The sequence below is a fragment of the Brevibacillus sp. HB1.1 genome (assembly GCF_013332445.1).
Taxonomy (GTDB): domain Bacteria; phylum Bacillota; class Bacilli; order Brevibacillales; family Brevibacillaceae; genus Brevibacillus; species Brevibacillus porteri.
Map to the genome: position 1 here is coordinate 980299 of NZ_JABMIV010000002.1, position 57494 is coordinate 1037792.

The window sequence follows — 57494 nt, forward strand, 5'->3', positions numbered from 1 at the left end:
GGTACTCTTTTTTGCTAAAAGAAAAACTGCTCTTCATCAAGAGCAGTCTGGTTTTTACGTAAAATATTCAACGCGAGCTTGCGGAAACAGTCGGGCAATTTCACTTTCCAAATGGGCCTGCAACGCCTTTGCTTGAATATCGGGATAGACATACTTCCCTTTCCCGTATTTCCCCCATTTGTACTTGCGCTCCTCTTCCTTCATCTCCAACTTCGTTTTTGGATAGCGCTGGAGGATCAAGCTTTTAGCGATCTTGGTAAAACGGTGCTGGATTAGCTCGAACGTCAAATCCTCCATCGCTTCGGGAACCAACTGCGAACGCAGTCTTTCCAGCAAATCGGTATACCCCGCTTCCCATCCGTCAAACCAATACAAAGGCGCTAAAATAAAACCGAGTGGATAACCGGCCTTGGCTACCTTCCCTGCTGCCTCTAGTCGCTGATCAAAGCTGGAGGTGCCTGGTTCGAAATTTTTGATGACATAGTCAGCATTCATGCTGAAGCGAAATCGGGTATGCTTGTTGTGCTTAGCATCCAGCAAGGAATCCACGTGATGAAACTTGGTCACGAAGCGCAGCCGCCCAAACTCCTGCTGGCCCATAAACTCAATCGCTCGTTTCAGATTGCCCGTAAGATGCTCAATACTAACCGGATCGGATGTACAGGCTGCCTCAAAACGAGTGATTTCACCCGGGCGTTCTTGGATGTACTTCTCGGCCTTCGCTAGAATCTCATCTGTATTGACGTACACCCGAACATACGGCTTTGTCCCGATATTTGTGTTCAAATAGCAATAGTGACAGTGGGCAGCACATCCCGTAGCCAGAGGAATGGCATATTCTGCGGAAGGCTTGGAGGTCTCGAACTTCAATGTTTTGCGTACCCCAATGACCAAGGTCCGCTTCGCATTCCGATATTTCTCTACTTCTGTATCCCCAGGGATGCCACGGACCTGATTATGGCTGGTCGTCATCTGCATCGGGATTCCTTCCTTTTGAAAACGGCGATACAGCTCTTGACCAAGAGGATAGTTCAGTGCATTTGGCTCGACGAAAATATAATCCGGAACAAACAGCTTGCTGCCTTTCTGCTCCGTCTTTTCAGGTCTTTCTAAAAGGGTCGTTCCCATAGCTATCATCCCCCTTCATCTAGTATGCCCGTGCCATTCGACTGGACGTAAGGGGAAGTATGGCTGTGCCCCGTTATTTTAGGGTGTTCTTAAAATCGCGTAACAGCGCCTTTGCTTGCTCCTGTTGAGCGAGCGGTACTTGCAGTGTATAGACATGTCCTGCTTTTTTGGTCTGTCTGGACAAAAGCCTGACTCGAATTCCTTTCATTTCTAAATAACGCCGACATTCCTGAGCAATCCGCGGGAGGCCATACGATTCATGAATCGTAACCCATTTGATCCACATGCACCTGCACCCCATCCTTACACACTTCTTTCTTTTACAGTAAGCAGTGGACAGGCGATTGGTTCAAAAAAACAGCTTGGCTGGCAATTAATGAAAACCGTTTTGGCACCTGCGCCGTCTAATGCTAGAGGAGGGGAAAAAGTGAATCTGGAACAGCTCGTTTCATGCGCAAAAGATGGGGATGATGATGCCTTTTTTCAACTCGTCAGCCTTCATAAAGAACAACTGTATAAAATCGCCTACGCCTTTCTTCGTAACGAGACAGATGCATTAGAGGCCATTCAGGAAGCGACGTGCCGTTCCTATCTCAAGCTGGCACGATTGAAACAGCCTGCGTATTTTCGTACATGGCTGACTCGCATCCTTATTCATATTTGTCTGGATGAGCAAAAGCGCCGAAAACGGATCATCTTGGATCCCATGGAAGAGGACGTCGAAAGTCGTGCAAGTATTCCTATGGATGATCAAAATGTCGAGCGTATTCAAATCGAAGAGGCTCTCGGTCGTCTCAATCCAAATTATCGTCACATCATTATTTTGAAATATTTTGAAGATCGGACGATACGCGATATTGCAGAGGTACTCGGTCATCCGGAAGGCACGATCAAAACATGGCTACACAAAGCTTTGGGGGCACTCCGCAAAGATCTCGGGAAAGGCTGGTGAGCATTATGCTTGAGAATGAAAAAAAGAATGCGGGTCCATTCATGATTCCCGCTGAGATTGATCAATACATTCGGAATGGGATGGAACAGGCAAAAGAGCTGCGTCAAAATCGGAGCCGCAATCGGTGGATTCGCATTGGTTCTAGTCTGGTTGCTTGTCTGTTCATTTTCGTGTTTATTTTTTCCGTTCGCCTTTCACCTGCTGTTGCCGCTTATGTCAGCTCGATTCCAGGGATGGAGAAGATCGTTGAGTTTCTTCGGGATGATAAAGGCTTGCAAAAGGCAGCAGAACACAATCTTGTCCAAAATATTGGCGCCAGTGGTTCACTTGAGGGTGTCACTTTTACGATTGATCAGGTATTAGCAGATGAAAAACGGATGCTCCTCTTCTATACACTGAAGAATGATCTCCCTGATAAAGAAGTAGCCCTTCACAAAATCGAGTTGTTCGATCACTCTGGAAAGGAGTGGGAGCACGGTGTTTCCTGGTCCGGCATGGGCAGCGAAGACCCTGTGATCCGAAACCGTATTGATATTGTCATCAACGAAGCTACCGAAATACCTGATGTAATGACAGCAAAAGTCACGCTGGAAATCGATCATATCAAACAAGCTACTCCCCTATCGATTGACTTTGTGGTCGACAAAAGCAAGTACAAGACTTTTGAGAAAAAAGTGTATCCGGTGATGAAGGAAGTCACGGTTGACGGACAGCGGTTTACGATTGAACAAATTGCAGTCTTTCCTACACAAACAGAAGTGAGTATCCGATTTGACCCGGCCAATAAAAAGCATGTCTTTGATTTTGATAAATTAAGACTTGAGGATGAAAAAGGGCAAACGTTTGCTTTTTGGGGGAATGGCGTTCCTGTTCGTGATAACGGAGAAAACGGAAGGATATACCATCTAGAGAGCATCTATTTTGTGGAACCAGAAAAGCTCTATCTGAAAACAGATGGCATTCGAGCTTTGGACAAAGATCAATTGCAAATCGTGATTGATGCGAAGACAGGTACACTCACAGAAGTACCGGATGATCGCCTAAAACTAACGGCGCTGCGTCAAGTCGATGATGTGGTGGGCATGGACTTCTCTTTAAAGGTGCCGCCCCAAGATAATCACTCTCATCTCTCTCTTGGGTATAACATGACGGACAACCGCGGAAATGAATATGATTATGTGCAAGGAAGCACCTATTCCACAGAGGATGCATCCATCCAAAACTATTCCGTGCTACTCAAACGAAAAACAAACAAAGGCACGCCTACTCACTATTCTTTTCCTTTGTCCAGCTATCCTGAACGACTTCAAGGTACCTTCTCTGTAGAAATCAAATAAAAAATGCCCCATCAGTGATCCGCTTGTATGGCATCCTGTGGGGCATTCATTTTTGGGTCACCGAATTAATCTACAACCGCCCAGTGATTGGTCGGCCCATGCCCGCCACCCAATTGCGGAGCTGTCTTAATTGCTTCGAAAATAAAGCGATTTGCTTTTTCAACCGCAGTGATGAGCGGTGTATTTTTTGCTAACTCTGCTGTAAGGGCCGCTGAGAATGTACAACCTGTGCCGTGCGTATGACGTGTATGGATGCGCTCATGGGACAGTTCATGGAATGCTGTACCGTCAAACAAAATGTCCACGACTACGTCCCCTTGCATATGTCCACCCTTCATTAGGACATTGCGGGCACCTAACGCATGTATCGCTTTCGCCCCTTCGCGCATCTCTTCCGTCGTCTCAATTCTCATGCCAGTCAAGCATTCTGCTTCCGGCAAGTTAGGTGTGACGACTTCCGCGAGAGGCAACAACTCTTTTTTCAATGCAACGATTGCCTCATCCAGCAGTAGCTTTGACCCTCCCTTGGCAATCATTACCGGGTCTACCACCAGCTTTTTCAGGCCAAATGCTTTGACCTCTTCCGCAACAGCACGAATAATATCAGCGTTAAACAGCATGCCCGTTTTCGCCGCGTCAGCGCCTAGATCACGCAGCACCTCATGCATTTGCTGTGCAACCGCCTCTGTCGGCAACGGATAAACACCTGCTACACCCAATGTATTTTGTGCGGTGATTGCTGTGATCGCACTCATTCCGTACACACCTAGTTGATGGAAGGTTTTCAGGTCTGCCTGAATCCCAGCTCCCCCACCGCTATCTGAACCCGCTATGGTCAATGCTTTCGCAATCGTGCTCATGATATTCCCTCCTGCTTTCCACCTTTTCTCACCTGAGTATACCATCCGCTCGTCCCATTCGGTATACTAAAGGAATGTTTGCCAACTGTATGAAAAGGGGACCTTCCATGTCATATCGTATCTTTTATTGGTTAACCTTTCTCATTCCAACCATTATCATCGGGGGCTTCGAGTTCATCCGTCATGACTTTTTACTCCCCTACATGTCTATGGAAGCGGGAAATGTATACATTACCCTCTTAACGCTCTTTCTCTCTTTTTTATTCGCCACTTGGATGTTTCACACCCTCAAACAAATGAATGCACGAATTGTCGAGGAACAAGCTCGTCGCGCTGTTTATGAAGAACGGGAACGCCTTGCCCGCGAATTGCACGACGGGATTGCGCAGTCTCTGTTCTTCCTCAACGTAAAGCTCAAGCAGGGACAATTGGACGATGCCCGGGTCGCTGTTTCTGCCATCGACAATCATGTACGCCAAGCTATTTTTAACTTGCGCTCATTGCCAGAAGAAGGCAGTCTGGATCAACGCCTTGAGAAATGGCTGGCGCAATGGAGCGCTTTATCTGGAATTGACGTTGTCAGCGAATTACATGTCAACGACGGATTTTTTACTCCCGCCGCAGAAGTACAACTGTTCGGGATCATTCAGGAAGCTTTTGCCAATATTCGCAAGCACTCTCAGTCCAAGCATTCGTGGATTCACCTCACGACGAATGAAACAACTGGCTGGGTTCTCGCCGTTGAGGACGATGGCATTGGGATCTCCAACCCTTCTCCCGATACGAAAAAATACGGTTTGTCCATGATGCGCGAGCGAGCGCGCCAGTTGAACGCATCCATCGACATTCAGTTACGACCGGCAGGCGGTACAATCATCCGCTTATCTTCTCATTCAGGAGGAAAAATACAATGAACGCATACCGTGTATTGATCGCCGACGACCACCCGATGGCTCGTATGGCCATTCGTAGCCTGCTTGATCCCGATCCCTCTTTTGAAGTCATCGGAGAAGCGCAAAATGGCGAGGAAGCTTTTCTCCTATGCGGACAAATCCAACCTGACCTTGTGCTCATGGACATCAACATGCCGAAATGGAGCGGACTCGAAGCGACCCGCGAGGTCAAGAAAGCATACCCGCACATCAAAGTCGTCATTCTCAGCGTCTCCGATGACGTTGCTGACCTGATCACGGCCATTCAGTTCGGCGCCCAAGGTTACTTGCTGAAAAATTTAGAGCCTGACGACTGGATTAACTACTTGCATGCCTTGCTCGGCGAGGACAGTGAATTGACTCGCGAAATGGCAACCCGGCTCATGTACCGCTTCCGTCAAGAAGAGGCGACGGATGAAATGGTACCAGATGTTCTGACCCCGCGAGAGCGAGAGATTGTCATGTATGTGGGAGCAGGAAAAACGAATCGGGAAATAAGCGAGGCGCTGATCATCGCAGAAAACACGGTGAAAAACCACCTAAAAAACATTCTCGAGAAGCTGCAATTGGCTAATCGCGTCCAGCTCGCTGCTTATGCGGTTCGCCATCATTTGGTCATCAAATAAAAAACATTGCTTTCTGCTCGATCAACTGTCATCCTTAGAAAGATACGTTTTCCACAGACCTAAGAAATGCAGGTGATCCGCATGATCGAAATCAAGACCTCCAAACTAAGCAATGGAGAATTAAATAGAGGTGTATTTGCAACGCAAGATATCCGAAAAGGCGACCTGATTCATGAAGCGCCCGTGCTGCCCTATTTGAACGAAGAGCATGAGCATATCGAGAAAACCTTGCTCGCGGATTATGCATTTGAGTACGGTGCCAATCATACAGCTTTCTTGTTAGGCTATGGCATGCTATTTAACCACTCCTACACGCCAAATGCCACGTATGAGATTAACTTCGATAACCACACGTTTGATTTTTATGCGTATACAGACATTCAAGCGGGTGAAGAAATCTTAATCAACTACAATGGTGATGAGGATTGCGATGATCCTCTCTGGTTTTATGAAGACCAACAGAAAGAAACAGATGAAACCAAATAAGCGTATGCTTTAAAAAGAATGAAAACCCGGAAACAGACACTTGAAAAAGTGACCGTTCTCCGGGTTGTTTTGTGTAACTCTATCTCTCCCATGTTATCGGGGCAGGCTTTCGCCTTTTCATGGACGAAGTGTCTTCTCGAAAAAAGACAGCCGCAGACCGGGCTTCACTTCTTTCTGAACGGTCAAGGTAAATCCATGTCTTTCATACAACCGAACGGCCGGTTCATTCATGGAACCAGTCGCGACGACTAGCTTGCTGCAACCATGCTCGTGGACAGAGGCAAGCAATTGACTCGCGATTCCCTTGCGAAAATGAACAGGATCTACAATCATCCGATGAATATCCAACGTTTCTCCCTCGATCAAAAAAGAAACTGCCCCTGCCATCTCGCCTTCCTCTATGTAGCCATAAAACGTTTCTCCACATATCCTCAGTTGTTCTACCGATTCTTTCAGGGGTGGAATATCTTCCGTACCAATTAGCTCTGCCTCTATACGATAGGCTCTTTGCTGCATGTTCCAAAGTTTTTGTACCGTTTGTTCATCCTGTAAATCTAGTCGCACGATCATTTCGGTTTCCCCCACTTTTAACTGCCTGGTACTGATTCAAAGCTATAATACACATAAGGATCTTTCGGTGCAGAGACGGCTTCAACCTGAGAGGCTTTGAGAACGAGCATGTCGTATCCGTCTACTTGACGCAGCTCGAGCTTGCCGCGAACTTTTACCCAGCTGTCCTTTGCCCATTTGTTCGCGTCCTCCTTTTCCACCAAAACACCATACACACTGGAATCTGCTGTACAGCAGGTGACGGAAAAACGCGCCACGACAAACTGTTGCTTCGTAAAATCAGGCTGCCGATATACAAAGCCCATCGTCTCAAGCTCTTTTCCAGCAAATTCTTTTGCATACAGCTCCATCGTGGTGAGTCCATCCAGGAACACTTTGTCATTCAGTTCAATCACTGGCTGTTTATGTAAAAAGACGGCGATATCCGCGTAAAAGTCACCAAACCCCCCGTTTGAGAATCGCTGCCGCAATTGTTCGTCGCTTGTCGCTTGCACCGGGGGTGTTGCTCCTTGATTGGTATCCTCTGGCTGTGGTTCTACGATTGGATCGGCATCCTTTTTTACCTCTGCTGTTTGCTCCACATTCTCTGTCGCATTCGCATTCGCGTTTGCCGTAACATCCGCCAGCTTTCGTACATCGTTGCTGAGAAGTGTGATTCCCCGCTTCTCCGCTACATCACTGCCAAGAATTTTATCCGGCATGACAAATCCCATCACGATTGGGAGTACAAACAAGCTGTAAACCAAAAGGGAGCCCATAGGTGTACGCGGAACTTTATGCTGCTCCTCACAATCGCAATCGTACACACTACTACCTACAAAAATTTGCCGAATGCTGACAATTGTCAAAAGGCCCATGATGACGAGCGTGACATAGCTAAACATGTGTAATCGCGGTGCGAGATAGTGACTGAGCGTTTCCGACAGGATCAAATAGGCCAACAACGCTGTAATGCCCGCTAATATCAGACTGCGCATGATATGATGACGCTTCAATTTGTTCTGATCCATATTTTCCTCCTTACATCGGCATGAGCATGGTGATGCAAATGACTAAAAGCGTAATAGCCACGACCAGCTTGACAACAAAACCAAATCGAAACGTTCCAAATAGCATCAGCGTCGTTTTTAAATCGAGCATGGGCCCGAAAACCAGAAATGCGAGCAACGAGCTGCTTGAAAACGTATTGGCAAAGGAAGCAGCAATAAACGCATCTGCCTCTGAACAAAGCGAAAACAAATACGCCATCCCCATCATGACTAAATTGGAGGTGAGCGGCGTTTGACCGATGTCCATGAGTGTATCCCGGCTGATGTACACCTGTAAAAGCGCACTGATAAACGCACCAAACAACAAATATTTTCCCATGTCAAAAAATTCGTCTACCGCGTGGGCAAATGTCGAGGACAGCTTGCCACCCGTCGTTTTTACATGGTCGGCTTCATGATTGATTTGTGATTCCATGCCGAGCCGTATCGGATTTTTTTTGACAAACAGGAAGACAAGCATGCCCACAATGAGAGCAACGACGAATCCCGCAACGCCCCGGTAGAGAGCCATTTCCGGCTGACGGGCGAAAGCGACATAGGTCGATGACAAAACTACGGGATTCACAATCGGTCCCGCCAATAAGAAAACAATCCCGACTGACAGCGGCATCCCTTTTTGGATCAAGCGACGAACCACAGGGATAATGGCACATTCACATACAGGGAATAAAAACCCGAGTAACCCGGCAAACGGCAGGGCCACGAGCGGATGCTTCGGTGTCCAGCGCCTCACCTGCTCTTCCGTTACAAACGTTTGGATAAAGGCAGAAAAGAATACACCCAAGAGGACAAACGGGATTGCTTCCAGCCAAATACTAAGGAAAAAGGTTTTCACATCAAGCCACAATGGGGACCACTCTATGCTCCAACCGGAAAACAAGCTGCTGTCTCTGCCCATCGTTAACCAAACGACACTTAGTCCAAGCAGGAGCGCCCCGATTATTTCAACGAGGAACTGGCGAATCTTCAGAATCAAGTGGGAGTTCTCTCCTCTCCATTCGCAAATAGGTATCATTCCTATTTATATATAGACATCTATATTTCCTTCTTGTCCTTTTACTTTTTTTTGCAAAATGGACAGGTTGTACAGCCTTCCCTTCCCTCTGTATCCGTCTTATAATGGTGAAAAATGGAACGGGTCGGGGTGAATGAAATGAGCGAAGACATTCAGCGCATTCCCACTGATTTAGAGGTTTGTGAAGTACAGACGATCGATGAAGAAAAAGTAAACAGGCTTCGCCCCAGAATGATGGAGACGGAAGGTGTCGCCCCTCTCTTTAAGGCTCTCGCAGACGATACGCGAGCAAAAATCATTTACGCGCTGGCTCTAGAAGGAGAGCTATGCGTTTGTGATGTCGCAGCAACCATCAATAGTTCGATCCCTAATACCTCTCACCATCTGCGCTTGTTAAAAAATATGGGTCTGGCCCGGTACCGCAAAAACGGCAAGCTCGTCTATTACTCGCTCGATGATGATCATGTCCGTCATTTAATCATGTGTGGAATTGAGCATGCTGCCGAATTGAAGCAGTCAAAACCGTAAATTCACTGGCTACACGCAGGTCCGTCACTATGAGTGGCGGCCTTTTTTTGCTGATGTTCAAAATAACATTCAAATAATTGCTTGAATATAATAATGAATATGGTATGATTTAGTTAATCCTTACCGAAAGAAGGCCCAAATCATGAACGACTATGACGTCATCGTAATTGGAGGAGGGCAGGCAGGACTTGCTCTCGGATATGCACTTAAACGTAAAAATCGCCGTTTTGTCATCTTGGAGCAAAACAAAAGGATCGGTGATAGTTGGCGGCAGCGGTACGATTCACTCGTGCTTTTTACGCCACGCAAACATAATCATCTACCTGGTCTCGCTTTCCCAGGAAAGCCGCATACACTCCCAAACAAAGACGATGCAGCAGACTATCTGGAAATGTACGCAAAACATTTCGAATTGCCAATCACGCTAGGAACAACTGTTTTGGAACTTAGCCGTGCCGGATCTAGATTTCAGGTTCGGACACGAGACAGCTTGCTCTTCGCGAACCAGGTAGTTATTGCTACGGGTCCCTTTCATACACCCTATATCCCGGCTATTGCAAACAGCTTGGACCCGAGCATTCGTCAATGGCACACCGCGCAGTACAAAAATGAAAGCCAGCTCATTGACGGTCCTGTCCTCGTCGTGGGCAGTGGCAACTCTGGGGCACAAATTGCAGTAGAGCTTGCCACTCATCGACCCGTTGTTTTTTCTCAAGGAGAATCACGTTCTTACTTGCCGCTCTTCATTTTTGGAAAACCTATATTTGATTACATGAGGGCATTCGGGTTACTTGATGTCCCCCGCTCCACCTGGCTTGGACAAAAATTGAGTCAATCACCTGATCCGATATTCGGTTACAAAAAGCAGGTCCAAGAATTGTCCAGAATCGGAGCATTGCGATTGGTTTCACGAGCTGTACAGATGAACGGAAATACCGCTACTTTTGCAGATGGAACAAAAGCAACGTTCAACAACATTTTGTGGGCTACCGGTTTTCGACCGAACTACGATTGGCTAAACGTTCCAAACGTGCTCGATTCCGATGGCCGACCAATTCATCAACGAGGGATAACAAAAGTTCCTGGTCTATCCTTTCTCGGGCTACCCTGGCAGCATACAAGAGGATCAGCGCTTATGGGCGGTGTCGGGAATGACGCGCTTTATTTAGCAGAGCATCTATAAATCATTCGTTTGATAAGGAGGACACAATCATGGGCTTTCATCATCACGATCATGGAGATGGTCACGATCACCATCACCACGGAAAAGGAGCCAGTAAACGAGCTCTTCTCATTTCTTTCCTCATCATTGCTGTATTTTTGGTTGTAGAAACCATCGGGGGCTTCCTCACCAATAGTTTGGCGTTACTCTCTGATGCTGGGCATATGTTAAGCGATGCATTAGCGCTTCTGTTGAGCTTGATCGCGGTTCATTTCGCTGCACGGCCACCTTCTGCCAAGAGAACCTTCGGGATGAAACGCTTTGAAATCCTGGCAGCACTGACCAATGGTGTGACACTTGTACTGATTTCCTTGTTCATTTTCTGGGAAGGGTTCCAACGCATGTGGAATCCGCCTGAGGTTGCCAGCGGCTCCATGATCATCATCGCCAGCGTAGGTCTTTTGGCAAATATTGCGGCAGCCCTTGTACTCATGCGTGGCGACACCAAGAACAACGTCAATGTACGCAGTGCCTATCTCCATGTTCTCGGCGATCTTCTCGGTTCTGTAGGTGCAATCGCTGGTGGTATCCTGATGTGGGCTTTTGACTGGTACATTGCCGACCCGATCATCAGTATCGTCGTTGCAGTCCTGATCATGCTGAGCGCATGGCGCGTAACGAAAGAATCCGTCAATATTTTGCTGGAAGGCGCTCCTTCACGGCTGGATACGACAAAAGTAGAAGAGCGACTCAGTCAGCTGCCTGGAGTTATCAAAGTGCATGACCTCCATATTTGGACGGTTACTTCCGGATTTGATTCCCTGACCTGCCATCTGGTTGTCGAGGACGATTTGCCTAGCTACCCTGTGTTAAATGACGCGCTTGCCCTTATGGAAAAAGAATTCGGCATTACACACGCTACCATCCAGATTGAGAACTCGTCTACTACACACGGTGACTTACATTGCCAGGCAACAGCCGATTCCCACGATCATAACCACGATCACGATCATAACCATGACCATGATCACGACCATGCGCATGATCATAAACAACATAGCCATTCCTAACAAAAAAACCATCTCCCGACATTTTCGAGAGATGGTTTTTCTTGTGATTAATCTTCCATGGTAGACAGGTCACCCGTCGGTAGACCTAATTCCCATGCTTTCAAGACACGGCGCATGATTTTTCCGGAACGCGTTTTTGGCAACTTGTCGCGGAATTCGATTTCACGAGGAGCAGCATGTGCAGCCAGCCCCTCTTTCACAAACTTGCGAATTTCATCCATCAACGCTTCACTTGGCTCATAGCCAGCTCGCAGCGAGATGAACGCTTTGATAATCTCACCACGTACCGGATCTGGTTTGCCAATGACGCCTGCTTCCGCTACTGCTGGATGCTCCACGAGCTTGCTCTCTACTTCAAACGGACCGACTCGCTCACCGGAAGTATTGATCACATCATCAATACGGCCTTGGAACCAGAAGTAACCTTCTTCATCCTTGTATGCAGAATCCCCGGACACGTACCAGCCTGGAATGCTGAAGTATTCTTCGTACTTCGCTGGGTTGTTCCAGATTTGTCTCATCATGGATGGCCAACCTGTACGGATAGCCAGATTCCCCATTCGATTCGGTGGCAGCTCATTTCCACGGTCGTCAATAATCGCTGCATAAATACCTGGGAACGGCTTACCCATCGATCCAGGCTTGATCGCCATACAGCGATAGTTAGAAATCAGCTGCGCACCTGTTTCCGTCATCCACCAGTTGTCGTGAATGCGTTGATTGAACACGCGCATACCCCAGTGAACGACTTCAGGATTGAGTGGTTCGCCAACGCTCAGGACGTGACGCAGACTGGATAAGTCAAATTGCTTGACGAGTTCATCCCCTGCCCCCATGAACATGCGGAACGTAGTCGGAGCACTGAACCAAATGGATACTTTGTTTTTCTCAATGACTTTATACCAGTCTTCGGGAGTAAAACGTCCGCCACGTACGACAATCGTTGCTCCATTCAACCAAGGAGAAAAAATGCCGTAAGAAGTACCCGTTACCCAGCCTGGATCTGCTGTGCACCAATAAATATCATCCTCTTGCAAGTCGAGAATCCATTTTCCAGTTTGGTAGTGCTGGATCATGGCATTGTGAACATGCAGAACACCCTTTGGCTTGCCCGTTGAGCCTGAGGTGTAATGCAGGATCATTCCATCCTCACGATCAACCCATTCGATTTCCAGCTCGGTGGAGGCTTCTTCCATTGCTTTTTCAAAGCTGATGTGACCTTCTTTTAGCTCCTCTTCTGCCCCTACAACAATCACGTGTTTTAATGCAGGCAGGTCGCTTACTGGAATGCGTGGCAAGAGTGCAGGTGTCGTAACAATCGCAACGGCTTCGCTATTTTCCAAACGATCACGCACAGCCGCTTCCATGAACGCTTCAAACAGCGGACCTACGATTGCGCCAACCTTAATCGTGCCTAAAACGCTTACATAAAGCTCGGGCGAACGCGGCATAAAGACGAATACGCGGTCCCCTTTCGCAATGCCCAGATTCCGCAAAACATTTCCGAATTTATTGGATAACTCGCTTAATTGCGCGAAAGTATAAGTCTCGTCTCTCGTCGCATTACTGTACATCAAAGCGATTTTGTCTTTCCGATCAGTAGCGAGATGTCGATCAATGGCTTCGTACACCATGTTCACTTTCCCAGTCTCATACCAAGAAAATTGCTTCTCCACATCCGACCAATCAAAACTCGCATATGTTTCGTCATAATTTTCCAGATTAAAAGGGCCTTCCGTTGCTGGAATTTTCTCCACGTTCATGTCTTCACTCTCCCACTCAACATCGTTTTTCTCACTACACAACATTCATAATATTTCTACACTTTTCGAGTAATTCCTCCTACCAGAACCTACTTATTCGATTGCGAACATTTTCTTGTATAATGACGGTACTCTACTGCAAAGGAGATGGCTGTCCATGATGTTCTGGCTTATGTTACTTGGGGCTATCGCCTTGTTGCTTTTTCGAGCCTATCGCAATACATTTGATGTTCAAATAAAAGAAGTAGCGATACCCTTACAAAAATCCCGGCACCTTCAACAACCGCATGAGTTTGAGCCGGTTTCCATCTTACATTTGTCTGATTTGCACATGGAAAACTTATCTGTACTGCCCCAGCGCATTGTCGCTGACTTTTCGCAGCGACAGGTAGACCTGATTGCCATTACTGGTGACTTGCTTGACCGTGAAATAAACATTCCGAAGGCAGTTGCTTTTGTACAATGCCTCCAGCAATTACAGCCAGCACTCGGAATTTTTGTAGTTTTTGGCAATCACGACTATGTTCTTACCCCTTTCAAGCTCGCACAGTTGAAATCAGAGTTAGAACGTATTGGCTGTCGTGTTCTTATTAACGAAAATGAAACTGTCTATCACAAGGGGCAGCCCCTACACATTATAGGTGTGGATGATTTCAGCACGCGCCATAGCAACCTGGCCAAGTCTTTCTTCGGTGTACCCGAGACAGGAGCAAGGCTCGTCTTAACACATGATCCTAATATCGTTTTGCACATGAAAGAGTATGCTTACGATTATTTGTTGTCAGGGCATTTTCACGGAGGACAGATCCATTGGCCTCGCCCCTTTCATCTCGCAACGATGGGGAAACTGCCTAAGCTGAATATCGTGAAAGGTCTTCACGAGATGGATGGTCGACCCTTTTACATCAGTGAGGGCCTGGGGCAAACAGGGGCAAACATCCGTCTGCGTTCCCGTCCCGAGATTACGTTGCATGTATTGGGCAGTGATGCTCCATTCAACGAGATGGCCGCTCCAGCTGTTGCTCTACAAGAAACAGCTGCCACGCTCGCCCTCGACTAAGGTATAATAGCCTTACTTTCGTGTCGAGATGGGGGTCACCTTGTGGAAAAATGGAAGAGAGATGTCGAGCACATCCGACAAGCGACAAATTTACCTATCGAATATGTACAAGTCTCACAAATAGAAACAGCACAAGCCCAGCAGGATTGGCTAAAAAATGGCTGGGAGCAAGTAGCCCTCCATTCGAGTAACGGTGTGATGACATTGATCCTTATCGAAACGGCATCATGGCATACTTCAGCCCGAGCGTTGTTGGATCTGATTTTTCCTCATGTGGATGATCCAGCAACGCTTCCCCTCCCAAAACAGATATCCAATTGGCTCTTGGGCATTGTCTCTGGCTCTCCTGTTGCAATCCCTGCTCAACTGGAAGCAAAATGGCCGTGGAAAGAAGCGCGCGTCTCCTTTTTATTAGAGCGATGCAGACCGGATCGCAAGGGAGAATGGGATTCCTTGCAGCCCTTGTTGCATGATTTTTTTGAAGGATTACCTGATTTCATTCCGTTGACACAAACACATGCCCTTCTAATCGTCCCTGTCTCCATGCTCGATCATCAAAAAATGGCTTCAGAACTTTTGGAGTGGGCATCAGGCCTGCATGATCTCATTTCGATGGAATGGATGGAGTCCGTTCGCCTTGTTGTCGGATCGCCACTCACGAGTCCACTTGCATTGGGCGACACTCTTTTACGGCAATTATCACTCGCCCGTGCCCTTCAATCCTATCGACCACAAATGATGGTCGCTGGGGACTGGTCTTATCCGTTAGAACGATGGGCAGCTTCTCTCCCAAAAGAAATAGCAGCCGCTATCGCCAACGAGCTGGCCGCTGCCATAACCATTCCGCACATGACAGATGAACAATTGGAAACATTAGATACGTTGTTCGCCAGACAATTGAATGTAAGCGATACAGCACGGCAGCTTTTCCTTCACCGGAATACCCTGTTGTATCGATTGGACAAGCTGACGGAACAAACCGGATTAGACCCGCGATTGTTTCCTGATGCCGTCATGCTTCAGCTCTACCTTCTCTTTCGTCAAAATTAACAAAACATTTTGTATATACTGTCCGTATCCAGCTTGCAAGTGAATTGGTACCCTATCCTTACAGTCATCAAAGAATTTGCTCTCTTCACAAACCCGAGGAGGTGCCTTTTTCATGGCAAAGGTAAGTCTTTCCCACATTTATAAACGATATGGAAACAACGTTACGGCAGTTGACGATTTTCACTTGGAAATTCAAGATCGCGAATTCCTCGTTCTAGTCGGACCATCTGGTTGTGGAAAATCTACCACGCTGCGCATGATTGCAGGTCTGGAAGAGATTTCGGAAGGTGATTTATACATAGGCGATCGCCGTGTCAACGATGTGGCTCCCAAAGATCGCGACATCGCCATGGTTTTTCAAAGCTATGCACTCTATCCGCATATGAATGTATACGAGAATATGGCTTTCGGCCTGAAATTGCGCAAATTCTCCAAAACCGATATTGATAAGCGAATTCAAGATGCAGCTCGAATCCTTGATATTTCGCATTTGCTAGACCGCAAGCCAAAAGCGCTGTCAGGGGGACAAAGACAGCGTGTCGCATTGGGTCGCGCGATCGTACGGGAACCGCAAGTATTTTTGATGGATGAACCGTTGTCCAACCTCGATGCGAAGCTGCGTGTACAAATGCGCACGGAAATTTTGAAACTGCATCAACGTTTGAATACCACGATCATTTATGTGACGCACGATCAAACAGAAGCCATGACCATGGGAGACCGGATCGTCGTCATGAAGGACGGCCTTATCCAACAAGTGGCAACCCCGACTGAAATCTACAATCATCCAGTCAATCTGTTTGTAGCGAGCTTCATCGGCTCGCCTGCGATGAACTTTGTGAAAGGGAATCTTTCCGAGAAAGACGGCGCACTCTATTTTGATGCGCAAAATATTCATGTACGCTTCCCAGAAGATAAAGCAAAGACTTTACGGGAAAAAGGTTATGTAAACAATCAGGTTATTTTTGGTATTCGCCCTGAGGACATTTACAGCGACGCTTCTTTTATGGAAGCAAATCCATTTGAGAGCTCGCTGGAAGCAGAAGTTGAAGTCGTAGAAAACATGGGTTCCGAATTGTACGTCTATTTCCACAATATCGGGGATACCCAGATGGTAGCGCGCGTGGATTCTCGTGAAGCGCTAAAACCAAAGATGAAGGTAAAACTAGCGATGGATCTTGCCAAATGTCATGTGTTTGACAGCGAGACAGAAGTAGCTGTATTCTAATAGCGATATGAGAAGGAGTGTCCCATCCGGCATTCCTTTTCCTATTTTTTTGTGCAAAACCTTTTTATAGAGAGAACAACTAGAGGTAGCGTGGAGAGGAGCGGATAAGAAGTGGCTTATCAAATCGTCTTTTTTGACATTGACGGAACCTTACTGAACACCGATCACATCATTCCACAAACAACGGTGGACGCCGTACAAACATTAAAACAAAACGGTGTCCATGTCGCGATCGCAACCGGCCGAGCTCCTTATCATTTGATGCCAATCGCTGAACAGCTTGGCATTGAGACATTCGTGGGCTTTAACGGGTCGTATGTGAAGAGCGAAGGGAAGATCATCCATCACACGCCAATTGCTACAGATACATTGGCAAAGCTCGAACAAATGGCTGAGGGTCATTCCCATCCCATGGTGTTTTTGAGCGCAGATCACTGCTATGCCAATGCCATGGACCACCCACATATCATCGAGTCTTTTGATTGGTTGCGACTGGAATCCCCGGCATATCACCATCGCTATTGGGAGCAAACGCCGATTTATCAAGCATTTCTTTACTGTGGCGCTGATGAATCGAGATATACGGGTGAATTCCATGACGTCTCTTACATTCGTTGGCATGAACACTGCATGGATATTTTGCCCCCAAATGGCTCCAAGGCAAAAGGAATTGAAGCCGTCTTAAAACATTTTGGACTAACTCCTGCGGATGCTGTTGCGTTTGGAGACGGATTGAACGACAAAGAGATGCTCTCCTATGTTGGCATGGGGGTAGCGATGGGTAATGCTCATGAAGAGCTGAAGCCGTTCGCCAATATGATTACGCGCCACGTAAACGATAGTGGCATCCAACATGGCTTAGCAAAGCTTGGTTTAATCTAGACACGTTAACTGTAAGCTATTTCCTTCATAATCACTCCCTTCATGTGCACGCTATAGACAACAGCACTGGAGGGAGTGAGTTTTTTTGCGCGTCTGGCCTTTTGTTGCCGTTGTTGCCTTGGTCGGTCTCGTAGTTGTCCCGTATCGGATGAATCAGAATGCAGAACAAGAAATGCGCGAACCTCATCCCCGCGTGACATCGGTTCAAGCGAGAATTCCTCGTATTAACTACATTGAACAGGTGAAAGACATTCGTCGTGACCTGGAGAAAAAAAGCCATATTCAAACGCTTCATCATAACCAACGTGATCGCAGTCATTATGTAGAAAATGAAGTCGTCGTGCGCTTTTCACCACGCCCCAAGCAAGAAAAAATTGATCAGCTCGTTTCTTCTTTAGATGCCAAGATCAAACGTGATTTTGACAAATTTCTCATTATCAAATCAAAGAGCATGACTACCAAGCAGCTCATGAAAAAACTGGCTGAACATCCTGACTCCGTATTTGCCGAGCCAAATTACCTCTTACTCCCGAACGTGAAACCAAACGATACGTATTACAAAGAATACCAGTGGAACCTTCCTCTGATTGGCATGGAGCAAAGTTGGGACGTTAGCGAAGGCAGCAGTGATGTCATCGTTGCAGTCGTCGATACAGGTGTGGATATGAAGCATCCAGAATTTGCTGGTAAGCTAGTCAAAGGCTACAACGTTTTGGATGGTAGTAACAAACCTGAGGATGATAATGGTCATGGAACCCACGTTTCGGGCGTCATTGCCGCGAAAACGAACAACGCAGATGGTATAGCCGGGATGTCCTGGAAAAGCAAGCTCATGCCGATCAAAGCCATTGGCGCAGACGGTTCGGGATCAGCCGTGGACATCGCACAAGGCATTTATTGGGCGACTGATAACGGAGCGGATGTCATCAACTTGAGTGTAGGCAACTACACCTCCTCTGCTGCTCTGCGGGAAGCTTGTCGCTATGCCTTTGATAAAAATGTCGTGTTAGTCGCGGCTTCCGGAAACGATGCGAGTGATCAGCCTAGCTTTCCTGCTGCCTATGATGAAGTTCTCGCCGTTGCCGCTGTCGATCATCGTAAAGAACGCGCTGATTTTTCCAACTTTGGTGATTATGTGGATGTATCTGCTCCTGGGGTCGATATTCCGAGCACGTACATTTCTAGCGACTATGCCTCGCTATCAGGTACTTCGATGGCGTGCCCTCATGTCGCTGCACTCGCTTCGCTCATCCGTTCCATTCATCCCAATATGAATTCCAAAGATGTGATGAATCTCATTAGACAATCTTCGACTGACCTCGGTGCTCCTGGGCACGATCAGTTATACGGGTACGGTATGATCAATGTGAACCAGGCCCTTCGCCAAGCCCAGCCGGTCGAGCAAGTCAAAACAGAACAACCTCCGAAAACAATCGGCGGCTTGCTTAATAAATTCTTTCAACGACTGCGCTTTGGTGGGCAATAAGTTCAGTAATAACTTCAGTAAACTAAAAAGCGTACTTACCCATCCAAGGTTTGTACGCCTTTTTTTATATTTATTTTCGGTGCAGTTCGAATAGAAAAAAGGTGGCTGTTGACCACCTTTTTTTGTTACTCAGTCAAACTTTGGCGTATCATATGCTTCATAGGCTTTGCGCAGAATCTCAAAGCTTTGCTTTTTTCGTTCATGGTACGTTGGTAGATCCCATTTGTCCCATTGGTACAAGAGTGGCTTGGAAGCTTCCCGCGAGAATGGCTTCTGATTGGAATGTGCAAATACTTCCACTCCAACACCTTTACTTTCGGTTGGTACGATTCCATTCGCCTCATACGGATATTTCCAAACCTGTTTGCTGCTCGGGTCAGTATAACCCAAAAGCATCCAAGGAATGCGTATTTCCAAAACATTGCCCTTTGCATACCAATCTGCCAGTGAGTTGTACGCCGGATCTTGCGGATCAGAAATCCCTGGCTTCATGATGCCCACTTCCAGCTCTTCGAAAGGTACTGTTTTCTTGGTTTCCGGTAAATACAATGCTTTGTTGAGTGCCAGCTTCCATGGCAAGAATATGCCCCTATCTGCTTGATCATATCGCTCGTCCCAAGGCAGCATTCCCTTGATGTACCCATATAGCCAACTATGCTGATCATAGGCGCTATTGACAAAAATGCGAGAATTGCTGTCCCCTTGCATTCGCAACAAAAATTCGATTTCTTGGGAAAATGTAATACCTGGTACTTTATCAGCAGTTCGACTCCCACCACTTAGCGTATCAAAACCAATGTCCACCCTGTCCTTTGAGAAATCCCAATCTCCTTCGCTCTTCTTTAGCATGAGAAACAAATACGCTTCATCGTGTGAAACAGATAGATCAAATCCCGGATAAGCACGTTTGACTCGCTGAAGTCTTTTTTCCCAATCTGCTGTTTTCCCATCTAGGATGATCTGGTCAGAGGCGTAATTACCCGGTTCCACCGCGATGACGCCGAATTTTTCCTCGTTCGTCAACGGATTGTTCCACATCGCCCTCCTCTCCCAAGGCAGCTCCAGGTCAATCGTATTCCAGGTAAATTTGAACCATTCATCCTGCCATGCGAATAAAAGTGCGCCATCATAACCTTCTTCATAAATATTGCGCAGCATATCGGCGTTCATCTCGCCTTGCTCTTGTTCCGTATGCATTCCTTGGTTCCGTCCAGCAGGCCCATAATGAGTCATTCCCCGTGAGCTAGGTACGCCATATTCGGCAACCAACAACGGGATTCCTTTATGGTGGGCACGCAGATCACGCAAGTATCCGGCATACGGGTCTATCTTGCCGCTGGAATCTCGGTACTTTTGGTACTTTTCCTCATATCGCAAAAAGTCTGGGTAATACGGATAGACATGATAAGCGGCAAAGTAACCGGCTGTCCATTCCGCCGATGCTTTCAGATTCATCGGATCGATCGAGACCATATCCTCTTGCGGCAGCGGCTCATTGGGATGCGACAGAGGATCAGTCGTCAGCCAGTTTGTGAACGATACTGGATGCTGCCAGCCGTATTTCATCTCTTCCTCAGCCAAATCATCTAGCATGAAGGCAAGCCAGCTTTCAAAAGGAGACGCTTTTTCCGTTGCCATGATATATTTTCCCTGGTAAGGAGGCATGTCCAGATGAGAGGCATTCGTCACCTGTACCGTATACGGATGCCACTCTGTACCGAGTATCCATCCTACCAAGTATTCCGACACATCTGTTCGGTATCCACCGCTTGCACGACCGTACCGCTCTGGGAGAGTCACGTCTCCATGGACTACTTGTACAGCGTCTTTTATCTCTTGGCGAAAATCGTTGGTTATCTCGGGAGTAAATGCATCCCGTCCTTTTCGATCTTCACCCGCCAGTGCTTCATCCGGCGACCAGATTCCTTGCAGCAAGAGCAGCGGCTCTTCCTGTTTTTGGTTGAACTCATGTAAAGCCTCATAAAAAATCGGAGGTAGAATCGTATAAATGCGGACGACTTTGTTATTCATTTCCTTCATCTGCGAAAACCAGCGCAAGTAATCTTCGCGGGTCGGGGAGAGCTCTCCAGGATAGTGCCCTGGTGTCGTTGCACCCAGATTGATTCCCGCCCAAAACACGGGTTCCCAGCCTTGCCCGGTATAGAGAGCAATATCCCCACCGTCTACTTTGGCAACCAGCTTCTTGCCTTCACCTTCAAATACAGGCATCGGTTTTGACGCTTTGCTTGCTTCCATCTGTGCTTCGCTTTTTTTGACCAGTTCCCTCCACTTCTCGTAATCATGGATGGCGTATCCGGCGTAGCCTCCAAATTCTTCGAGGTTATCTTCGAGAACGGCCAGTTGCTCCTCCAATCCGCCATGCCCTTCCTCATAAAAGGTTGTGTTTTCTCCCTCTGCGCTTTGCAGCAGGTTAAGGCCTACGACCACTTTGTTTTTTTGATCGTTAGTCTCGTTCATGATCGGATTTACAATTTCCAATACCCCGTTCGGTCCCTCTACCCTGTCGCGATAGGCCATTAACGTTACATGATCTAGCGTGCTGACCAGCCATTTGCTGACAGTTTCCGATTTATCTGCCAGCGACAGCTCGTACATCCAAAACGGGATATCGACACTTAGCTCCAAAGCCTGGTCCTTTTTGATTTCCGCGGACAAGTACTCGATATTGGCTACCCATTCGTTTTTGATTACTTCCTTGTTCTCATTCCATTCGGGTAGTACGTGAGGTTCAATATCGAGATGGAGGCCGCTAAATCTTTCACCTTCTCCTGCTGATTTATTATAGGTCTGAACCCAATTTAAAAAGGTGGTAATACTTTTTCGATTGGAAACGAGAGACCATACCGGATCTCCTGCAAGAGCATCCACGCCAATTCCAGATGCATTTGCTTCCTTAATAAAGGAACGATAATCTTGATGGGCAACATTTTCTTGGTCAATATGCAAATAAATGAGATTGACGCCATGTTCCTTGGCAAATGCAATGATTTCTTCTCTTTCTGTAACAATAAGCTGCGTATTCCAAATCCAGGTCGCGATGATCGGCGGAGTCCTATACAAATAAGCGATGATTGCGATCACTGGTATGATGATGATCAAAAAACCAAGCAGTAGCTTTTTTTTACTTGATCGATTCTGTTCTGGTTCCATGCTGTCTGTAAAAATAAGACATCCTCCTACTGACTGCGATTATGTTCGGGTTGCCATCAACCGTTTGGCATACTGCTCTTTGATGCTTTGGCGTTCTCTGGCGATGGCCAAAGCGTCGTTCGGAACATCATCTGTGATCGTAGAGCCTGCGGCTACATAAGCACCCTCCCCGATGGTAACTGGAGCTATCAAATTGGCATTGCAACCAATAAAGGCGTGATCGCCAACGATCGTTTTATGCTTGCGGACGCCATCATAGTTGACAGTGATTGTACCGCACCCTACGTTTACATGTTCACCAATTTCAGAATCACCAATATACGAGAGGTGAGCAACCTTTGCACCTTTCCCGAGACGTGAATTTTTCAATTCCACAAAATCTCCGACCTTCGCCTCCTCACCTACATCTGACCCTGGACGAATATAGGCATAAGGGCCAACCGTTGCACCGTCACGAATCGTGCTATTACATGCATTCGAGTAACGAAGTTCTACCTTACCTCCTACCACGCAATCACTTAAGTCTGCATTCGGTCCGATGACACAAGCGGGTCCAATTATTGTTTTCCCCCGGAGGTACGTTCCCGGATGAAGAACCGTATCAGGTCCGATACTCACATCTACATCAATATAGGTAGTGGCTGGATCAATGATCGTCACCCCGTTTTGCATATGATGCTCATTGATTCGCATACGGAGCACTCTCTCGGCAGCAGCTAACTGGATTCTGTCATTTACGCCGCCCCCCTCTGCCGCATCATCGGTCATGTAAGCGGCAATCCGTTCGTTTTGCTCCTTTAAAACGCTTAAAACATCAGGCAAATAATACTCTTTCTGAGCGTTATCATTTTTCACACGGGAAAGAGCTTGAAACAGCTTCTGGTTGTCGAAACAATACATGCCTGTATTGATCTCGCACACTTGCCGTTCTTCTGCCGTTGCATCCTTGTGCTCCACAATCCGTTTAACAAAGCCCTTTGCGTCGCGGATCAATCGTCCATATCCTACCGGGTCGTCTACTCGTGCAGTTAATACAGTTGCGGCTGCTTGTTGGGTTTCATGCTGCTCAAGCAGTTGCACCAGCGTTTTCTCCCTCACCAATGGCGTATCTCCGCTCAACACGATCGTTGTCCCCTGTTTGTTATGCAACAGGTCAGCCGCCATCAACACTGCGTGGGCAGTTCCTAATTGCTCTTGCTGGTATGCATAGCACACCGAAGCACCGATCTGCTTTTCTACTTGCTCGGCTCCATGACCGACAACCAAAACAATCTCGTGGATTCCAAGAGCATGTAATCGGTCGAAAATATGCTGAATCATCGATTTTCCACAAACCTCATGGAGCACTTTGCAACGCGTAGATTTCATGCGTGTTCCTTTTCCCGCTGCCAATACGATTGCATAACGACTACTCATATGATCCTCCCATCCTATCCTCTTATTTGCCTTCATTGAAGTACGGCTTTACTCTGTTAACAAGATCCTGGACAATCTCTCGCGTTCCCATTGTTGTTGTCTGTTGACCTTTCTCGTAAACTTGAATCATGATCTCTATCAATGTTTTTTGATCAAGAATTTGGTCAGTGGAATCCATCATGGACACTTCAGCCCCTTACGGAATGAATGTAAATCCAACAAGTCGAAATGTGGAAAGAATCCCGACCTCTATAAGCAGACGGTTCCGGGATTCTTCCAAATCATTTTTGCTTATTCAACGGTTACACTTTTGGCAAGATTCCGTGGTTTGTCAACATCATTGCCTAATGCCAGTGAAGTGTAATACGAGATCAATTGCAGCGGAATAACGGACAAAATGGGGGTAAACACTGGCAAGGTAGCAGGCACAAAGCATACGTCATCTACATTTCTGTGCAGCTCGACATTCCCTTCCAGCGTGATCGCTAACACATTCCCACCTCGTGCTTTGACTTCTGTGATATTGCTAACCATTTTTTCTTCCAGCTCTTTTTGTGTCACCAAGGCAATGACAGGAGTACCTTCTTCAATCAAAGCCAGCGTACCATGCTTCAATTCCCCCGCAGCGTATGCCTCTGAGTGAAGGTAGGAAATTTCCTTCAGCTTTAGGGACCCTTCCAGTGCCACAGCATAATCAATGCCTCGACCGATAAAGAACAGGCTGGTGTGATTTCTTATGGATTCGGCATAAACACGAATCTCATCCGCATGCAGGAGTGCCTTTTCAGCCTGTTCCGGCAACTGTCTCAGATGGGCAATCATGAATTCTCTCTCGTTTTCCGCAAGAGTCCCCTTCACTTGAGACAGATACAATCCGAGCAGATAGAAAACGATTGCCTGTGAGGTGTACGCCTTCGTTGAAGCGACAGCAATTTCCGGTCCAGCAAAGGTAGCAAGCACATGATCAGCTTCACGGGCAATAGAGCTGCCCTGAACATTAGTAATAGCCAAAACCTTTGCTCCTAGTCGCTGACCTTCCCGCAAGGCTGCGAGTGTATCAGCCGTTTCACCCGACTGACTCACGACGATGACCAGCGTTTTTTCAGATAATATAGGGCGTCGATATCTGAATTCTGAAGCGACATCGACCTCTACCGGTATCCTTGCCAATTCTTCAATCACATGCTTGCCAATCAGCCCTGCATGATAGGCGGTACCGCACGCTACAATGAATATTTTCTCAAAGCCTTCGATTTGTTCTGGCTGCAATTGCAAATCTTTCAAAACAATACGCTTTCCGTCCTCGTCAATCCGGTTGACCAGGGTATTTCGGAATGCATTTGGCTGTTCGTAAATTTCTTTTAGCATGAAGTGTTCAAAACCATCCTTCTCCGTCTGTTCCACATTCCAATCTACACGGAATAAATCACGTTGAAGCGGTTCGCTTGTTTCCACTTTCATGAGAGAAACGCTGTCTTTTTTAAGAACTGCCATTTCCCCATCTTCCAAAATAACAATATCACGCGTGTGCTCAAGAACGGCTGAGATATCCGAGCCAATGAAGTTTTCTCCTTTGCCCACCCCGATAATTAATGGACTTGCCAATCGGACTGCCACTATTTTATCTGGCTCGTACTCGCAAACAACGCCGAGAGCATATGCCCCTCGCATCCGAAGTACTGCATTTTGAACCGCAGCGATGAGATCGCCTTCGTATAATACAGCAATGAGATGAGCAATGACTTCTGTATCGGTCTCCGATGTAAACGTGACCCCATGATCCAAAAGATCTTGTTTGATTTCCAGATAGTTTTCGATAATACCGTTGTGGACAACAGAAAACTTTCCCGATTCATCCGCATGCGGATGTGAGTTTTCGTCTGATGGGCGACCGTGTGTGGCCCATCGCGTATGTCCAATTCCCAAAGAACCTTGAATCGGAGAATGGTCGAGCCGCTCTTCCAAAACGGCCAGTCGTCCTTTCGATTTGCAAATCTTCATTTTTTCTCCGGTAAATATCGCGACACCAGCCGAGTCATAGCCGCGGTACTCCAACTTCTGCAAACCATTTGTCAGGATTTTTTGGGCTTGCCCCTCACCAATGTATCCAACAATTCCGCACATACGATTGCCTCCCCTGTTACGTAATCTTCAGCCAGTTTCTCAAGTTAAGCCAGAAGTACGAATCGTTCTTCCTCGACGTGCATCTTTGCCGGATTCCCCAGCTTGTAAATGTGTTGACCCGTTATGCTGTCAAAAGCATTTCGTGTATCAATGATGGCTACTCCCAAGTCAGCAAACTTCTGATAGTCAAAGCTCTTATGATTCGTCACGAGCACCATGCAGTCGTAATTTTTCATTTGATCCACGTCATATGAAATGGAACGGACCGTATTCCCACGTTTGTCCACAAAGCTTAGTGCATACGGATCGTAGTAATCTACATGTGCCCCGTTTTCCTGGAACAACTCATATATATGCAAGCCCGGAGATTCACGAAGATCATCGATATCAGGTTTGTAAGCCATCCCCAAAATAAGAATTCGTGAGTTTTTAATCGATTTTGCATAGAGATTCAGTACTTGTGCAGTCTTGTTGATGACATAGTCCGGCATATTGTCGTTAATCGATTGCGCCAGTTCGATAAATTTACTATGAAAGCGGAATCCTTTTGCTTTCCAGGAGAGATACATCGGATCAAGAGGAATGCAATGTCCGCCAATTCCAGGGCCTGGATAAAACGGCATATAGCCAAACGGTTTGGTAGAAGCCGCTTTAATAACCTCCCACACATTGATCCCCATTTTGTCGCACATTAAAGCCATTTCATTGATAAAGGCAATATTTACACTCCGGAATGTATTTTCCAATAATTTCGACATTTCAGCTACCTTTGGTGAAGAAACCGTTACTACATTTGTAACTAGGTTTCCATACAGCAGGGCACCCAGCTCTAAGCACTTCGGTGTGGTTCCCCCGATTACTTTTGGCGTATTATGTGTATTGAATGAATGATTACCTGGATCTACTCGCTCAGGAGAGAAGCAAAGGAAGAAATCCTTTCCGACTGTTAGGCCCAGCTTTTCGAACTCCCATTGAATCAATTCTTCTGTCGTTCCTGGGTACGTTGTACTTTCTAGGGTGATCAAAAGGTTTTTCTTTTTGTATTTGATTATTTCTCGGACGACTCCCTTAATAAAGGAAGTATCCGGGTCTTGATTTTCACTGAGTGGTGTCGGAACACATATGCTGACCGCATCAAGCTCCTTGAGCACCCGGTAATCAGTGGTCGGGAAGAATCGTTGAGCAGAAAGGCTTGATTGGACCAATTCGTCCGGAACGTCCTGAATATACGACTTGCCTTCGAGCAAAGTTTCCACCTTTCGTTGGTCCAAATCGATGCCATAAACAGAGAAACCGCTTTTTGCCATTTCCATAGCCAAGGGCAGACCAACATATCCTAGCCCGATTACCCCCACTTTTACGGTTTTTGATTCCATTTTTTGCTTCAACTTTGCGAAGTAGCTCATTTTTTGTTCCTCCCTTTTCTCTGTGTTTAAGACAATAGACTTCTCACTCGTGCTTCCAAGTCTACGGGTGAAAATGGCTTCCCTATATAATCTGAGACTCCTAGCTCGAATGATCTTTTCTTGTCGTCTTCCAACCGTTTGTGGGTTAACACCACGATTTTCGTACTATGCGGAACCGCATTGCTCTTCTTGATTTTGCTGATGAGCTGGTAACCGTCCTCAATGGCCAAATTCAAATCGGTGATGACAGCGTCTGGTAAAAATCGCTGGTATTGCTCCAGTGCTTCTCTTCCGTTTTCAGCCAAATAAATGCAGTAGCCTTTTCTTTGTAAATAGATGCGCAAAAACTCATTCACGGTCTCATCTTGCGAAACAAGCAAAAGACTTTTCTTTGCTTCAGATGATCTTTTACCGCCGTATATGTGAATGTCACCAGCGATTCCCTTACCAGCAGTAATCTCCTGTACCATACCACTTAGGATTTGTGCTGCTGATTCCCCCTGTTCAGGAAAGCTTGCGATGAATACAGGACCTGCCAACATATGTCGGGCCTGTAAATGTTCCTTGATGAAAAGAGAGTGAAAGTGAGTATTACTTAGCATTTGATCGCCTAACAGGATTCCCAGCGTGCTGCTTTGCTTGTCGTAAAAACAATGGATATCGGTAAGTCCCTCTTCTTTTGCCAAAGACATTTTCAAATTTTGGACCTTTTCTTCATTGCTTCCATTCGTTACAGCCAGAATAATCCCGCACGGCAACTGACTCGATTCATAGAAAGTAAGTACATGTTCAAAGGCTTGAAATAAAGGAAACGAATATGCTTTTGCAATCTGACTCACACTATCTCCCTCCTATGCCCTTTTCTCTATGTTTTCCAGCTTGTTCTTGTCATGGTCCCCCATGTATTGTTGTTACGCATAAATTCGATATGTCCCAAAAATCTCCAAATGACTCCTAACTGCTGATACCCCAAAAACATGAAGAAGAGAAATGCCAACATTTTGAAATTATCGCGAACTCTTGTGTAACGTTTGAAGGCCAACTCTTCGATAAAAAGGGAGCCGATCCCGAGCAACACACCAAATAAGAGATTCAGCAACGCATAGATAGCTAGGAGCCTCCACTGGGTCATGTCCATGACTGTATATCCCAGCAGAGCTAAAAAACCGGTAAACCTGAAATAAGGATTCAAAGTTTCGAAGATAATGTTATAGGGAAAGGTAATCAATCCCACTACTTTATACTTGGGTCGGCCGACTATATGAATGCCATACTCCAGCATGTTTTTTAGGTTACCACGTCCCCATCTCCTTCGCTGGCTACCCAGTATTTTCAGCGTATCAGGAGCCTGCGTCCAGCATACGGCATCCGGACAAAAAGCCACACGATACGGAAGTTTTTTTTCGAGCATATATTTATGCAGCTTGATGATAATGTTCATGTCCTCACCGGGATATCCCCCTCGATAACCACCGGCTTGGACAACGAAATCTTTTCGAAATACGCCAAAGGCACCTGACACAATAATCAGTCCGTTGATCGAACTCCAACCGATCCTTCCTCCGAGGAATGCCTTTAAGTATTCAACACATTGAAACATGGGCAAAATTTTGTTGGGAAGGTTCACTTTTTTTACCATTCCATCTTCAATTTCACAACCGTTTGCAATTCGGACGATGCCACCAATCGCGACTGTTTCTTCTGGGTTTTCCATGTATACCTTGGCGATACGGATCAATGCGTCCTTTTCCAATAACGAATCAGCATCGATGGAAGCAATCAAAGGATAATGGGAAAGATTAATTCCGGCGTTTAGTGAGTCTGCTTTTCCTCCGTTTTCCTTATCAATCATATATAAATTGGGATACTGCGGATTGTAATAAACGCCTCGTACCTTAGATGTTTCCAATACTCCGGAACCCTTCGCATGCTCCGTACGCGTCAACTGGAACTCATTTAGCATAACTTGCAACGTTTCGTCGTTTGAACCGTCATTAATAACAACGACCTCGTACTTGGGATAATCCAGAGCAAGAAGGGAACGAACGTTTTCGATAATAGTCAATTCCTCGTTATAAGCAGGAACAAGAATCGAAATCTGCGGAGCATACTCTGATCCAGAGAGTGACTGAAAGCGAGAATACATAGAGCTTTTTATGATGGAAAATATATTTTTGACGGACAAGGATAGAATCGTTAAATAGAGCGTCTCAATAACGATCACGTAATAAATAGCAAAGATCCCGTATGCTTGCAAAAAGTCCCTCATGTTTGTCTCCTTTCAGCTATAGTTACACTGCATGAACGTAACGATTTTTCTTGTTCAACTGTTCTTCCTCATTCATCCGCTTTTTGTACCGCACCTGGTTCACGGTATACATTTCAACAATTTCAGCATCCTGACAAACTACCGTATCGTTAGCCTTCATCAAGGACTCAATCACTTCGGCTGCCAATACAGGATCATATTTGAATAGCAGCTTTACTGCCTGGATCCGTACTTCCCTATCTCTCGAATCGATTTGTCGATATACCAAATCTGCAATCTCCGCAGTTAAAGGAGCAGTCCATCCAATCAAAGCAATTTTGATCAAATCCTTGTCCGTACTTCGCAAACAATCAAGCAATAAAGGAGTACAATCCAGCTCTGTCTCTTTCATGATGTCAACGACAAGATGGCAATTGCTTTTTCGATGCTTTACGAGGAGAAATAACATGTTCCTTACATCGTCCAGATTTCTCGCACACTTCGAGATAGATCTCGCGATGATAAAATGGGTGGGATCGAGTTTTTTTGTATGCAGCAATTGCAGTAATCTTGGTACAGCTTCCCCAGATCGCATGGCTCCTACATGATAGGCAGCGTCAATTCTTATCCAATGGAAGCGACTGTACAGCCTTTGGATATTTTGATTGACGAGCCCTGTATCCTCACAAAGTGCGATGATTTTCTTTTGGTGGCTCCCTGTAAGTGATTCGATCCATTCAATGAGTTTTTGTTGCAGAACGCGCAATTCCAAGCGATTTAATTGCCAGTAAGGCGGGTTCAGTCTCTCCGGCGAGTCCATGTGCGACTGGATATAGGTGAAGTAGTCTTGAAACTGTCCAGCGTAAACGTTTGTTTTCCTTTCCAACCACAAGTTCCTTGATTTAATCACCAAGATTGCCAGAAAAAATAGTATAATTATTACAAATAACAGACAGATTACCGTAACTGCTTCAGACAAATTAGCTTGCAGAATGGATCTCTCCTCTCCAATTTTTTGTAAGTTTTTCTGTGCATTCCTATCCATGTTGCTTTTAAAATTGGCAGGTGCAAACGTAGTTCCGGCTTGTTTCTTTCGCCCTTCTCATTTTCTTTATAAAGAACAAATTTTACTTTTCGTTCTGTATAAAGAACAACTTGGGATTAGTATCCAGCACGGACAACGGAATGTAAAATATCAATTTCCTCTAAAAATAGGCCAAAAATAGCCGAAAATCGACTTTATTGTAGAATATCGTCTGAATATCTCGCATTTTCTCGACATTAATAACGAACATTACGTTTCTTATAAAGAACAACTAAAGATATAGATACTAAGCCATGCCGACCCATCGTATCATCTAGTAGGAAAGTAATTTTTTGGCATTTCCAGTAAACTTATACTGTATAAATGAGCCAAACGACACAGGACTAGTCCCATAAAAAGTTGTGTTCCAGTTATTTTGCCGTTATAATAAATGAAGAGATTTAAAGGGGTGGCTATGACATGATCGGCTCGCGTATCCAGCAGCTTAGAATAGACAAAAGCCTTTCTCTTTCTGATTTAGCTGAGCGCGCTGGTGTCGCCAAGTCTTATCTAAGCTCAATCGAGCGCGGCATTCAGCGTAATCCTTCGATTCAATTTCTTGAGAAAATTGCACTAGTATTAAATGTGACGGTAGACACATTGCTTCAGGATAAAGAGATTCCTTCCATTGAGAATGTTGATGAAGAATGGTATGAGCTGATCGAAGAGGCTATGAAATCCGGGGTAAGTAAAGAACAGTTTCGAGAGTTTTTAGAGTACAATAAATGGCGAATCAATCGAGATAAATAAAATTGGTGCCAGCACTGGTATAGTGATGGCTCTTTATTTTTTGCAATAATTTAAAACAAAAGTCACAAATACAAGATTTACATCTGAAACTGAATTAAGTATTATTTCTCATATAAGCTTTTTACCTTCTATTTTTTTCAACCATTTTTTGGGTATTTTATTTGTTTTTTACAAAAGGAGGGTAAAGAGGAACGAACATGAAAACCACTTCATCTCCTAAAGATCCCCTGGATAAAGAATGGATTGATCTTATATTTACTGCACGCAAAATGGGGATATCTATTGAGGAAATTCGTTTTTTTCTCGTGAACGCTCCTCTTTCTTTAGAGGAGGAGAAAAATGATTATAATAGGACTTCCTACAGGGTTCCTTACTAATTCGAAAATCATGGAAAAAGCACAGGTTTATTAGACCTGTGCTTTCTCATTTTGCATCTGCTTTTTCGCGATATAGTCTGACTCGTAATATTGCAAATCATTACGCATCTGTTCGAACACTCTGGACAGGGACAAGGTCAACTGCTGCAATTCAGGGGTAACCTGCTTGCGGAAAACGATACAGTCCTGACCCGTATAGGCCAATCGCGCATCTTCTTCGTAAACCTCACCTTTGGGATAATAGAAGTTATTTATACAGGTATGGTAGACCTGATACAATACTTCCTCGGCAAACTCCTCATGAAATCGTGCGCGCCGGAGGGATACTCCCAGCCTTTCGTATGCATTTTCGCAGTAAACCAAAAGGTGGCGCAAGTCGGAAAGATAGTTACGGTAATACGTTTCAAATTCTTCAGGATCACCTGACGTGGATACGAGACCAGCTAGAGTAACCTGATTCAAAAAACGTTCCACTTCCATGCTGACCTTTTTCAACTTGGTGTACGTCTCCTCGCACAATTGCTTTAGATGAGTCGCTGACATAAAGTCCCCCTAATGTTGAAGAATCTGCCTTTTTTATAATAAGTATAAAGGAAAGATTATTTATTACACAAGGGTTATTTTTATACAACCAGACCGCTTCACAAGATGATAGATAGCATCGTATAAGCGCAAATAAGGCTACGCCAAAGGTTTAGCGTAGCCAAGTTTTCCTATTCAATTGCCATTTAAACCGCCGTTTGCTCACTAACTTTTCCCTTCATTTTCCTTATCTGCAACAAATAAATGAGATAGGCAGCGAACAACCCGATGAGAGTCATGAAGCCGAGAACGACAAAGTCATTCATGACAGCTGACAGACCATGTCCCTTCGTCAAAATCTCTCTGACACCATTCAAGAAATACGTCAGCGGCAAAGATTTTGCAATCGCGACAATTCCAGTCGGCATCGACATGAGTGGCCAAGTATAGCCAGATAACATAAACGAAGGTACTGCAATCATCATCCCGATCTGAGTAGCTTGGAGCTGGCTGCTGGACACAAAGGAGATGGCATAACCAATAGCCAATACCGCCAAGTTAAACATGGTAGCCAGTAGCATCAGGTCGAACGTGCTTCCGTAATAAGGGATATCGAAACCTTTTAACATCAATGTAAACGCTAGGAACATGTTGAGGGTTCCTGCCAGAAAGTACGGCAACAATTTGCTCGCCGTGATCGCGAAGAAGCTATGGCGAGAGAGTGTATCCTTCCAGGTACCCTCTTCTTTTTGTTGGGCAACCGACAATACGATTCCAAGAAACAGCACTTGCTGTAGCACTGTACCTGCGAGTCCGAATACCATGAAGGACAAATAGCTGAAGGTCGGGTTATACAGCACTCTGTATCGATAGTCGATACCCGTAAACATGTTTTTCCCTTTTTCTCCCCATCCGCCAATTGCTTCCATCTTCTTCAGCGTGGTTCCTGCTGAAACAGATTTAATCGCAGTATTCGCCGCTCGAACTGCCGTATTCGAAATCATGATGTTGCTGCCGTCGATAACAGTCAGTACCTCTGCCTCTCTCCCAGCCTTCACATCCTTTTCTAATCCAGCAGGAATGATCAGGGCGATATTTGCTTCGCCCTTGTCAACCAATTTCATTGCTTCTTCTTCTGTTCCTACAACGGACGTGATCCGAAATGTATGATCAACCTCAAAGGCGCGATAGAGCTCACGACTCAATTCTGTTTGATCGGCATCCACCATCACAGTAGGGATCTCCATCACTTTTTTCTCACTGTACAGAAAACCGAACATTGTTAAATAAATCAGCGGAACGAGGAAGAGAATATTACGAATGGTTTTGTTTGCAAAAAGATTTTTCCATTCGCTCCAGAACAGGTGAGAGAAACTATTCACCATTACCAGCTCCTTCGAGTTGCCACTCAACTGTCAGGCCTGGACGCAATTCCGGATCGGACACCAACAACTTCACTTGGAAGGAACGAATGTCACGATCACCGAGTTCTTGTGTCGCTTTTTTTACGGCAAAGTCAGCAGCAGGAGCTACAGTAACCACTTTGGCGTCTACTTCTCTGTTCAGAGCTGGGACAAACAATTTCACTTGATCGCCTGTTTTCACATTCGCGAGCATGTATTCATTCACATAAAATTTGACATAGTTGTCTGATTTCGTTTGGAGCGTCAAAACGGTGAAACCTTGCGAAACCAGCTCTCCCTTTTGAACGGCAACTGCTTTTACAATACCGTCAACTGGAGCTGACAGCTTGGTGTTGTTCACATAGGCTTCCATTTCAGCCAGCGCACCTTTTGCCTGCATGACGTTCGCTTCTGCGGATTTAACATCCAGCTCCTTCAAGCCTACTTGGCCTCTCCCTGCTACAGCTTGGTTGTATGCAGCTTTTGCTTGATCCAGTTGTGCTTGTGCGGCATCGACCTGCTCTTTGCGCGAACCAGTTTGAGCCATTTTCAACTGTTCTTCTGCTGCTTTAAACTCCGCTTGCGCCTTGTCTGCTTGCATCTGCGCCTCTTCCACTTTCACTTGTGGAACGGCACCCTCCGCCATTAATTTTTTCATTCGTTCCAAATTCGTCGCGGCAATTTGATTCGAAGTTTGTGCTGCTTGTAATTTCGCTTTGAGCTGCGTAATTTCTTCTGAACGCGCTCCATTTTTGTTCGCGTCAAGCTGCGCTTGCGCCGAGCTGACTGCTGCTTTTGCTTGGTCGACTTGAGCATTGCTGGAGTTATCTGTCACGGATACTCCTTTTTTCGCCTGATCAAGCTTGACGAGAGAGAGCTTGTAAGCAGCTTCAGCCTGCTCTTTCTTCGCGAGAATCTCTGCGCTGTTTAGCGTGGCAACGACTTGCCCTGCCTTTACTTCGTCTCCTTCTTTTAGGGAGAGCTGTTCGATGGAACCACCCATTTTAAAAGAGAGATCTACCTCTGTTCCCTCGATTACACCTGCTAATTTCGTTGAGTTCTTACCAGCCATGCTACTCACATTTGAACCAAACAATACGGTTCCAAGTACTGCAATACTGACTACAAAGCTACCTATACCGATCCATGCACGTTTGTTCATCTGTCTTCTCCTCTTGTTTTACGTTTCTCTAGACGTTATTTGGTTTAAAACATTCCAGAAAGCATGTAACGAAGCGTCTGTTTATCTGCGGCACTGTTCACTGGCTCTTTGCGAAATTGCTTGCGAAGCACGGTAAAACCAACCATGCCGAACAATGCGGAAGCGAGTGTACGAATATCGATATCTGCCCGGATATACCCTTGCTGCTGCAATTCCAGCATGTGTGACTCCATTGTGCTGAAATAGCCACCTAACAGATTGCCAACCATCCTGTCGCGCTGTCCATCTCCTGAGAACGCACTCAGCAACAGGAAACACAAATCTTGATTCTCGGAAAAGAAGCGAAGATGCTCATCCAGCACATTCAGAATGCGATCCTCCAAGGAAAGCTCTTCATTTTGCATTACATTATCTACATGGTAAATCAGCATCTTCACGCCTTTTTCTATCACGTACAAAAACAGCTCTTCCTTTGTGGAAAAGTGATAATAGAGTGTTCCTTTTGCCACCTGCGCCATTTCCGCGATTGCATCCATGGTCGTTTCGCTATATCCCAATTGGGCAAATGCGGTTAAAGCTCCATTTGCAATTTGATCTTTTTTAGATGGTGCCATCACTCCTGTCCCCTTTCAATTTTTTGAACTGACTGGTCAGTACAAAGATTATATTACGAATACTTCCTAGTTTTGTCAAGCAGCCATTCCTTCTATGTATAAAAAAAAGATCGCTTTGTGGGCGATCTTTTACTTCTCGATAATTTGAAGGTATGTTTCCATGGTTGCAGGCATTGGCGCGACACCGAGGCCCTCCCTCAGTTTTGCTACACATTTCTCGTACCAGCGAATGGCCTGTGTCCGATTATTTTGCTGATAATACGCAGTCATTAGTAAGCGGTACGACTCCTCCCAGCAATCATCCACCCGCAGAATCGCTTCACACCAGCGGATTGTTTTTTCCAATTGCCCATCCTCTAGCATGATTTTGGCTACCCTCTCTGCTCCGCGTAAAAACAGTGCCTGCACTCTCTCACGCTCTTCTACGCACCAATCCTCATAACGGCATTCCGGCATGTAATCGCCCAAGTAATACGCAAGCCCTTTTTCCAAAAGGATGGCTCCCTGACGCCGGTCTGATTCTGCCAAGCCCAATGTAACGAGCTTCTCGAATTCTTCGACGTCCATATGGTAGCCCGATGCCAGATTGAAACCGTAAGAGCTGCCATGGCGTTGAATGAAGAATGTATCTGTTCTGGCGGCACGATCTGGCTCGAGGGCTTTGTTCAACGCATTCAACGACACTTTAAAATCGCGGATTGCCGCTTCCTCGATACTGTCTGGCCAAAGTCGGTTCATGATTTCTTCCCGGGCTAACAAATGATGTCTCTTCGTCAATAAAAGCTGAAACAACAGCTTGGCCGTCCCACGCTGCCATGCCTTTTCGCTCAGCTCCCGCTCTCCCAGCCATACACGGAACGCGCCCAGCGTCTGAATACGAAGCGTATAGCCGGGGTGGAAGGTCACGTTTTGCAAGCCCAAATCATTTAACAGCTGAGAGACGTAATCCGGTGATACCTTCCGTCGCTCTGCCTCAATCAAAATCGGCATAAGCTGTTGTACATCATGTGGGGTAAGCAGGGTCGGTCGCTGCAAAAGGAATTGATATTCACCGGACTTCATCAAGGACAGAGCTTGCGTCACCGCAGGTACAAACAAATCCCATTGTTTTTTGCGATAAGCCAAGAAGCTCAGCCATAATTGGCAAATGACTACACTGTAGCTATCCCCGCAGTGACTAAGTCGGTCGGCACAGTCGATAAAGGTAGCCCATGCTTCCTCTTCTTTACCATATTTCGCATAAGCAATCCCAATCGCCATCCGTACCAGACTGCCTAACCAGTCGTCGCGCATTGCCTCTGTCTCTTGTATCCCCCTGTTGCCATACAAAAGGGCTTGGTCGAGTGCCTTTTCTCTTGCGTGAAGCAGGGTTAGTCCCAGAAGCGTTTCTGACTTTCCGCGTGTCGACTGGAGCTCCTCCATGATCTGCAAACCTTTTTCATAAAGCTGGCGAATCTCATCCATAGGTAATGTTTGACTGATGAGGGCAGCATGGGCTTTTCGAACATAGCCATTTGCCTCTACAAATGGTGAATGCGCTGCACGTCCGAGTTGGATCGCAGTTTCTGCGGCTTCCCACCCCCTCTCCCATTCGCCATTCAATGCATACACAAAAGATAGCAGCAAAGAGGTTTCCCGATACGATCTGGTCAGCGGAGGATGCTTCCTCTGTTCTACCTGCCACTTACTCTCCAGGAGCTGAATGGAGGACTGCAATCGGCCAGTACGGAACAACAGGCGCGATTCCAGCTCAACCTCCGTCTGCTGCTCTAATTCCTGACTCCGTTCATACCAAGCTGCCGCCTGTTTGGCATCTCCGCGATTCGTATAAATTTCTGCCAGCAAACGGTATAGCCTCGGTGCCATTTCATTCTCTTGTTCAAATGGGGGCAAAAGTTGAATCGCTCTCTTAAGCAGTTCTTCTGCCCGGACGCCTTGTACGCTGTCCAGATGAACGCGTGCTTGCCCTTCCAGCCCGCGGCACAATCCGATTTGATCTTGCTTGTGTTCACATTGTTTCAAAAATTGCTCATAAGAAGAAAAGGCCTTCGCATACAGACAGCGATAGCGTTCTACTTCACCCTGATAAAACAGCAGCCAATGCTGTTCGCACTTGATGTTCTCTGGTAACAGTGTTATCCACTCGTATAAAAAATCCAGCTTCCCTGCTTGCAGCAACCTTTCCGATGCTTGGCACAACCATTCACCCAGCACCTCCCACTGCTCGACGAGCCGCAACCGCCCAAAAGCTTTTGCCTCGTCCCCTTTACGTCTGTACCAGCCTGCGGCCTTATGATTGACATGCACGTACGTCGCTTGATTCGCAGCCAGTTTACTAGACAGGAGACGCTGGAAAAGCGGATGAAAGGAATAATGAGATCCTGCCTGGACATGCAAAAAAAGATTACAACGCTGTGCTTCATACAGGTGCTCGATGTATCCTTCCCCGAGTATTTGCTTGCAATCCTCCAGGTCGAATTGCTCGAGAACCGCTGCCTCCATCAAGAAGCATTGCATACTTGCATCCAGCTGTGTCCAGACTTCCACTTCCAGCAAATGCAGCAATCGCGATAACTCACGCAGACTGTCAGAAACCGTCTGCCCCCTCGTTACCATTTCACCAAAAGTGCGCAGCGCCATCACCCAGCCTTGCGCCACCTCTTCTACACGGCCCCAATCGTCTTCGGACAGCGTTATGTCGTATTGATCTGAATAAAAGGCTTCACTCTCCTCCAACGTAAAAGAAAGGTCATTTGTTGTAAGTTCCAGACACTCGCCTCTTGCGGACAACAAGTCGAGATTAGACCACTTCAGTCGAGAGCGCGTTAAGATGACCAGCTTGACTTTTTGTGGGAGAGCCTCGGCTAACCGTTGAATAAATCGATCGACGTCACTACCATCATCTATTCGTTGGTAATGGTCCAAAACAAGTATGTGGTCCACCTGGAGTTGTACACATTCCCCGACGAACCAGTCGACCAATACCTTACTGTCAATGGAGGGCACCGGACTTTGCTCAGTGATACGTATGAGTCGCTCTCGCAATACCTGTCCAAAATCGGAATGAATCTGACGAACGCTTTCGACGAGACAGATGACAAACGCAAGAAGGGCATCGTCTCCATCCTGGATCGTATACCAGGATGCAGCCAGTGCTTCATCATGCAAAAATGTAGCCAGAGAAGTCGTTTTGCCATAGCCTGTCCCTGCATGAATGAGACAAAGCTGCGTATATTTCAACAGGCGTAATTTTTTTGCCAATGCAGGTCGCCGTAAGACATATGGCTTCTGTCCTGGAGGAGTTATTTTGGATATAGGGATGTGGATTGGAATCATAAAATGTGCACTCCTTGCCGTTCTCCTGCTCTTCTTTGACTATTTCCCCATTTCTAACTATTCTCCTGCCAATTGACTCTTAATCAACAAAAAGCCCACCCGGGAGTCCAGGTGGTGCTCATTCAATCCACTAAATTATATCCAATAACAGTATATCCAATATCATTTAACAAAACTTGGAATTCTTCGTCACTAATGTGCTCTCCGTGTGTAATTCGTGAATGCAAATTTGCGATTCGGTCATAAACAGCGCGATTGGTGGAGACGTATAATATGTTGAAGCGTGTTTCTGCCTGCAAGCGTGACCTCATCCGATCCACGACACGTTTATGCAGCGAATCTGGATGTCCATTATCGACTCGCACAATTTTTCCAGGTGTATACGGGATCGACGTCCGCGGATTGACTTCGTCAGGCTTCGGAGTATCGACTGGCAGCACACCTACAATCAAGTTATCCTTGTACGCTAACACCTTGATATCGGTTACACCGGGCAGCTTTTCCGCATGCCCTTCCAAGTGTGTCACGAGCTGCGGCTCACGCTGATGAACCATCTTTTGGCTAATCATGGCTGCCGGTCCTTTATCCCTAGCGACGTTATCGTTCTGGAAGTTAATCCCGAGAGATTCAAATTTGGCCTGATTTCCGTTCTGATCTTCGGTGCCCTGTTCTTTGTTAGGCGAACACCCTGTCAGCAAGCCGGCAAACAGGAGCACAGCAATGATACTCCCACTCATTCGTCTCACAACAAAAACACCTCCTTGCACTTAGTGTGATGTGCAGGAGGTGTTCTTACTCAGGAAGTAGCTGCCTTAATTCGCCTTTTGGAAGTCACCTTCAAATGTATCTTTTTTGCCGTCTTTTTCAGCTTTGAGCGCGTAGCTTCTGATTCCATCATTCGTGGATTGGTAAAACTCAAAAGTACCTTCAGCAGTTACTTCCACTTCGTATGTTTTGTCTTCCAACGTTACGGTAACCTCTGTTCCAGGTTCTACTTTACCGACGATTTGGTAAACTCCCAAATTGGCTAAAGAAAAGGTCTTACCTTTAACACTTTCCTTGTCAATAAATGCAACCTGCTCAGGCTTTTTCTCGTCTGTTGCTGGTTTCGTCGGATCTTTTGGCTTTTCCTGTTGTCCGACTTGATTAGGGTTCACATTATCCGCAATCAAAACGGTTTGCGTTTTTGGATCCCACTCTACTTTGTAACTCAGCGCTTCCGCAATAAAACGAACAGGTACTACAGTACGCTTGTTCACAATCTGTGCAGGCACGTCCAGGTTGATCGTTTGTCCATTTTTCTTGGCAATTTTTTGTGTAACGACCAATCTGATGTTATCTTTCCCTTTATTAATCGTTACGGTACGAGTAGCTTCGTTCCACTGCACTTCAAAACCGAGGCTTTCTGCAATCGGACGAATCGGAACCAGTGTACGCCCCTGGCTGATAATAGGTGCTTGGTCAGGAAACGCGATTTGTTTTTTATTGTACTCCACTTTAACAGCAGTCTGTACTGCTTTCGGCGCAACAGGTGCAGATGCTGCCGCTGCAGAAAACGCTGCCATTGGTACCAGGGCGATCGCTAGCAGTAATGAGGTTACTTTTTTAAGCAAAACATTCACTCCATTTCCAAAAAAGTTCATACGATTCTTAATCTACTATAGGATGAGGACTGTTTCAAGAATTTCCTACAGTCTCCCTTTCAAAAGATCGTTCTTTCCTAGTAGTTCTCTTCCATCTCGTTACTTTTTCCTCCTCCTTTTGACCTAATTTCAAATTGTTACAAAAATGCAACCATCTTGCTTTCCAAAACCGTTACAATAGACAAGAAGCGACAGTATTTTATCTTGAAAGAGGCAATGACTGATGAATAAATTTCTCCCTTTCCTCATCCTGGCACTTATCTTAACGTTAATTCCTCCAGTAGGAAGCTCCGCCAATACGACGGCCATCCAATTGGGAAGTGATGTACTGTTCAATCAGTTCCACCATCTCATTGAAGGCAAAAAAGTCGGGTTGATTACGAATCAAACAGGTCTGAACAGTCAAATGGTTAGCACGATCGACATGTTACGACGTGATCGCTCCGTCCATTTAACCACTCTCTATGCACCTGAACATGGCCTCGACGGAAAAACGGTCGCAGGAAAACAAGTAACGAGCTTTGTTCATCCCGTTTACGCTATACCGGTCTACGGCTTGTCTGGATCAACTCGCAAGCCGACACCAGAAATGCTGAAAGACATTGATATTCTTCTCATCGATTTGCAAGATATCGGATCGAGAACCTACACATACATATCTACCTTGCAATACGCCATGACAGCTGCAAAGGAACAAGGAAAAGAAGTAATGATATTGGATCGACCGAATCCTCTCGGCGGAACAATTGTCGAGGGTCCTGTAGTTGAACTGCCTTACCGCTCCTTTATCGGAGTGGACACCCTCCCGCTTGCACATGGCATGACGATCGGAGAGCTGGCATTGTTTTTCAACCGTACCATCGGTGTAGACCTTACCGTCATTCCGATGCAAGGGTATGCACGCAGCATGATTTATCAACAGACAGGTTTAGCCTGGATTCCGAGTTCTCCGCATATCCCTAACTTGACCTCGGTTTTCGGGTATATGGCAACTGGTTTGGGTGAGGGTACCCCCATTCGTCAAGGCGACCATTTCACCTGGATCGGGGCTGAGGGTCTGGATTCGCACAAGTACGCCGATCTGTTAAATGGAAGTCTTCTGCCTGGTGTCATCTTTATTCCTGAGAATAAAGGAACTGCCGGGGGCGTACGCCTTCAGATCAACGATCTACATCAGTTTAACCCTGTAAAAACAGGTATTTACGCGCTGACCTATGCCAAGCAATTGCAGCCATTCCCTATGCCAAAAAGTACAAGTATGCAAATCTCCATGTTCGACAAGGTGATGGGTACCAACAAAATCGGTCTGCTTCTCGAACAAGGCAAATCCCCGCAGGAGATTGTTTCTTCCTATGAAGCGGATCTTAAGAAATTTGTAGAGCTGCGGCAAAAATATTTGATCTATGGCGATGAACCGTTTATCCCAATGCAGCCGATTCAACAGAAACAACCGAAACAATCAAAGCAGCCTGAACAACCAAAGCAACCAGAACAACCGAAACCATCTAAGCCAGAAAAGCCAAAGACACCGACTCCACAGCAGCCTGGCAATAATAATGGAACGACCAATCCAACGAAGAAACCTGAACCAGCTACAAAACCGATTCCTCAGACACCGAAGTCTTCTGAGAAGATCGCTTATTTAACCTTTGACGATGGACCTTCTTCAGTAACTCCACGCGTTTTGGATACGCTGAAAACGCATCAGGTTAAAGCTACCTTCTTTATAGTAGGCCGTGAGGTAGCTGGTCATGAGGCCATTCTCAAAAGGATTGTAGCTGAAGGGCATGCGTTGGGAGGACATTCGTATTCCCATAATTATCAACTTGTTTACAAAAACATGGAGAGCTTTTTTGCAGACCTAGAAAAAGGCAGTCAAATGATTGAAAAAGCAACCGGCGTAAAACCAGCAGTATTCCGCTATCCAGGTGGCAGCACGAATACCGTCAGTTTGAAATATCAAGATCCCAAACGTTATAACAAGCAGCATACAGTCATGCATGCGATCAAAGCAGAGGCGCAACAACGTGGCTATTCATTTATCGACTGGAATGTAACAAACGGCGATGCAAGAAGCAACAAATACACAGCCGCTCAAACACTGGCCAATATAAAGCAGCAAGTAAAGTCACAAAAAGAAATCGTCGTCTTGATGCATGATTCCAGTACCAAGTCACCAACAGCTGAAGCTCTCCCAGAAATCATTTCGTACTTGAAAGAAAAAGGCTATCGTTTTGAAGTCATTCAAGCCGATCGTCCAACTGTTTCCAACGTAAAATAATCACAGCAGCAAAAAGCCCGCTCTGTAATAGAGCGGGTTATTTTGTATGTTAGACCTTGTGACTGGCTAAGTCGTCAGTTTTTCGTATCGGAGGCGCAGCTCTCTTTTCAAAATTTTTCCGCTAGGGTTTCGAGGAAGATTGTCGGCAATCACTACATATTTGGGTGCTTTGAAGGAGGAAAGACGGTCTTTGCAAAAAGCAAGCATCTCGTCAGCAGTCAGTGACTCACCTGCTTTTGGCACAACGACAGCCGTCACTGCTTCGATCCAGTACGGATGGGGAACTCCGATCACTGCGACCTCAGACACTTTCGGATGTTGATATATAAGCTCCTCAATCTCCCTGCTTGCAACGTTCTCTCCCCCCGATTTAATCATATCCTTTTTCCGATCAACGACCGTGATATAGCCTTCTTCATCCATGATGCCCAAATCCCCGCTGTGAAACCACCCACCATGGAAAGCAGCCCGTGTCTTTTCCTCATCTCGGAAATACCCCAGCATCGCATGACTGGTCCTGTGTACAATCTCACCAACACTTCCACGCGGGACTTCATTCCCATCATCATCGACGATTTTCGTTTCTACATGTAACGCTGGCTTGCCTGCAGAGCCCGCTTTTCTCATCTGATCCTTCGGCTGTAAAACAGTTGCTAATGGAGCCACTTCCGTCTGCCCGTAAAAATTGTAATACTGTGCGTTCGGGAGACGTTGACCAAGCTCTTTTAACACTTCTACAGGCATGATCGCAGCACCGTAATAGCACTTTTGCAAAGAACTCAAATTGCGCACGGCAAAATCGGGAGAACGCAGTATTGCAATCCATACGGTTGGCGGGCAAAACAACTGAGTAGCCTTATACGCCTCTACCGTCTGCAGCATCAACGCAGGGGTTGCCTGTTCCAAAATAATACCGCTCCCACCTAGGTACACGTACGGTCCCAAAAAGCAATGAAGCTGCGCACTATGGAACAAGGGAAGCGCGTGAACAGCCACATCATCCTGCGTCATCCCGCCTTCAATGATCGCACTGACATATTCGGAGATAATGCTTTTATGCGTGAGCATAACGCCCTTTGGCTTTGATTCCGTTCCGCTGGTATACAAAATCTGTACAACATCTTCATCCGCTATATCTACTTCAGGCTCATGGTCGTCTGCCGCTTCCATCAGCGTGCGAAAAGGCAACCATCCCCCTGCTTGTACTGTAGGTTTGGACATGAGGGAAAGCAGCTTGGGGGAAATTCCAGCTAATTGGAGTCCGTCTTGAGCGAGCTGCAGGAATTCGGGGGATACGAAGCACGCACTCACTTCCGCATGACCCAAAATATAGGCGACATCTTCCTTATTCAACATGAAGTTGATCGGCACCATGATGACTCCTGCTTTCGCTAGCCCAAAGTTCAGAATCGCAAAATCCATCGAGTTGCGTGAAAGTACAGCTACCCGCTCCCCTTTTTGCAAGCCTTTTGAAAGAAGCGTATGAGCCGTCTTATTTGCAAGCTGATCAAGCTGCGTGTAGGTCAATACTTCTTCCTCAAAGTACAGGGCAGGCTTATCAGGATTTCGCCCACGACTTCTTCGTAAAATATCGCCTAGTGCATTTCTACGAACCCGTTGCGCTTCGAGCATGCAAATTCCCCCATCACTTTTAGTCTCCTCTCCATTATATAATAGTTTTCTTTATTTTCTGATATTTTTACAATAAAGAAACGACAACTTACACTCAAAGCTCTCAACCATAAAAAAGACCCCAGCTTCTCAACTGGAGTCGGTTCATTTGTATTTATGGCGGAGGGAGCAGGATTCGAACCCGCGTGAGCTTGCACTCTAACGGTTTTCAAGACCGCCCCGTTATGACCACTTCGGTATCCCTCCGTATTTCAACAATACTTACTATATCACAGCTCTACTATTTTTTGCAAGAGCCTTGTATCCATTTCCTTTATCGTTTGAAGGCAACGAGTTTCAATTCCGTCATTTCTTCTATCGCGTATTTGACCCCTTCCCGACCAAGTCCGCTTTCCTTTACGCCACCATAGGGCATATGGTCCACGCGAAAAGTCGGAATATCATTTACCATCACACCACCCACGCGCAGCTCTTCTGCCGCTTCCAGAGCCAACGACAGATTGTTGGTATAGACACCAGCCTGTAATCCATAGCGGGAATCATTGACCAACGTAATGCCTTGCCGGACGGACTCCACTGGATTAATCAGAACGACAGGACCAAATACTTCCTGACAAGAAACTTTTGCCTCTGCCGGAACACCCGTCAACACCGTAGGTTGGAGCATCCGATCCACGATCTGTCCCCCACACTCCAAACGTGCCCCCTGCTGGAGCGCCTCATGAATCCACGCCATCGCACGTTCTGATTCGCGTGGATTGATCATAGCGGAATAGTCCGCGTCCTCAGAGAGCGAATCACCACCGCGAAGTGCTCGTGTGTGTTCAACAAACTGTTGGACGAAATCATGATAGATTTCTTTGACCACATAAATTCTTTGCACAGAGATACATACCTGCCCAGAATAGGCGAAGGCGCCAAAAACGCATCGGGGTATCACATCATTGAGTTGCACATCGCGATCAACGATTACTGCCGAATTCGATCCCAGCTCGAGCGTGACTCTTTTCATGCCCGCTCGATTGCGTATATCCAGCCCAACACTTGGGCTCCCTGTAAACGTCACCGCCCTGACTCTCGGGTCAGACACGATTTTATCGCCAACACTCGCACCACTGCCAGTGATAACATTTAGGGCTCCTGCAGGCACACCCGCTTGCTCTGCGAGCTCTGCGAGAAACAATGCGCTAAGCGGTGTCTGCGATGCAGGCTTGAGAACAACCGTATTGCCAGCAGCGAGAGCAGGTCCGACCTTATGGGCGACGAGATTCATGGGAAAATTAAAGGGTGTAATGGCACCGATGACTCCCAGTGGTTCACGCACGGTGTAAGCCAGGCGCCCCTCTCCGCCGATAGCTGCATCGAGTGGTACAGTTTCTCCATGGAGGCGTTTGGCTTCCTCTGCCGCAAACTTATACGTCTGAATGGTTCGGATCACTTCACCGCGGGCTGTTTTAATTGGTTTTCCCGCTTCTATTGCGATGATCCGTGCCGCTTCCTCCAAACGTTCATTCATCAAAATTGAGATTTTTTCAAGCAGGAAGGAGCGTTGATAGGCAGGAAGACGCCGCATGACGGCTGTCGCTTCGTGGGCCGCAGCAATTGCTTTTTCAACCAATGATGAGTCTGCTTGCGAAATTTGTGCAATCTCTTGACCCGTACATGGAGAGAATAGCGGTGCATGAGCAGTGGCTGGCACCCACTCTCCCCCGATAAAGCACGTTTTTTTCATTGGTATCCCCACTCTCATTGATTGGAGTTCACCTCCAAACATTCTCCCTCATGCGCATGCCTTCCTGTCTTGATTTTGAAATATTTGGATATCTTTTTACTCTTTCACACTTTTAGCTACACCGCACCATTCCAGTAACGTAAGCGCAAAGATCTCAGCACAACGGAATACCTCATCCAAAACGATGTATTCATTCGGGTAGTGTGCAACCTGTGTGACTCCAGGTCCGACAACAATCGCTGGGGTATTAGCCAAAGCCGTCAACAAACCGCCATCTGTTCCCCAAGGCGATGCTTCCACAATGGCACGATCTCCTGTCACAGCTTCAAACTGTGCTTGCAGAATTTCCATCAACGGATGATCTAGCTCCACTGCTCCCGGAACCCAACGAGCTCCGAACCACTCCAGCTCGACGGGCTGTTCTGCAAACCACGGGTCGATCTCAGCCAGCTTTTTGAGTGCTGCTGCCATTTCGGCTTTGGCATTGTCCATCTGCTCTCCTGGGGCAACCCCCATCCTTCCTTCCAGCTTGACGAGGTCAGCTACAGACGAAGGCCACTTGCCACCCTCAATCACCCCCAGATTAATCGGGATCGGAATGGGCAGCTTGGCGTAGAGCGGATCGTCGAGTCGATCATTTCGCTCTTTTTCCAATTGACCAATTGCTTGAACGACGAGCATGCTCTTTTCGATGGCGCTGACTCCCTCGTAGCGGGTCCCTCCGTGAGCAGAACGCCCTTTGACGGTCAATCTGAACCACATGGAGCCTTGCTGCTTCGGGAAAATTTTCATATTGGTCGGCTCTGGAATCAGGGCAGCATCCGCTTTGTACCCGCGAATGATGGTCGCCAATGTTCCAGCACCGCCGCTTTCTTCTTCTACGACGCTCTGAAAAATGACGTCGCCTTTCAGTTGCACACCCAACTTCTGTAGAACCTGGATCGCCAACAGTGAAGATAGGTTTCCACCCTTCATGTCTGTTGCTCCACGTCCGTAAAGCTTTCCGTCCACAACCTTCCCGCTAAACGGAGCATCGCTCCACTGTGCCAGATCGCCCTCAGGCACTACATCCACGTGTCCGTTTAGAATGATGGAACGCCCATCTCCTTGACCCTTCCACACACCGACGACATTCGGGCTACCTTCAAACGTTGTGCGCGGGGAGACAAAATACGGATGTGACACCAGCTCCTCGCCTTCCATGACCCATAAGTCAACGTCTAGCCCCATCTGCCCCAAAAGCTCTGCAATGCTTTGCTGGATGGATTGCTCTTCGCCTTGTACGCTCGGGCTTTTTACCCATTGCTGTAGCAATTGAACAGCCGCCTCGCGATCTTTTTCCAATTGCTCCCGAATAAGCACCTGCCAGTTTGCCATGTTTTTCCCCCGTTCCATGGTTTTTGTCTTTGCTTAGCGGAAAACGCCAACCTCTCCGTCCATCTTGAGCTCGGCTTCCGTTGCTCCAATCACGTCAGCGACACTGTAAGGATACATGACTTCTCGCAGATACAACCCATCTGGCATGACCTCCATTACTGCCATATCCGTGATGATCAAATCCGCTGCTTTTGTCGCAGTTAACGGCAGTGAACATTCCCGAACGATTTTCGAACGTCCGTTTTTATCCAGATGCGTGGTCACAACCATGACCTTCTTGGCCTTTTGTGCCAGCTCCATAGCTCCTCCCATGCCTGGGACGCGTTTGCCTGGAACGATCCAGTTGGCAATGTCACCATTTTGGCTTACTTCCAGGACCCCTAAAATCGTCATGTCCAACAGTCCACGACGGATGATGGCAAAAGCAGTCGCACTGTCAAAAAAGGATGCCCCTGTGGCGAGCGTGACAGGAAAACCGCCCGCATTGCATAGCATGGCGTTCTCCTCGCCTTTCGCAGGGCTTGGTCCTGTACCGAGAATGCCGTTCTCAGCATGAAACATGACCCGCTTGTCAGCTGGGATAAAATCCGCAACCAATGTCGGAATGCCGATTCCCAGATTAATAATCATGCCGTCTTCTACTTCCAACGCTGCGCGGCGGGCAATTCGTTCACGATAGCTCTCTGTTTCTTTTACTTCTTCCATGCCCATTGCCAGTTCACCCCTTCACTTTGGACAATAAAGTTCACGAAAACGCCCGGGGTGACGATTTCTTCCGGGTCGATCATGCCTACCTCTACAATCTCATCCGCTTCCACGATAGTAATGTCGCCCGCCATCGCCACTAACGGATTGAAATTGCGTGCACTTGTATCAAACACCAAATTGCCAAAGCGATCTGCTTTTTTCGCATGTACGATAGCCACTTCGGCAGTAAGCGGTGTCTCCAACAGGTATTCCTTTCCATCCAGAACGACTTTCTGCTTCCCTTTTTCCGCGATCGTCCCGATGCCGACATCCGATAGAATGCCTCCCAGACCGACTCCACCTGCCCGTACACGCTCTGCGAGTATCCCCTGCGGGCAGAACTCTACTTCCAGCTCTCCAGCCGTCATTTGGGCCCCTGCGTTCGGATTTGAGCCAATGTGTGAAGCAATGACTTTTTTAACGCGCTTTTCGGTCACCAGCTTGCCGATTCCGATATGCGGGAAAGCAGTATCGTTACTGATCAACGTCAGATCACGAACGCCCCTATCCAAAATCCCCTGAATCAACGTAGGCGGGTTCCCTACCCCACCGAAGCCCCCTGCCAACAGCGTCATCCCATCGTGAAAATGGGTGAGCGCTTCGGACAGGGAGACGACCTTTTCAAATCGGTTTGTCATTCTCGTTCCTCCTCCTCTATCCGATCAGTGCCTTGTCTTGGAGCTCTTGCTGAACAGCTACCACCGCTTCTTTCAGCAGAGATATCAGCTCATCGATTTGCTCCGTAGTAATGGTCAGTGGAGGTGAGATGATGACAGCGTCTCCTGCCACCCCTTCGATTCCGCCCATTGCCGGATAAATAAGCAAGCCTTTTTCAAATGCTTTTTCAATGACCTTCCCGCCTACCCCTTGTGAAAGTGCAAACGGCTCTTTTGTCTGCTTGTTTTTCACTAATTCCAGCGCGCACAGCATACCAAGACCACGTGCATCTCCGATCAACGGGAGCTCGTCAGCCAGTTCTTTTAGGCGGGCAAGCAAATAGGCACCTTGTTCTGCTGCTTTGTCGACTAGCTGATGCTTCTCCACATAGTTGAGGACAGCCAGAGAAACAGCAGCAGATTGTGGATTGGCGCTATACGTATGTCCTGCCATAATCGAGCCGCTGCCTTTTGTAATGGTCTCAATGATTTCGTCCGAGACAATCGTAGCAGCCATTGGCGTATAACCGGCACTCATCCCTTTACCCAATGCCATCAGGTCAGGTACGACGTCCCAATGGTCGATCCCAAATGCTTTCCCCGTGCGACCTACCCCTGTCATCACTTCGTCTGCGATAAACAGAACCTCATACTTGTCGCAAATCTCGCGAATGCGTTGGAAGTAACCATTTGGCGGCACTACAGCCCCACCAGAAGCGCCGATGACAGGCTCAGCGATGAATGCCGCTACTTGCTCAGGTCCGACGCGCAAAATCGCGGTCTCCAGCTCGTTTGCACACGCAAGCGCATACGCTTCGAGGGACATATCTTCTGGTTTACGATACGGATATGGTCCTGTGATCGCCGGATAGTCAGCCAATAATGAGGTGAACCGCTTTCTGCGCAAGACATGTCCAGACATCGAAAGTGCACCCATTGTAATCCCGTGATAGCTCATCCAGCGGGAGATAATCCGATTTTTCGTTGGTCTTCCTTTTTCCTGCCAATACTGAATCGCGATTTTTTGTGCAGTCTCTGTTGCTTCCGAACCGCTGCTGACAAAAAACGTCCAGTTCAGTGAGCCTGGTGCCCACTCAGCCAGCTTCGCAGCCAGTTTCTCCACAGCATCGCTGCTAAAATGCGAGCGGTATACGAAGGAAACCTCTTTGGCTTGCGCATACATCGCCTCAGCCACTTCTTCTACACCGTGACCAATGCTTGCCGTCACCGCTCCACTGGAACCGTCGATGTAACGATTCCCTTCTTTATCGTAAAGATAGATGCCTTTTCCGTGAGAAATTACCGGATACTCTTTGCCCAATTCAGGCTTGATTACATAGCTTTTCGTCATTTTCGTCGCCACCTCGCTTATTCTCTACCTCTATCCTAGCTGAGCAGCACGCAAGAGCCATCCTACGTGCTGGCAAAAAAACATGGCAAAGAGACAAAATCTTTTGTACATTTTGTATAAGAGAACCTTTACCGAGGCTTTTGGAGGAGATGCCTGATGACCATCACGATAAAAGAAGCACTACAACTGCCGGACATGGTTCACACCAGGCTGATCGCAGGAGCAGGCGGACTGGACAATCCGATTCGTTGGGTGACTATTGTCGAGGTGCTGGAGGATACGAGTCGCTTGCAGGAAGGCGAATTTTTGATTACAACCGGCTTTGGGCTGGCTGAAAACATGGAAAAGCTCGCTTCTTTTATTCCTTCGTTGGCGAAGCAAAAGCTGAGTGGCGTTGCGATTCATACGGGCTTTTACTTACGAGAAATTCCCGAGACGTTTTTGACTTTGGCGGATCACTATCAACTTCCATTGATTGAAATTCCCACGGAGATTAACTTTTCGATCATCACCAAAGCTATCTTGCAGCCGATCATGAATCGCCAATTTGAGACGCTGGCCTATTCCTCGGCGATTCACAATCGAATGATTGACGCTGCCCTGTCCAAAGGAGGCCTTCCCGCCATCGCTGGCGAGCTCGCTACACTTACCGGAGGCGTCGTGTCGCTCATCGATGCATTAGGCTTCGAAGTCACACAGCATGGCAGCTCGGAAGCACTGCCGCATGAGCAGTCCCAGGAAATCTCGCATCGTGTACCGATTCGCGCCAATCGCGAGCATTTTGGCACGTTGACCTTAACGAAGCCCGAGCACACCTGGAAAGAGCTCGATGACGTCGCTTTACAGCATGCCTCTACCTTATGTGCACTCGAATATGTAAAGGAAAGGGCAGTAGCCGCAACGGAATGGCGGTTAAAAGGGGATTTTGTGGAGGAGTTGCTAAACGGGCAGCAGATGACCCATACGGAGCTGGAGAGCCGTTGTCGCATGCTGGGGTACCCGCTTGCTGGACATCATCTCTGTGTCGCTGTTCGCGTAGAGGTAGCCGATCAGACGCTGCTTGGAGACATGCATCAAAGTGTCATTACGTTGATGCGGAGGCTTAGCGACCGTCATCAGCGCTCTTATTTGCTACGCGAGCGTCCACATTGCCTCTTATTTATTTTGCCGGATGATCAGACGAGCCTGCGCTTGTTGGAACAGCTCACTTCCCGCTGGAGAGGACTGCACCCTTCTCTTGACCTACAGATCGCCTTGAGTAATCCCTGTGAGCAATTGCCAAACGTCGTCAGTGCCTCCGAAGAAGCGATGTTTGCTCTCCAAGCTTATCCGCTGTTGGCCCAATCCCCGCAAATTTTGCGATACCGGGATATGCAGGGCTATCAGTTTTTATTTCCGTACCATCGTGAAAAAGATAGCTTGCTCCGCCTGTGGAACCCATTGCTAGAGCCATTAATTCGCTATGATACGAAATACAATCAACAGCTTCTCGAAACACTTGAAGTGTATTTGGCCCAAAATGGAAACGGTCTACAGACTTCGCAAGCCTTGTATATCCATCGACATACGCTCAAGTACCGATTGACCCAGATTGAAGAAAAAACAGGCTACCGCCTGGAGGATGCTCATCAACGCTGGCAGCTTCAGTTGGCCCTGATGGCCCGTCGTCTGCAACAGCAGTTGTATCCTACAAACAGGTAGCCTGTTATTCCCTCGTCGGACGAAGTGGCTTTACCCATATATTCATGTCTTCATATCCTGAAAAAATCGTGCAATTGTTAATCAACCGTCCGCGGTAAGCATAGCCCATTTTGGCAGCCGTCACATTCATTCCTGCAGATTGTGCCCGGGTCAAGGTGTATAAAAAGTAAATCCCCGCCTCCTCCATCCTTTGTTCCAGCGCGATAAACAACGGTTGGAGGAGACCTTTCCCCGCATGGTCTGGATCGGTCGCACAATCCGTCATTTCCGCTGAACCAAATCGTTCGGATACTTCAGCCGATGCAGCACATGCAATCTTGCCGTCAAATTCAACGACATAATAGATGGTGCCTTCTTGCATGGTTTTGAGAATGTAGGACGGATCGTTCATCGGTGTAGGATACGTCGCGAATACCAGTCCATACAAAAAAGCCAATTCCTTCGTGTCTGCCTCCGTTGCTTCACGCAGGTGGTATCCCTCGGGTAATGTTTTCTCTATCGTACCCCCCGCTCGTGACAAGCTCAACATAAGAATTTCCTCGGCAAGTTTTGCTGCACCAGAGGTGGCCCGCTCTTTTGTCAGATAGCAGGTGAGCATCTGTGCGTTTTCCCCTTGAAAAAAACCATCGATGGTTCCCTCCAGCTCGTAACCAAGGGATTGCCATTGTGAAACATCTTGTTTCTTCCCGTACACAATCACTTTTGTTGCCTCTGACTCTTCGGCCAGCTCCTTCATGACCCGATCCCACTGCTCGATTTGTGATGGTTCATATACGTGCAGCTTTACCCGGCGATTTTGTCGATCAATGATCAGGTCGCCAGCGTCCTGTGCGCCTACAACATTTATCACGGTCTTCATCCTCCCCTACAGTACTCCTCCTCTCATTGTAGCAAAACAAGTAAAGCCGTCATCTGCCAATCTGTATAAAAAAGCGTTCCTCATGCACAAAAAAACACAAGGTGGGCATTCTGTTGGGTCATATTTACACGTTCTTCATACCATAAAAGTAGATGCTTCATGTGCGAGAAGGAGGGTGTTTTTTGTGAGCTGCAATAACAATTTTGCCCTGATCCTTGTCCTCTTTGTCCTTTTGGTCATCGTACTCGTCGTAATCGGATAGACTTCTGGAGATGCCTCTCATGTCAGGTCGTATCGAGGGGCCTTTTACATATCATGGTAATAGGGAATCACACGCTCGAGAAGGGAGGAAGCCCTCGTGCCCCCACTTATCTATGCCCATCGTGGCGCTTCCGGCCTGTTTCCGGAAAATACGATGGGATCGTTTCAAGCAGCCGTCCGACGAAAAGCCAATGGGATCGAATTGGACGTCCAGCTCAGCAGTGATAATAAGCTGGTTGTCATTCATGACCATAGCCTGGAACGCACGACCAATGGTTCCGGTATGGTGCGCCAATACACATTGCGTGAACTGCGTCAGCTACGTGCGGATAAAGACTCGTCTATGCGAGTACCAAAAGCCCACATCCCAACCTTGCAGGAGGTATTCCAGACGTTTGTCGACACACCACTGCGCTTCATCATCGAGCTGAAAAATTTCTTCCTCGATCAACCCCACTTAGAGGAGCTCGTCATCGAACAAATCAGACGTTATCAGCTAACAGAGCGAACCATCATTTCAGCGTTTAACTTCGACAGCCTTTTACGAATTAAGCAATTGGATGCCACGCAAAGGACGGGACTTTTATACGTTGGACCACTCGTCAAGCCCTGGGAAGTAGCCAGCAGCTATCGAGCTGATCAATTGCACGTCCCTTATGATCAATTGACGGAAGACTTGGTCAAACAAGCAAAGGAGCATCATTTTGAAGTATTGAGCTGGACGGTGAACAGTGGTCGGCAAATTCAACGAGCCATTGACTGTGGTGTAGATGGTCTGATCACCAATTACCCGAAGCGTGCGAGAAATCTGATTCGCAATTTATAAAAAAGAAAGGGAGCCCTTAAAAAGGCTCCCTTTTTGTTGCTGCATCCTTACGTACGTGGCACGAAAAACTTTCCTTGCCAGCTATTCCGCGCTTTCAGTTCTGCATCAATGCCATTCAGAACTTCCCACTTTTTGCGACTCCACATCGGTCCAATCAAGAGATCAGGTGGGCCGTCCCCAGTGATTCGATGGACGATCATCTCTGGAGGTAAAATTTCCAATGTATCCACAACGAGCTTTGTGTACTCTTCCTGTGACAGGAATTCCAAAAGACCTGCTTCATATTGCTTCACCATCGGCGTTTTGCGCAGCAGATGCAACAGGTGTATCTTGATCCCCTGCACATCGAGATGTGCCACAGCATCTGCCGTCTGCATCATCTCTTCTTGGCTCTCTCCTGGCAATCCGTAGATGATATGTGAGCATACACGAATGTTGTGCTTGCGTAATCTCTCTACAGCATCCACGTAGCATTGATAATCGTGTGCTCGATTAATTAACTGGGCTGTGTGCTCATGAACTGTCTGTAGACCGAGCTCCACCCACAAATATGTGCGCTCATTCAATTCAGCCAAATACTCCACAACATCGTCAGGCAGGCAGTCAGGACGTGTGGCAATGGAGAGCCCAACTACACCTTCTTGTTGGAGGATGACTTCGTACATCTCCCGCAGCTCCTCTACAGGTGCATACGTATTCGTGTACGCTTGGAAGAAGCCCAAATACTTGGCTTGCGGCCATTTCTCATGCATGCGATTTTTCACATCATGAAACTGTCTTTCCAGGTCCATTCTGCGATCACCAGCAAAATCTCCAGATCCTCTCGCACTGCAAAACGTGCAGCCGCCTGTCGCTACTTTCCCATCCCGATTCGGACAACTAAAACCGCCATCCAATGGAACCTTGAAAATCTTTTCGTGAAAAGTTCCTCTTAAATGATTATTCCATGTATGGTATCGTTTATCGCCCCACAACAATGGGACGTCGTTGTTGTGAATATCTGTCGCGAGCTTCATTGCTGTTTTCCTCCTATGGGCACCGCTACGTCTGGCGCTGGTGCCTTAATCCCGTTGGCGAACGCTACTTGCTTGATCACGTCATTATACCAAATTCGGCAACGGTCTCGCTACTTTAAGATAATAGGAAAACCACAGGTGAATATTCCCCCTGTGGCTTTGCTTGTTTACGTCACTATTGCTGGATCTCCTCAATACGAATCGCGCGTGTGTGAGAGGTGTGACTCCACTCTTGGTTTTTCTTCGTAAAGAACGCGTAAAACATAATCGGAAGCCAGGTCAGGAAAAAGAATGGTAGTAAGAGGAGCCCGAAATACCCCTTCCACGGAACTTTATCCAAATAGAGGGCCAAGATCGGCAACAGGTAGAACACGGCAGTAGAACCGTATACCAGCCATGTAGGCAAGATCGTGGATACTGTTGTCAGCGTACCGATATCAAAAAATCTTGCCAAGAACAATACCGACATCATCGTCACCATCAGCACATACATCGGTTGGAAGAGGTAGAAGGCTGCATCAAGCATTCCCAGCTTTCTTGACTTCAAACCATTAAACAAGACAGCGCGGATGTAGCGTCCTGCCACATCGTAGTGCCCTTGCATCCAACGCAAACGCTGGCGCATCGACGATTTTAAATCAATCGGTTTTTCATCCCAGACCTTGGTGTCATGTGCCCATGTCGGGTAAATACCGCGTTCAATACAACGTGTTGCAAATTCCAGGTCTTCCGTGAGACTGGTTGCTCCCCAGCCCATTTCTTTGAGCAGGTTGCTCTCAATGCACAAGCCCGTTCCGCCCAAAGTGTTCGGCAGTCCCAAATTGTGACGAGCTAACTGCCACATACGGTTTGTAAACCAGTAGGTAACCGCATAGGACAGCGTAATCCAGGAATCAAACGGGTTCTTGGAGTCGAGGTAGCCTTGAATTACACGCGCCCCTTTGGAGAGACGGTCATTCATTACTTTCAGGAAGTTTTTCTCAACCAAGTTGTCAGCATCAAACATGACGACAGCGTCATACTGCTTAGGTCTTGCCCAGAGGTTCTCCAGCATCCATTCGATGCCGTAGCCTTTCCCACGCTTGGATGTGTCAAAACGCTCACATGCAATTGCACCATGCGCCCGACTAATTTCTGCCGTGTTATCTGTACAGTTGTCGCAAATGACGAAGATGTCGTACATTTCACGTGGATAGTCGAGTTTCTTCAGGTTTTCAATAAGCGGAGCAATTACGGCGCTCTCATTGTGAGCTGCCACGAGCACAGCAAACGTCTTTTGCGGCTCTGTTGTTACTTGCTCTTTTTTGCGGAACAGGCCTGCACAAGAAACCAGTGTTTGGTATGTGCCGATTACACCCACCGCAGACGTAAATCCGATGAATAATCCCTCAATGATCTCTCTAATTACACTCATGGGTTCTTCTCCTCGACCTAAACCAGATTGGGTCTGATCTGAATTTAGGTAGTGTTGTTTTTCCAACATTTCTCTATTGTTTTTCTCTCAATTGGCAGTTTACATCAAATGCGATTCATAAGCAATGACCCAAAAGTGGGAAAAAATAAGGCACTGCTATCACCTTTCCCACCTTTTTCTCTTTCTATTCGACAGTGCTTGGCAGTTGGCAGAAAAAAAAGCCCTTGTCGAAAAAGGCTCCATTTATTTAGAAAAATACAAACGCTCGTTTCCATTTCTTCCTGATTGTTTTCGGGATTGGTGCGGTCGGCGAGACTCGAACTCGCACGGGTCGCCCCGCCACCCCCTCAAGATGGTGTGTCTGCCAATTCCACCACGACCGCCTATAAACGCTGATTTTACTCGTGTTTTTCTGTTGACACGAAGTACGTTTTTGAGTATACACAATCAATTTTCGCAAGTCAATATCGTTTTCGATTTGATGGAGCCCATATTTTTCCTGTCAAACTATCTTTTTTATTGCTCAGTCTTATAGTAGATACGTTTGTCGAAAAAGAAAGTTACATGTCGCAAAAATTTTGAAAGAATGCAAACGCATCTCTACAAAAATATCATTGTTTCGTCACATTTTCCGAATAGAAAAGGAGCCATATTCTGTGATTTTTTTACATAATTTATGACAAGTCAGACAAAATATTTCCAATTTTGGATGAAAGTTTTTTAACTTTTTTTTGAAATAGGCTATTTGTCTCATCACATGCTTTTGTTTGTATCCTGAAAGACACTTTCTATCTTCTACGAAAAAAACCTCCTGCGGACGCCACAACGTCCTAAGGAGGCTATCTTTTGAAAAGGCGTGGCGTCCCAGGAGAGATTCGAACTCCCGACCGACGGCTTAGAAGGCCGTTGCTCTATCCTGCTGAGCTACTGGGACTAAAATGGAGGGAGTACCCGGATTTGAACCGGGGATAAGGGTTTTGCAGACCCGTGCCTTACCCCTTGGCTATACTCCCATGTTGTTATGGGGCGATCGATGGGACTTGAACCCACGAGTGCCGGAGCCACAATCCGGTGCGTTAACCCCTTCGCCACGACCGCCATATTTTTATGTAGTTTGGTAGCGGTGGAGGGAATCGAACCCCCGACCTTTCGGGTATGAACCGAACGCTCTAACCAGCTGAGCTACGCCGCCAAAATAAAA

The 57494-nt window shown here is 46.8% G+C and carries 50 protein-coding genes and 6 tRNA genes; 19 read left to right on the forward strand and 37 right to left on the reverse strand.

Annotated features, from left to right (window positions below):
* Positions 1-54: 54 nt before the first annotated feature.
* Positions 55-1128: a spore photoproduct lyase gene (gene splB / locus HPY27_RS09630; protein ID WP_017247808.1), complete on the reverse strand. Its 1074-nt coding sequence runs from the start codon at positions 1126-1128 to the stop codon at positions 55-57.
* A gap of 73 nt (positions 1129-1201) precedes the next feature.
* Positions 1202-1429 (reverse strand): hypothetical protein, encoded by a 228-nt coding sequence (locus HPY27_RS09635; protein ID WP_017247807.1) that lies wholly within the window; start codon positions 1427-1429, stop codon positions 1202-1204.
* Positions 1430-1555: 126 nt separating this feature from the next.
* On the opposite strand from HPY27_RS09635, the gene HPY27_RS09640 reads away from it, so the two are divergent.
* Together HPY27_RS09640 and HPY27_RS09645 are read left to right on the forward strand one after the other, a co-directional pair.
* A complete protein-coding gene (locus HPY27_RS09640) occupies positions 1556-2080 on the forward strand; it encodes a sigma-70 family RNA polymerase sigma factor (RefSeq protein ID WP_026043006.1) in 525 nt (174 codons plus the stop codon).
* Positions 2081-2085: 5 nt separating this feature from the next.
* Positions 2086-3417 (forward strand): DUF4179 domain-containing protein, encoded by a 1332-nt coding sequence (locus tag HPY27_RS09645; RefSeq protein WP_174224894.1) that lies wholly within the window; start codon positions 2086-2088, stop codon positions 3415-3417.
* 65 nt (positions 3418-3482) lie between these two features.
* Here HPY27_RS09645 and thiD read toward each other — a convergent pair whose 3' ends face one another.
* Complete coding sequence (thiD, locus tag HPY27_RS09650; RefSeq protein WP_174224853.1) at positions 3483-4277, reverse strand: bifunctional hydroxymethylpyrimidine kinase/phosphomethylpyrimidine kinase; 795 nt, start codon at positions 4275-4277, stop codon at positions 3483-3485.
* 107 nt (positions 4278-4384) lie between these two features.
* Between thiD and HPY27_RS09655 the strand changes: the two genes are divergently transcribed.
* From HPY27_RS09655 to HPY27_RS09665, 3 genes are all read left to right on the forward strand, one after another.
* Entirely contained in the window at positions 4385-5191 is an 807-nt protein-coding gene (locus HPY27_RS09655; protein WP_173624274.1) for a sensor histidine kinase, read from the forward strand.
* A complete protein-coding gene (locus tag HPY27_RS09660; RefSeq protein ID WP_007724217.1) occupies positions 5188-5835 on the forward strand; it encodes a response regulator in 648 nt (215 codons plus the stop codon). Before HPY27_RS09655 ends, HPY27_RS09660 begins: the two co-directional genes overlap by 4 nt.
* A gap of 81 nt (positions 5836-5916) precedes the next feature.
* A complete protein-coding gene (locus HPY27_RS09665) occupies positions 5917-6321 on the forward strand; it encodes an SET domain-containing protein (protein WP_017247802.1) in 405 nt (134 codons plus the stop codon).
* Positions 6322-6438: 117 nt separating this feature from the next.
* Here HPY27_RS09665 and HPY27_RS09670 read toward each other — a convergent pair whose 3' ends face one another.
* Genes HPY27_RS09670 through HPY27_RS09680 form a run of 3 tightly spaced genes read right to left on the reverse strand, consistent with a single transcriptional unit; the run spans position 6439 to position 8916 of the window.
* Positions 6439-6891, reverse strand: coding sequence for a GNAT family N-acetyltransferase (locus HPY27_RS09670; protein ID WP_106836670.1), 453 nt, complete (start codon positions 6889-6891; stop codon positions 6439-6441).
* A 17-nt stretch (positions 6892-6908) separates the two neighbouring features.
* Positions 6909-7901 carry a TIGR03943 family putative permease subunit gene (locus HPY27_RS09675; RefSeq protein ID WP_174224854.1) on the reverse strand — a complete coding sequence of 331 codons (993 nt, stop codon included), beginning with the start codon at positions 7899-7901 and terminating at the stop codon, positions 6909-6911.
* Between the two features lie 10 nt (positions 7902-7911).
* Complete coding sequence (locus HPY27_RS09680) at positions 7912-8916, reverse strand: permease (protein ID WP_017247799.1); 1005 nt, start codon at positions 8914-8916, stop codon at positions 7912-7914.
* Positions 8917-9093: 177 nt separating this feature from the next.
* Between HPY27_RS09680 and HPY27_RS09685 the strand changes: the two genes are divergently transcribed.
* From HPY27_RS09685 to HPY27_RS09695, 3 genes are all read left to right on the forward strand, one after another.
* On the forward strand, positions 9094-9483 hold the full coding sequence (locus HPY27_RS09685) for an ArsR/SmtB family transcription factor (protein WP_047069462.1): 390 nt from the start codon (positions 9094-9096) through the stop codon (positions 9481-9483).
* A gap of 142 nt (positions 9484-9625) precedes the next feature.
* On the forward strand, positions 9626-10666 hold the full coding sequence (locus HPY27_RS09690) for a flavin-containing monooxygenase (protein ID WP_174224855.1): 1041 nt from the start codon (positions 9626-9628) through the stop codon (positions 10664-10666).
* Between the two features lie 29 nt (positions 10667-10695).
* Positions 10696-11715: a cation diffusion facilitator family transporter gene (locus HPY27_RS09695; RefSeq protein ID WP_174224856.1), complete on the forward strand. Its 1020-nt coding sequence runs from the start codon at positions 10696-10698 to the stop codon at positions 11713-11715.
* 47 nt (positions 11716-11762) lie between these two features.
* Here HPY27_RS09695 and acsA read toward each other — a convergent pair whose 3' ends face one another.
* Positions 11763-13478 carry an acetate--CoA ligase gene (acsA, locus tag HPY27_RS09700; protein ID WP_026043002.1) on the reverse strand — a complete coding sequence of 572 codons (1716 nt, stop codon included), beginning with the start codon at positions 13476-13478 and terminating at the stop codon, positions 11763-11765.
* A gap of 160 nt (positions 13479-13638) precedes the next feature.
* On the opposite strand from acsA, the gene HPY27_RS09705 reads away from it, so the two are divergent.
* The 5 genes from HPY27_RS09705 (at position 13639) to HPY27_RS09725 (ending at position 19184) form a co-directional block, all read left to right on the forward strand.
* Positions 13639-14538, forward strand: a complete 900-nt coding sequence (locus tag HPY27_RS09705) for a metallophosphoesterase (RefSeq protein WP_026043001.1) — start codon at positions 13639-13641, stop codon at positions 14536-14538.
* Positions 14539-14580: 42 nt separating this feature from the next.
* Positions 14581-15588 carry a PucR family transcriptional regulator gene (locus HPY27_RS09710; protein ID WP_106836675.1) on the forward strand — a complete coding sequence of 336 codons (1008 nt, stop codon included), beginning with the start codon at positions 14581-14583 and terminating at the stop codon, positions 15586-15588.
* Between the two features lie 112 nt (positions 15589-15700).
* Positions 15701-16816 (forward strand): ABC transporter ATP-binding protein, encoded by a 1116-nt coding sequence (locus HPY27_RS09715; RefSeq protein ID WP_174224857.1) that lies wholly within the window; start codon positions 15701-15703, stop codon positions 16814-16816.
* 111 nt (positions 16817-16927) lie between these two features.
* Positions 16928-17698 carry a Cof-type HAD-IIB family hydrolase gene (locus HPY27_RS09720; RefSeq protein WP_017247791.1) on the forward strand — a complete coding sequence of 257 codons (771 nt, stop codon included), beginning with the start codon at positions 16928-16930 and terminating at the stop codon, positions 17696-17698.
* A gap of 85 nt (positions 17699-17783) precedes the next feature.
* Entirely contained in the window at positions 17784-19184 is a 1401-nt protein-coding gene (locus HPY27_RS09725) for a S8 family peptidase (protein WP_017247790.1), read from the forward strand.
* Positions 19185-19313: 129 nt separating this feature from the next.
* Here the strand turns inward: HPY27_RS09725 and HPY27_RS09730 are convergent, their stop codons facing one another.
* The 8 genes from HPY27_RS09730 to HPY27_RS09765 form a co-directional block, all read right to left on the reverse strand.
* A complete protein-coding gene (locus tag HPY27_RS09730) occupies positions 19314-22355 on the reverse strand; it encodes a hypothetical protein (protein WP_174224858.1) in 3042 nt (1013 codons plus the stop codon).
* A gap of 39 nt (positions 22356-22394) precedes the next feature.
* Positions 22395-23771 (reverse strand): bifunctional UDP-N-acetylglucosamine diphosphorylase/glucosamine-1-phosphate N-acetyltransferase GlmU, encoded by a 1377-nt coding sequence (gene glmU, locus HPY27_RS09735; protein ID WP_174224859.1) that lies wholly within the window; start codon positions 23769-23771, stop codon positions 22395-22397.
* A 22-nt stretch (positions 23772-23793) separates the two neighbouring features.
* The gene (locus tag HPY27_RS09740) at positions 23794-23952 is read right to left on the reverse strand and encodes a YwzD family small protein (RefSeq protein ID WP_017247788.1); all 159 of its coding nucleotides are present in this window, start codon (positions 23950-23952) and stop codon (positions 23794-23796) included.
* Between the two features lie 110 nt (positions 23953-24062).
* Entirely contained in the window at positions 24063-25895 is a 1833-nt protein-coding gene (gene glmS, locus HPY27_RS09745; RefSeq protein WP_174224860.1) for a glutamine--fructose-6-phosphate transaminase (isomerizing), read from the reverse strand.
* A gap of 44 nt (positions 25896-25939) precedes the next feature.
* On the reverse strand, positions 25940-27301 hold the full coding sequence (locus HPY27_RS09750; RefSeq protein WP_174224861.1) for a nucleotide sugar dehydrogenase: 1362 nt from the start codon (positions 27299-27301) through the stop codon (positions 25940-25942).
* Between the two features lie 26 nt (positions 27302-27327).
* Entirely contained in the window at positions 27328-28140 is an 813-nt protein-coding gene (locus HPY27_RS30580; protein ID WP_017247785.1) for a response regulator transcription factor, read from the reverse strand.
* A gap of 26 nt (positions 28141-28166) precedes the next feature.
* On the reverse strand, positions 28167-29570 hold the full coding sequence (locus tag HPY27_RS09760) for a glycosyltransferase family 2 protein (protein WP_174224862.1): 1404 nt from the start codon (positions 29568-29570) through the stop codon (positions 28167-28169).
* Positions 29571-29592: 22 nt separating this feature from the next.
* Positions 29593-30435 carry a hypothetical protein gene (locus HPY27_RS09765; RefSeq protein ID WP_174224863.1) on the reverse strand — a complete coding sequence of 281 codons (843 nt, stop codon included), beginning with the start codon at positions 30433-30435 and terminating at the stop codon, positions 29593-29595.
* Between the two features lie 618 nt (positions 30436-31053).
* Here HPY27_RS09765 and HPY27_RS09770 point away from each other — a divergent pair.
* Together HPY27_RS09770 and HPY27_RS09775 are read left to right on the forward strand one after the other, a co-directional pair.
* On the forward strand, positions 31054-31383 hold the full coding sequence (locus HPY27_RS09770; RefSeq protein WP_017247782.1) for a helix-turn-helix domain-containing protein: 330 nt from the start codon (positions 31054-31056) through the stop codon (positions 31381-31383).
* A gap of 197 nt (positions 31384-31580) precedes the next feature.
* Positions 31581-31760 carry an anti-repressor SinI family protein gene (locus HPY27_RS09775; RefSeq protein ID WP_173624259.1) on the forward strand — a complete coding sequence of 60 codons (180 nt, stop codon included), beginning with the start codon at positions 31581-31583 and terminating at the stop codon, positions 31758-31760.
* Between the two features lie 30 nt (positions 31761-31790).
* Here HPY27_RS09775 and HPY27_RS09780 read toward each other — a convergent pair whose 3' ends face one another.
* The 7 genes from HPY27_RS09780 to HPY27_RS09810 all read right to left on the reverse strand — a co-directional run bounded on the left by HPY27_RS09780 (position 31791) and on the right by HPY27_RS09810 (position 40440).
* Positions 31791-32303 (reverse strand): DUF3907 family protein, encoded by a 513-nt coding sequence (locus HPY27_RS09780; RefSeq protein WP_174224864.1) that lies wholly within the window; start codon positions 32301-32303, stop codon positions 31791-31793.
* A 185-nt stretch (positions 32304-32488) separates the two neighbouring features.
* The gene (locus tag HPY27_RS09785) at positions 32489-33667 is read right to left on the reverse strand and encodes an ABC transporter permease (protein ID WP_173624257.1); all 1179 of its coding nucleotides are present in this window, start codon (positions 33665-33667) and stop codon (positions 32489-32491) included.
* Complete coding sequence (locus tag HPY27_RS09790; protein ID WP_017247778.1) at positions 33657-34847, reverse strand: HlyD family secretion protein; 1191 nt, start codon at positions 34845-34847, stop codon at positions 33657-33659. Before HPY27_RS09790 ends, HPY27_RS09785 begins: the two co-directional genes overlap by 11 nt.
* A 44-nt stretch (positions 34848-34891) precedes the next feature.
* A complete protein-coding gene (locus HPY27_RS09795) occupies positions 34892-35461 on the reverse strand; it encodes a TetR/AcrR family transcriptional regulator (protein ID WP_026042999.1) in 570 nt (189 codons plus the stop codon).
* A gap of 129 nt (positions 35462-35590) precedes the next feature.
* Positions 35591-38797, reverse strand: a complete 3207-nt coding sequence (locus tag HPY27_RS09800) for an ATP-binding protein (protein WP_173624255.1) — start codon at positions 38795-38797, stop codon at positions 35591-35593.
* Positions 38798-38919: 122 nt separating this feature from the next.
* Positions 38920-39534: a YhcN/YlaJ family sporulation lipoprotein gene (locus tag HPY27_RS09805; RefSeq protein ID WP_217368932.1), complete on the reverse strand. Its 615-nt coding sequence runs from the start codon at positions 39532-39534 to the stop codon at positions 38920-38922.
* Between the two features lie 75 nt (positions 39535-39609).
* Positions 39610-40440, reverse strand: a complete 831-nt coding sequence (locus HPY27_RS09810) for a copper amine oxidase N-terminal domain-containing protein (protein WP_174224865.1) — start codon at positions 40438-40440, stop codon at positions 39610-39612.
* A gap of 223 nt (positions 40441-40663) precedes the next feature.
* Between HPY27_RS09810 and HPY27_RS09815 the strand changes: the two genes are divergently transcribed.
* The gene (locus HPY27_RS09815; RefSeq protein WP_017247774.1) at positions 40664-42721 is read left to right on the forward strand and encodes an exo-beta-N-acetylmuramidase NamZ domain-containing protein; all 2058 of its coding nucleotides are present in this window, start codon (positions 40664-40666) and stop codon (positions 42719-42721) included.
* Between the two features lie 66 nt (positions 42722-42787).
* On the opposite strand, the gene HPY27_RS09820 is transcribed toward HPY27_RS09815, so the two are convergent.
* The 7 genes from HPY27_RS09820 to HPY27_RS09850 all read right to left on the reverse strand — a co-directional run bounded on the left by HPY27_RS09820 (position 42788) and on the right by HPY27_RS09850 (position 50216).
* A complete protein-coding gene (locus HPY27_RS09820; protein WP_174224866.1) occupies positions 42788-44353 on the reverse strand; it encodes an acyl-CoA synthetase in 1566 nt (521 codons plus the stop codon).
* 157 nt (positions 44354-44510) lie between these two features.
* Positions 44511-44599 (reverse strand) — tRNA-Ser (locus HPY27_RS09825).
* A 67-nt stretch (positions 44600-44666) separates the two neighbouring features.
* Positions 44667-46085 (reverse strand): aldehyde dehydrogenase family protein, encoded by a 1419-nt coding sequence (locus tag HPY27_RS09830; protein ID WP_026042998.1) that lies wholly within the window; start codon positions 46083-46085, stop codon positions 44667-44669.
* A 96-nt stretch (positions 46086-46181) separates the two neighbouring features.
* Positions 46182-47462, reverse strand: a complete 1281-nt coding sequence (locus HPY27_RS09835) for a peptidase (protein ID WP_017247771.1) — start codon at positions 47460-47462, stop codon at positions 46182-46184.
* 33 nt (positions 47463-47495) lie between these two features.
* Entirely contained in the window at positions 47496-48173 is a 678-nt protein-coding gene (locus HPY27_RS09840; RefSeq protein ID WP_174224867.1) for a 3-oxoacid CoA-transferase subunit B, read from the reverse strand.
* Positions 48155-48847 (reverse strand): 3-oxoacid CoA-transferase subunit A, encoded by a 693-nt coding sequence (locus HPY27_RS09845; protein WP_174224868.1) that lies wholly within the window; start codon positions 48845-48847, stop codon positions 48155-48157. Before HPY27_RS09845 ends, HPY27_RS09840 begins: the two co-directional genes overlap by 19 nt.
* A 16-nt stretch (positions 48848-48863) precedes the next feature.
* The gene (locus tag HPY27_RS09850; protein WP_017247768.1) at positions 48864-50216 is read right to left on the reverse strand and encodes an aspartate aminotransferase family protein; all 1353 of its coding nucleotides are present in this window, start codon (positions 50214-50216) and stop codon (positions 48864-48866) included.
* Positions 50217-50372: 156 nt separating this feature from the next.
* Between HPY27_RS09850 and HPY27_RS09855 the strand changes: the two genes are divergently transcribed.
* Positions 50373-51917, forward strand: coding sequence for a PucR family transcriptional regulator (locus HPY27_RS09855; RefSeq protein WP_174224869.1), 1545 nt, complete (start codon positions 50373-50375; stop codon positions 51915-51917).
* A gap of 4 nt (positions 51918-51921) precedes the next feature.
* On the opposite strand, the gene ablB is transcribed toward HPY27_RS09855, so the two are convergent.
* Positions 51922-52776 (reverse strand): putative beta-lysine N-acetyltransferase, encoded by an 855-nt coding sequence (gene ablB, locus HPY27_RS09860; RefSeq protein WP_174224870.1) that lies wholly within the window; start codon positions 52774-52776, stop codon positions 51922-51924.
* An 82-nt stretch (positions 52777-52858) separates the two neighbouring features.
* Between ablB and HPY27_RS30585 the strand changes: the two genes are divergently transcribed.
* Positions 52859-53038, forward strand: coding sequence for a YjcZ family sporulation protein (locus HPY27_RS30585; RefSeq protein ID WP_174224871.1), 180 nt, complete (start codon positions 52859-52861; stop codon positions 53036-53038).
* 96 nt (positions 53039-53134) lie between these two features.
* Complete coding sequence (locus HPY27_RS09870; RefSeq protein WP_083261745.1) at positions 53135-53863, forward strand: glycerophosphodiester phosphodiesterase; 729 nt, start codon at positions 53135-53137, stop codon at positions 53861-53863.
* 47 nt (positions 53864-53910) lie between these two features.
* Here HPY27_RS09870 and mnmL read toward each other — a convergent pair whose 3' ends face one another.
* From mnmL to HPY27_RS09905, 7 genes are all read right to left on the reverse strand, one after another.
* Positions 53911-54879, reverse strand: a complete 969-nt coding sequence (gene mnmL, locus HPY27_RS09875) for a tRNA modification radical SAM protein MnmL/YtqA (RefSeq protein WP_069852441.1) — start codon at positions 54877-54879, stop codon at positions 53911-53913.
* A 175-nt stretch (positions 54880-55054) separates the two neighbouring features.
* Positions 55055-56293 carry a glycosyltransferase family 2 protein gene (locus HPY27_RS09880; RefSeq protein ID WP_007724131.1) on the reverse strand — a complete coding sequence of 413 codons (1239 nt, stop codon included), beginning with the start codon at positions 56291-56293 and terminating at the stop codon, positions 55055-55057.
* A gap of 298 nt (positions 56294-56591) precedes the next feature.
* Positions 56592-56676, reverse strand: a tRNA-Leu gene (locus tag HPY27_RS09885).
* 474 nt (positions 56677-57150) lie between these two features.
* Positions 57151-57227, reverse strand: a tRNA-Arg gene (locus HPY27_RS09890).
* 5 nt (positions 57228-57232) lie between these two features.
* A tRNA-Cys gene (locus HPY27_RS09895) sits at positions 57233-57306 on the reverse strand.
* Positions 57307-57315: 9 nt separating this feature from the next.
* Positions 57316-57391, reverse strand: a tRNA-His gene (locus HPY27_RS09900).
* Between the two features lie 17 nt (positions 57392-57408).
* A tRNA-Met gene (locus tag HPY27_RS09905) sits at positions 57409-57485 on the reverse strand.
* Positions 57486-57494 lie beyond the last annotated feature (9 nt).

Coding starts and splice junctions, on each gene's coding strand:
- HPY27_RS09665 (WP_017247802.1), top strand. CDS start 5,917: ATGATCGAAATCAAGACCTCCAAACTAAGCAATGGAGAATTAAATAGA.
- glmS (WP_174224860.1), bottom strand. CDS start 25,895: ATGTGCGGAATTGTTGGATACATTGGTGAGGGGCAAGCCCAAAAAATC.
- HPY27_RS09815 (WP_017247774.1), top strand. CDS start 40,664: ATGAATAAATTTCTCCCTTTCCTCATCCTGGCACTTATCTTAACGTTA.
- ablB (WP_174224870.1), bottom strand. CDS start 52,776: ATGAAGACCGTGATAAATGTTGTAGGCGCACAGGACGCTGGCGACCTG.
- HPY27_RS09835 (WP_017247771.1), bottom strand. CDS start 47,462: ATGGCAAACTGGCAGGTGCTTATTCGGGAGCAATTGGAAAAAGATCGC.
- HPY27_RS09855 (WP_174224869.1), top strand. CDS start 50,373: ATGACCATCACGATAAAAGAAGCACTACAACTGCCGGACATGGTTCAC.
- glmU (WP_174224859.1), bottom strand. CDS start 23,771: ATGAGTAGTCGTTATGCAATCGTATTGGCAGCGGGAAAAGGAACACGC.
- thiD (WP_174224853.1), bottom strand. CDS start 4,277: ATGAGCACGATTGCGAAAGCATTGACCATAGCGGGTTCAGATAGCGGT.
- HPY27_RS09635 (WP_017247807.1), bottom strand. CDS start 1,429: ATGGGGTGCAGGTGCATGTGGATCAAATGGGTTACGATTCATGAATCG.
- HPY27_RS09805 (WP_217368932.1), bottom strand. CDS start 39,534: ATGAGTGGGAGTATCATTGCTGTGCTCCTGTTTGCCGGCTTGCTGACA.
- HPY27_RS09760 (WP_174224862.1), bottom strand. CDS start 29,570: ATGAGGGACTTTTTGCAAGCATACGGGATCTTTGCTATTTATTACGTG.
- HPY27_RS09790 (WP_017247778.1), bottom strand. CDS start 34,847: ATGAACAAACGTGCATGGATCGGTATAGGTAGCTTTGTAGTCAGTATT.
- HPY27_RS09845 (WP_174224868.1), bottom strand. CDS start 48,847: ATGACAAACCGATTTGAAAAGGTCGTCTCCCTGTCCGAAGCGCTCACC.
- HPY27_RS30585 (WP_174224871.1), top strand. CDS start 52,859: ATGCACAAAAAAACACAAGGTGGGCATTCTGTTGGGTCATATTTACAC.
- HPY27_RS09695 (WP_174224856.1), top strand. CDS start 10,696: ATGGGCTTTCATCATCACGATCATGGAGATGGTCACGATCACCATCAC.
- HPY27_RS09675 (WP_174224854.1), bottom strand. CDS start 7,901: ATGGATCAGAACAAATTGAAGCGTCATCATATCATGCGCAGTCTGATA.
- HPY27_RS09660 (WP_007724217.1), top strand. CDS start 5,188: ATGAACGCATACCGTGTATTGATCGCCGACGACCACCCGATGGCTCGT.
- HPY27_RS09880 (WP_007724131.1), bottom strand. CDS start 56,293: ATGAGTGTAATTAGAGAGATCATTGAGGGATTATTCATCGGATTTACG.
- HPY27_RS09800 (WP_173624255.1), bottom strand. CDS start 38,797: ATGATTCCAATCCACATCCCTATATCCAAAATAACTCCTCCAGGACAG.
- HPY27_RS09730 (WP_174224858.1), bottom strand. CDS start 22,355: ATGGAACCAGAACAGAATCGATCAAGTAAAAAAAAGCTACTGCTTGGT.
- HPY27_RS09830 (WP_026042998.1), bottom strand. CDS start 46,085: ATGAAAAAAACGTGCTTTATCGGGGGAGAGTGGGTGCCAGCCACTGCT.
- HPY27_RS09785 (WP_173624257.1), bottom strand. CDS start 33,667: ATGGTGAATAGTTTCTCTCACCTGTTCTGGAGCGAATGGAAAAATCTT.
- HPY27_RS09685 (WP_047069462.1), top strand. CDS start 9,094: ATGAGCGAAGACATTCAGCGCATTCCCACTGATTTAGAGGTTTGTGAA.
- acsA (WP_026043002.1), bottom strand. CDS start 13,478: ATGAACGTGGAGAAAATTCCAGCAACGGAAGGCCCTTTTAATCTGGAA.
- HPY27_RS09690 (WP_174224855.1), top strand. CDS start 9,626: ATGAACGACTATGACGTCATCGTAATTGGAGGAGGGCAGGCAGGACTT.
- HPY27_RS09715 (WP_174224857.1), top strand. CDS start 15,701: ATGGCAAAGGTAAGTCTTTCCCACATTTATAAACGATATGGAAACAAC.
- HPY27_RS09670 (WP_106836670.1), bottom strand. CDS start 6,891: ATGATCGTGCGACTAGATTTACAGGATGAACAAACGGTACAAAAACTT.
- HPY27_RS09775 (WP_173624259.1), top strand. CDS start 31,581: ATGAAAACCACTTCATCTCCTAAAGATCCCCTGGATAAAGAATGGATT.
- HPY27_RS09810 (WP_174224865.1), bottom strand. CDS start 40,440: ATGAACTTTTTTGGAAATGGAGTGAATGTTTTGCTTAAAAAAGTAACC.
- HPY27_RS09850 (WP_017247768.1), bottom strand. CDS start 50,216: ATGACGAAAAGCTATGTAATCAAGCCTGAATTGGGCAAAGAGTATCCG.
- HPY27_RS09795 (WP_026042999.1), bottom strand. CDS start 35,461: ATGGCACCATCTAAAAAAGATCAAATTGCAAATGGAGCTTTAACCGCA.
- HPY27_RS09780 (WP_174224864.1), bottom strand. CDS start 32,303: ATGTCAGCGACTCATCTAAAGCAATTGTGCGAGGAGACGTACACCAAG.
- HPY27_RS09750 (WP_174224861.1), bottom strand. CDS start 27,301: ATGAGCTACTTCGCAAAGTTGAAGCAAAAAATGGAATCAAAAACCGTA.
- HPY27_RS09840 (WP_174224867.1), bottom strand. CDS start 48,173: ATGGGCATGGAAGAAGTAAAAGAAACAGAGAGCTATCGTGAACGAATT.
- HPY27_RS09705 (WP_026043001.1), top strand. CDS start 13,639: ATGTTCTGGCTTATGTTACTTGGGGCTATCGCCTTGTTGCTTTTTCGA.
- HPY27_RS09645 (WP_174224894.1), top strand. CDS start 2,086: ATGCTTGAGAATGAAAAAAAGAATGCGGGTCCATTCATGATTCCCGCT.
- HPY27_RS09740 (WP_017247788.1), bottom strand. CDS start 23,952: ATGATGGATTCCACTGACCAAATTCTTGATCAAAAAACATTGATAGAG.
- mnmL (WP_069852441.1), bottom strand. CDS start 54,879: ATGAAGCTCGCGACAGATATTCACAACAACGACGTCCCATTGTTGTGG.
- HPY27_RS09770 (WP_017247782.1), top strand. CDS start 31,054: ATGATCGGCTCGCGTATCCAGCAGCTTAGAATAGACAAAAGCCTTTCT.
- HPY27_RS09655 (WP_173624274.1), top strand. CDS start 4,385: ATGTCATATCGTATCTTTTATTGGTTAACCTTTCTCATTCCAACCATT.
- splB (WP_017247808.1), bottom strand. CDS start 1,128: ATGGGAACGACCCTTTTAGAAAGACCTGAAAAGACGGAGCAGAAAGGC.
- HPY27_RS09820 (WP_174224866.1), bottom strand. CDS start 44,353: ATGCTCGAAGCGCAACGGGTTCGTAGAAATGCACTAGGCGATATTTTA.